A 53,982-nucleotide genomic window follows, 5' to 3' on the forward strand; every position below is an offset into this window, starting at 1 on the left:
CCTCTTCGCCCTGGGGCTTTGGGCCATGGCCTACATGTACCGCCTGGTGCGCAGGCGGGGTATATTGGGGAGGTTCTAGGAGGTGTGATGCTCTGCTGGCAACTCTGGAGCGAGTTTCTCCTGGAGTGGAACCTGACCAGGCGCTACTGGTTTGACACCCTGGCGGGGCTTTTGGCCTCCGTCCTCTTCTTCTACTCCATGGTCCTCGGCCTGGAGAACCTGACCCCCGAGGGGCTGGCGAGCCTAGGTCTGGACCTGGGCCCCCTCCTCCTGGTCTTCGCCGCCTTCAACCTGGTGGTGGGCACCTTTCAGTCCATCGCCTATTCCGTCCAGTCCGAGGCCGCCTTAGGCACCCTGGAGCATCTGGGCCTGGCCCGGGGAGGGCTTCTCCGACAGCTCCTCCTGCGCGCCCTCGTACGGGGACTTCAGGGCATCACCACAAGCGCTCTTGTCCTCCTTCCCCTCGCCCTTCTCCTCGGGGTGCGGCTCGCCCCCGCCCCCTGGTGGCCTTTGAGCCTTTTGCTTCTCTACCTCGCCGCCCTAGGCTTCGCCCTGGGCATGGGAGCCCTCGCCCTTCACTTCAAGCAGGTGGAGGGCTTCTTCACCATTGTCCAGTTCCTCTTCCTTCCTTACTTCTTCTCCCTGGTTCGCTTCGCTCCCTGGATGACCCCCCTCCCCTTTGCCCCGGGGACGCAGCTCCTGAAGCTCGCCCTCACCGGGGAGGGGGCGTCCCCCGGGCTTCTCCTCCTCGCCTTCGTGCAGGCCCTCCTCTTCCTCGGGGCGGGGCTTTTCGCCATGGCCTGGGTCTACGCGGGGGTGCGGCGAAGGGGCCTTTTAGGGAGGTACTGATGCGGCTTTTGGTGCAGAACGTCCACAAGCGCTTCGGGAAACTGGAGGCCCTCAAAGGGGTGAGCCTGGAGCTTGGGGCCGGGGAGATCCTGGGCCTTTTGGGCCCCAACGGGGCGGGCAAGACCACCCTCATCAAGGTCGTCCTCGGCCTCCTCCTCCCCGACGCCGGGGAGGTGGTCTTGGAGGGGGGCGGGGCGCGGCGCAGGCCCCAGGGCCACGAGTTTGGCGTCCTCCTGGAAGGAAGCCGCAACCTCTACGTCAACCTGAGCCTCCTGGTGAACGCCCTCTACTTCGGGGGCATCCGGGGGCTTGCCCCAAAGGAAGTCCGCCCCCGGTTTGAGGCCTGGCTGGAGCGCTTCGGCCTAAAGGACCGCCTCCACGCCCCCCTCGCTTCCCTCTCCCGGGGCATGCAGCAGAAGGCAGCCCTGGCCCTGGCCCTGGCCCTCAAGCCCCGCTTCCTCCTCCTGGACGAACCCACCCTGGGCCTGGACCCCGTGAGCCGGAGGGAGTTTGAGGGCATCCTCTTGGAGCTCAAGAAAGAGGGGTGGGGGATCCTCCTCACCTCCCACGACCTGGAAGTGGTGGAGCGGGTGAGCGACCGGGTGGCCTTCCTCCACCGGGGGGAGGTGCGGCGGCAGGGCCCCACCCGGGCCCTCCTCCGGGACTGGGCCGGGGAGGGGTACCGGGTGCGCCTCGCCGAGCCCAAGGCGGAGGCCCTCCTCCAGGCCTTAGGCCCCGGCTGGAGCGCCGAGGGCCCCGAGGTCCTCTTCTTCCTCGGGCCGTGGGAGGCGCTGCGGGAGGCCTTGGGAACTCTTCCCGTGGAGGTCCTCGAGGTCTCCAGGGGAACGCCGAGCCTGGAGGCCCTCTTCCTCCACCTCTTCGGGGAGGCCCGCCCTTCCCCTGGCGCACAACCTCGCACTGTCTAGCCGCACGGGGGATAGGGGGGTGTTGCCGGTCCTCGAGGGGGTCGGCGAGGGACCGCCCCCCACCCGGGTCGGCCCAGGGGATTGGCCCAAAAACGCGATGGCGGAAGGGCCTCTCGAGGCGCCCCCCTTCCCGTTGACCCCTTACCCAACCTGTGGTAGGGTCTTGGGCAGGACGCCCAAGACTTAGGGTGTCCTGGCCGCGATGCCAGGCCGACAGGCCTGGACGCCCAAAGGCGGTGGGGGAAGTCCGGTGAAAGTCCGGCGCTGTCCCGCAACGGTAACCGGCCCAAGCGTCGCGCCCTCCGCCCCGGCCGGAAGCCCGAGTACCCGCTTCGCGGCCCTGCCCCGTAGCCCTCGAGGCAAGGGTGAAGGTGGTGAGACCCGTGGGACCTTAGCCTAACCCCCAAAACCCGTCACGGGCCCAGCGCCCGAAAGAGGCCCTTCGGCTCTAGGAAGCTTTTCCCGCCCAAGGAGGCGCTATGCGGGAGACGCGGATGGTCTACCCCGTCTTCCCCGGGGAGACCAACCACTACGGAACCCTGTTTGGCGGAACGGTTCTGGCCTGGATGGACCAGGCGGCCTTTGTGGCCGCCACGCGCCACGCGCGCAAGAAGGTGGTAACGGTACACGCGGACGCGGTGGACTTCAAGCGCCCCGTCCCCCTGGGGGCCATCGTGGAGCTGGTGGCCCGGGTGCGGGAGGTGGGGCGCACCTCCATGCGGGTGGAGGTGGAGATGTGGGTGGAGCCGGTGAAGGAAGGCGAGGAGGCCTACCTGGCCGCCCGGGGCGGGTTTGTCCTGGTGGCGGTGGACGAAAGGGGGAGGCCAAGCCCGGTGCCTCCCCTGGAAGGAGGTGAGGCCCGTGCCCCTCACGGCGCCTAGGCTCGCCTACCGCCCCTACGAGTACCCCGAGCTCCTCCGCTTCCGGGACGCCATCCGGCACAGCTACTGGGTGCACACGGAGTTCAGCTTCCAGTCCGACCTTCAGGACCACGCCCTGGCCGACGAGAAGGAGCGCTCCCTGGTGGAGCGCGCCCTCCTCGCCATCGCTCAGGTGGAGCTCGCCGTCAAGCTCTTCTGGGCCCGGGTCTACGACCGCTTTCCCAAGCCCGAGATCGCCGAGGTGGGCCTCACCTTCGCCGAGAGCGAGGTACGGCACGCCAACGCTTACGCCCACCTCCTGGAGCTTTTGGGCCTGGAGGAGGCCTTTGGACAGGCCCTGGAGGGGGCGAGCGCCCTCCGGGATCGGGCCCAAGCCCTGGGAGAGGCCCTTCGGCGCGCCCAGGGGAAGGACCTGCGGGAATACGCCCTCGCCCTCTTCCTCTTCTCCGCCTTCACGGAACACGTCTCCCTCTTCTCCCAGTTCTACGTCCTCATGGCCCTAAACCGCCGCGGCAACCGCTACAAAGGGATCTCCAACGCCATTGAGGCCACCAGCAAGGAGGAGAACGTCCACGGCCTCTTTGGGGTGGAGCTCCTCCGTCTCCTCAGGACGGAGCACCCCGAGGCCCTGGGGGAGGAATTTCAGGAAGAGTCTCTACGCCTCGCCCAGAAGCTCTTCCGGGCCGAGGAAAACCTCCTGGACTGGCTCTTCGCCATGGGGGAACCCTCTTTGGTGGGGCACGGAGAAACCCTGGAGTTCCTCAAGGGACGCTTCAACGAAGTCCTCGCCCTCCATGGACTCCCCGAAGCCTTCCCTGTGGACCGGGCGAGGCTTCGGGACACGGAGTGGTTCACCCTGGAGCTCCTCGCCGACAAGGAGGTGGACTTCTTCAACAAGCGGAGCGTGGCCTACGCGCGCAGGGTACAAAGCTTTGATCCGGAGGAGCTTTTCTGAAGGAGGAGGCATGACCAAGACCAAGCGGACCTACGAGCCCTGGTACTGGGCCAACGAGCACACCCGCCTCTACATGCGCCGGGGCTACCTGCTGCCCGGGGTGAGCGTGGAGGAGCGGGTGAGGGAGATCGCCCAGCGGGCCGAGGCCCTCACCAAGGTGGAGGGGTTTGGCCGCAAGTTCCAGGAGTACGTGGCCCGGGGCTGGTACTCCCTCGCCACCCCCATCTGGGCCAACTACGGCCTCAGGCGGGGCCTTCCCATCTCCTGCTACGGCACCTACGTGGAGGACGACACCGCTTCCATCCTGAGGGCGGTGGCTGAGGTGGGGATGATGAGCAAGCAGGGGGGAGGGACCTCCCTCTACCTGGGAAGGCTCCGCCCACGGGGGGCCCCCATCCGGGACAACGGGGAGAGCAACGGCTCGTTTGCCTTCGCCTCCCTCTTTGACCGGGTGATCGAGGTCTTCAACCAGGGCTCCACCCGCAGGGGCCAGTGCGCCGCCTACCTGGACATAGAGCACCCTGACCTCGAGGAGTGGCTTTCCATCCAGCGGGAGCACTCCCCGGTTCAGTCCCTCTTCTGGGGGGTGAGCGTGGGGGACCGCTGGCTTGAGGAGATGATCGCCGGGGACGGGGAGAAGCGGGCCCGCTGGGCCAAGGTCCTGAAGAGCCGGGCCGAGGTGGGCATCCCCTACCTCTTCTTCCGGGACAACGCCAACCAAAAGGCCCCCGAGGTCTTCAAAACCCTCGGCAAGACCATCTGGGCCAGCAACCTCTGCACGGAGATCATGCTCCCCTCCTCGGAGGAAGAGAGCTTCGTCTGTTGCCTCTCCTCCCTGAACCTCCTCCACTACGAGGAGTGGAAGGACACGGACGCGGTGGAGACCCTGGTCATTTTCCTGGACTCCGTGCTGGACGACTTCATTGAGAAGGCGGAGGGCATCCCCTACATGGAGCGGGCGGTGCGCTTCGCCAAGCGCTACCGGGCCATCGGCCTCGGGGTCCTGGGCTGGCACAGCTACCTCCAGTCCCAAAGAATCCCCCTGGAAAGCCCCGAGGCCTTCCGTAGGAACGCCGAGATCTTCAAGACCATACGGGAGCGGGCCGAGGAGGCCTCGAGGTGGCTGAGGAAGCGGCACCCCGAGGACGAGCTCGCCGGGGTGGGGGAGCTTAAGGAAAGGCGCAACGCCACCCTCCTCGCCATCGCTCCCACCAAGTCCAGCGCCTTCATCCTGGGCCAGGTCTCTCCCTCCATAGAGCCCTACACCAGCAACTACTACCTGAAGGACCTACAGAAAGCTCGCGTCCCCTTCAAGAACCCCTTCCTGGAGGAGGTGCTGAGGGAAAAGGGCAAGGACGAGGAAAAAGTCTGGCGGAGCATCCTGGAGCACAACGGTTCCGTGCAGCACCTGGACTTCCTCACCGATGAGGAAAAGGCGGTGTTCAAGACCTTCGCCGAAGTCTCGCAGATGACCCTGGTGAACCTGGCGGCCTCGAGGCAGAAGCACATTGACCAGGGGCAGTCCCTGAACCTTGTGATCCACCCGGAGGCCCCGCCCAAGGACGTGAACGCCCTGGTCCTCCACGCTTGGCGCTCGGGCCTCAAGGCCCTCTATTACCAGTTCAGCCAGAGCGTGGCCCAGGCCTACAGCCGGGACCTCCTCCTCTCCTGCCAAGCCTGCGAGAGCTGAGGGCAGGCTACCCCAAGCAAGGCCCGGGGGAAGGGAACCCTCCCCCGGGCACTAAAGGGGCCTCAGAACGGTAGCTCCTCAAACCCCCACACCTCGCTCTCCGCCGCCCCCCTGCCCTCTAGAACAGGTCCTCGCTCGGCGTTCCCTCCGCCCCTTCTGCCTTCTTGGGCCGCACCAGAAGGGCGAAGTCGTCCAGGACCAGGGTGAGCCGGGTCTTCTTCCCGTCCTTTCCCTCGTAGGTCTCCGTTTGGAGCCTGCCCTCCAGGTGGGCGTAAGTCCCCTTGGGCGGGTCCATCTCCGCCAGGGCCTCGGCGAGGCCGCCCAAGGCCAGGACCTCGAGGAAGACCGCCTCGTCCTCCTTCCGCCGCCCCCGCACCGCCACGGAGGTCTTCCAAATCGCCGTCCCTTGGTTGGTGTAGACCAGCTCGGGCTTCCTCGCCAGGTACGCCTTCAGAATCGCCTTCATCCTTCCTCCTTTCGCCGGGCCTACGGGGGGGGGCTAAAGCCCCCCCTGCCCTTAGCGCCTGACCAGGTAGTAGCTCCCCGCGGGGCTCTTCCTAAGCCCCTCTTCCTTGAGCCACGCCTTCAGGGCCTCCTTCACCTCCCGGAGGGTCCGGGGAAGCTCGCCCTCCCAGTCCTCCTCCGCCTGGAGGAGGTTGAGGAGGGCCACGGCCTGCTCGGGGGTGAGCCTGAGCTCGTTCATCCTCCACCTCCCGTCCTTCTCCCGTGGGGCCTTCAGGCCCCCTAGCCCTCCTCGTCCACCTCCGGGGAGAAGTTGTTCTCCCGGGCGGCCTGGAAGATGGCCTCGAGGGCCTCCCGGTCGGTGAGGAGCCCCCTGAGCCAGTCCTCAAGGATCCCCTTGGCCTCCTCGGCGAAGGCAGATGCGTCCCAACAGCCGCCTTTCACTTTGCCCTCCTTTCCGTCCTCTCCCGTGGGGCCGTTGTCAGCGAAGCTACCTTGCGGTCCCCGGGCTCCCGGTCTTAGCTACACGAAGGGGAAAGGGGAGGGAGCGTGTAGCTAAGACAACCCCCTCCCCTCCTCCAGGCCCCCTACTCCAGGAAGTCCTCCAGGGAGACCTCCTCCCTGCGGAGGACCTCGTAGCCGTAGTCCTGCTCTTCCAAGACCTCCACCACTACCCGGCCCGCCTCCAGGTCCAAGGTGAAGGCCCCTGGCCCGTCCGCCCACCGCGCGGTGGCCTCGAGGAGGAGGGCCGCCACCTCCTCCTCGTAGAAGTCCTGGAGGGGCCTTCCTTGGCTTCCGAAGAACCAGACCGCTTCATGGCCCCACTCGGGCTCCACCACGCCTTCCACCCGGGCCACGCCGTCCGCCCTAAGCCTCTGGACCACCTCTTTAGCTTTCATCGCGCCTCCTTCGGTCCCCCCCGAGGGGCCGGAAGGCCCCCCTGCCCTGGGGGGCCCTCCCCTTCACCCTCGCTTGTAGAACCCCTCCCTGGCCCAGCGCCGGGGAAGCTCCTCCTGGGGGAGGTGCACCTCCCCGAGGACCCGGTACGGCCCCCGGAAGGGCCAGGGGATGCGCCCTTCCCGGTTCATGTCCATGCGCTCCCGGGCCCGGAGCCAGTCGTCTAGCTCCCTGTCGTCCTCTTTCCACCGCTCCAGGAGGAAGCGGCGGCCTCGGGCGTCCTCCACCTCCAGGAGCCGCGCCCCAAGGAGCCCGTAGAGGTCTACGGGGAGGGCTAGGACCCCCTCCACCAGGAGGGCGGCCTCCGCCCAGTCGGCGAGGGGCGCGTCCGAGGCCACCTGGACGAGGTCCCCGCCACGCTCCGGTCCGTCCCCCGCAGCATCCAGGTGGAGCTTGGCGAGGAGGAGGAAGACTCGGACGGCGAGGTCGTAGGGGCGCTTGTCCTCCCAGGCAAACCCCGTCTTGCAGAACCCGAAGGACCACTCCTTCTTCTCCTCCCACCAGGGGAAGACGAAGGACTCGTAGTCCTCCGGGGCGGGGCCGTTGAAGGCCACCTCGGGAGGGTAGAGGACTGGCCCCCCCGTCCCGTCCGGCCCCGCTAGGGGAGGAAGGTGGGGAAGGAGCCGGGCGAAGTCCTCGAGGACGGCCCCAAGCCTCTTCTCCACCGCTTCCTTCGCCTCCGTCCTGATCCGCCAGTAGTGCGTGTGGCCCATGTCAGACCTCCCCGAAAAGCTCCCGCCTGAGCGCCACCGCCGAGTTGTCCTCGTAGGGGGCCTTGAGCCTGGCCTCGAGGGCGTAGAGCCGGGAGGCCAGCCCTCTGAGCCCTTCCACCGCCTCCTTCACCTCCCGGGCCACCCGCTCCGCCTCCAGGGGGTGCTCGGAGAGGAAGGCGTGGAGGTCTTCGGCGTAGAGGGCGAGGGCCCGGGCCGCCTGGGCCATCTCCTCTAGGTGCTTTCTGACTCGGATTCGCCGCATCTCCCACCTCCACCCGGGTGCGAAGGGGGGCCACCCGGCCCCCCCTGGCCCTAAGCCACCTCCAGGACCACCCACCCGGCCCGGCTCGGCACGAAGACCTTCTCCCCCGGAAGGGGCTGGACCTCCAGGACCTCCACGTGGCCCAGGGCCTCGAGGTCCTCCAGGTCCACCCACCCCTCCTCCACCAGCCGGGGGTGGACATAGGCCCCGTGCCGCCGGATGAGGCCCTCCAGGGCCCGGTCCGAGAGCCTGGCCTTGGGAACGCCGTCCGTGTTGGGCAGGAGCGCGACCATCTTGCACCTCCTGCCCCTGGCCGTGGGGCCGCTAGGCCCCCAGGCCCTCTTCCCTATACGCCACCCGCACCCGCTCCGGGCTCACCAGGACGAGGCCGCTCTTCCCCGGAGCGAAGGCCCGCACCACCTCTTCCGCGAGCTCCATAAGGAAGGCGTGGTCCTGGGGCCGGGGCCTTCCAGCCACCTTCACGGGCTTCCCCTCCTCAAAGACCACGGCGAAGCTCCCGCTCACCCGGGCGAACCGCTTTAGCGCTTCCATAGCGGCCTTCCCCGAGGGGCCGGAAGGCCCCCCCGCTCATCTGGGCCGTTCCACCCCGGGCGCTCCGTCGGTCTAGGTGCTCCACCTGACCTCGAGGCCGCCCAAGGTGTTCCAGGGGTGTTCCGGCGAGCCGTTCCGGTGTTCTGTGGGGTGTCCCGGGCCCGTACCGCCCTGGCACAACCGGTGGCACAACTGGTGGCACAGGTGTGTCAAAGCCTCTCCAGGAGCCACCTGAGCCCCCCGAGGAGGGCGAGGTGGCGGGGTAGAAGGCGCAGGCCGCCCACCAGGGGAGCCGCCTGCCGGGGGGGGAGCCTCGAGGCTGTGTCCTTTCCGGGGGGACGGTGGTGTCCCCGTCTTACCCAGGAGGACACCGGGGAGGGGCGCGGGAAAGGTGGGCGTCTGAGAAGGTGCCCGGTAGACACTATGTTGCGTCTGAGCATCTGCTCGGTAGACACAATGTTGTGCCTGAGCAAATGCTCGGTAGAAACCATGTTGCGGGTGAGCAAAATGCTCAGTAAACACAATGTCGTGCCTGAGCAAATGCTCGGTCGCAACAAGCGGGAGGGAAAATCGGGGAAGGAGGGGTGTCGGGCAACCTGCGTTGCCAAAAGAGGATGTCCGCCAAACAGAAAACCCCGGAAGGATAAGGTGGTCCTTCCAGGGCAAAGAAGGGTGTCTACCCGATGACCGGGGTCCGGTAGACGGGCTCCCCGGTGGCAGGGTCGCGGTAGACGGCGATCGCCCTGCCCCGCCCCAGTTCGTCCAGGTGGTACTTGGCCTTGCGGAGGGTGCCGATGGCCTCAAGCTCCGCCAAGAGCCCCCTCAGGTGGGTGTCCACCTCGGCCACCGCTTCCAAGTGGCGGCGCACCTCGGGGACCTTCCAGGAGGGGTTCTTCACGAGCTCCTGCAGGAGGCCGACGGCCATAACGGCCTTCATCGCCTCCCTAGAGATGCTCTGCCGCACCTCCCACCCGATAGGGGTCTTCAGGGCCACCACCTGGCCCTTCTCGCGGTCCACCAGGGCGGAGATGGACCGCACCGCCTCTACGAAAGCCTTCTCCCTGGCGGTGAGGCTCGCCACCAGGGCCTGGAGGGTCCTCAAGGAGCCGTCCCAGCCCAGGAGCCTGAGCCGGGCCTCCAGGTCCTCGGGGATGAGGTCCTCGCGGCGGAAGTGGGGGTTGTCCTCGTGCTCCAGGGCCTCCTCGAGGGGGCTCCTGCCCTCCTCGTACTCCACCCCGGAGAGGAACCGCTCCAACCACTTGGCCGCGTCCTCCACCCGCTTGTCCCGAAGGCCCCAATGCTTCTCCTCCCTCGGGGTAAGGTCGTACACCTCCACGGCGTACCTCACTCCCTCGGGGGACTCCCAGACCATGGGCTTGCGCTCCTCCTTGGCCTTGCCCGTGCCCTTCACGAGCAAGGTGGAGGGCGTCTCCTCCTTCAGGCGCTCCCGGAGGCGGGCCAGGGCCACCCTGACCGCGGCCACGAAGGGGGCGGGCACGTCCCGGGTGTCCACCAGGACGTAGCCCTCCTTCGCCGCCTTGGTCATCAGGTCCCTCACGCTCCCGTCCTCCTTCCAGAGCCGCCGAAGGGCCTCGAGGGCCTCCTCCACCGAAGCCGCCGCCTTGCCGCTCGCCCAGAAGAGGCTACGAACGCTGACCTTGGTCATCTTTTACCTCCAACCTCATGCTACCTGTTTTCGCCTCTTCTGGCAATAACGAAACCTTGGAGGGATAAGGGGGTCCCTCCAAGGCGAGGTGCAAGGTGCCGAAACCGCCTAGACTGCTTGGGTCCTCGTCATGGCCTCCTTCAGGGCCGCTTCAAGCTCCTCAAGCCCCTCTTCCTCCAAGCCGCCCTCTAGGAAGCGCTCCAAGAGCTCCGCCTCCTTCTCGCCCAGCTTCCGCCGGAGGCCATAGCGCTCGATGGCCTCTTCCAGGGCTTTGAAGGCGAAGTCCCTCTCCTCCTCGCGCTCCCAGGGGTCGTGGCCCACGAACTCCTCCAGCCGGGTGCCCTCTTCGGTGGTGTTGTCCAGGCTGAGGATGGCCTCCGCCTCCGCCACGGCCAAGGCCTCCTCCACCACCTCCAAGGGGATCCCGAGCCTCTCGGCGACTTCCTCCGGCGTGGGTTCACGCCCGAGCTCCGCCTGAAGCCCTTCCGTGGCCCGCTTGACCTTGGCCACGAGCCGGGAGTTCGTGTACCCCACCCCCCGGTTCCGGTAGAACCACTCCCGCACAGCGCGGTCGGCTTCCACCATCACCCAGAAGGTGAGGTTCTTGGAGGGAGAGGGGAGCTTGCGCTCGCCCGTCCGCCAGGCCTTGAGGGAGCCGTGGACCCTGAGGGCCACCTCCTGGGCGAGGTCCAACGCCTCGTCCCCGAGGAGGTGGAACCGGGAGAAGCCCTCCTTGAGGGCCAGGGCGTAGTAGTGCCGCCCCAGCGCCTCGTAGTCCTCCGCGACGAACGCCCTCATGACCTGCTCCCTCGTCAAAAGCCGAACGCCTTCCGCCATGAGCCGGACGCTGTCGGTGCGCATTTTTTACCTCCGCCCTCATGGTACCTCTTAAGGCGGAGGAAAGCAAGCTTGTGTGGCTACCTCTTGCGCTGAAGGGCCCTCCTCGGCTAAACTGAAAGGGCCGAAGCCGCTTGCTGGCTGTCGGTCGTTTTTTACCTCCACCGAGTAGGCCCCTGGCCCTCCGCCGGGGGCCGAAAGGTTTTACCTTCCCCGCCTCAAGCGGCGCACCTCCTCCTTGAGCTCGCGCACCTCCCGCCTGAGCCCTCGGGCCTCCTCCTCGAGGGACCAGAACGGGTCGAAGGGGTTGGAGAAGAGGGAGGGCCTGGAGAAGAGGAACCCGAGCACCATGAGGAAGAGGAAGACCCCCGCCGCCAGGTACAGGAGCCAGGTCCCCTCCCGGGCCAGGTCCAGGACCACCCCTCCGGCCACCATGAGCCAGAAGAGGCGGCTACGGAAGACTTCCCTCACCGCTTGCTTCGCCAGTCGCTTGTTTTGTTCCCGAAGCATCGCTACCCCCAGAGGCTCCTGGACCTAGCGTAGCGCCTCAGGCGCTCGTCCTTGGTCACCAGCACCGCCCCGAGCTTCAGGGTCGTGGCCAGGATGAACCGGTCCGCCGGATCCGGGTGGGGCAGGTCCAGGTAGGCCGCCTCCAGGGCGACCCCCGCGTCCAGGGGAACCACCCCGATCCCCCGCACCCGCAAGGCCTCCTCCAGCCAACGCCGGGGCTCCAGGGAAAAGGCGACCCGACCCTTTTGGGCGAGGACCGCCACCTCCCAGGGGGTGATGGCCGAGATGTGGAGGGCTTCCCTCGCCCGGGCCTCGTCCAGGGTCCGCACCAGCCCCTTGGGGAGGACTTCCGGGCTCGCCAGGTACCAGACCCAGGCGTGGGTGTCCAGGACCAGGGGCCCCCTCACGCCAGGACCTCCCAGGCCTCTCCGGTGGGCTCCGTGGGGTCCTCGTAGCGGAGGAGGGTGCCCAAAAGTTTCTCCCTGGGGTCCTCCTCCCGGTAGGGGCGCACCTCCAGGACGGGACGGCCCCGGTGGGTGAGGAGGAGGGGCTCCCCGGTGGCTTCCACCCGGCGGAGGAGTTCCAGGGCGTGGGCCTTGAAGTAGGACTTGGAGACCTTCATGACCATAGACATTGTACCTGGTCATAACGCGCCACGACAAGAAACCCCGGAAGGATAAGGGCGTCCTTCCAGGGCAAAGAAGGGCGGAAGGCCTACTCCAGCACCACCTCGGGCTCGAAGCCCGCCCAGATGGCCGCGGCCAGGACGTGCGAGAGGTTCACCCCCCGCACCCTGAGGGCCGGCTTGGGCCACCCGTGGTCGGGGCGGATCACCGCCCGGCCCAGGCTCGCCCGCTCCAGCGCCTTACGGAAAGCCTCCTGGTGCCGCGTGTCCTTGAAGATCAACACCTTCTCTTCCATGGCAATTTAATGCTACCACTAAGACCGCTTTCAGACAATAAGGTACTTTGTGCTATACTTGGGCCATGCTCGCCGAAGCCTTCCGCGAGTACGCGAGGCCCAAGGGACAGGGCCGGGCCTACCTGGAGAACCTGGCGGGCTTCTTCCTGGCGGTGGCCCGGGACCAGGGGGAGGAGGAGCAGGTCCGCATGGTCATCGGCGAGGATCCCGTCCTCGGCCCCTACCTGGACGTGGACCTCCGGGAGGCCCCCAGGACCCACGCCTGGCTCTCCGCCTTCCGGGAAGCGGCCAAGGAAGGCGCCGCCCTAGCCCTCCAGGAGAACGAGGACGGCACCGTGGACGCCACCGTCCTCCCGCCGAGGAAGGCCGAGGCGTGATATACTGGATCTCGGAAGGCCGAAGCCTTCTTTTCCGTGGCACCCCGGGGCGCTGAGCTCCGGGGTTTGGATTTTGGTGGCGCGTCTTAGCTACACGGGGAAGGGAGAGGGGAACGGCGTGTAGCTAAGACCACCCCACGAGGAACCCCACGGCCACCAGGAGCCCGCCCAAGGGCACCGCCACGTAGGAGCCCGTGAGGGCGGCCATCACCCGCCTCGCCTCCTCCCTCCACTCCGGGGGCAGGACCTCGAGGCCCCGCCGGTTGGCGTCCACCTCTAGGGGAAGGCTCGCGAGGAAGAGGCCATACCCCCCGGTGAGGAAGGCCGCCCCGAGGGGGCTCGGGCCCACCAGGAACCCGAGGACGAGAAGCCCCAGGGCCAGGGTCAGGGCCCCCTGCGCGGCCCGCACCATCTCGGGGCGTTCACGCCATTGCAGGGCGTGCCCCACCTCGTGAACGGCCACGGCCAGGTGGTATAGGCTCTTCCCCTCGTACACGGCCCGGGTCAGGTAGACGCTCCGCTCCGGGTAGCGCACGCCGTTTCTCCGGCCCACCCGCACCCGGAAGCCCGTGAGGCCCTTCCGCAAAGCCTCCCCGGCGAAGGGGCCCGCCTCGAGGGGAACAGGGACACCCCGGTAGCGAAGGACGGTGAACGCCAGGTAGACGGCGTATCCCGCCACCAGGGCGAGTCCGGTGAGGGCGAGGAGCGCGCCGTTCACCCGTTCACCACCTCCAGGAGCATGTTCCGGAGGAAGAGGACCCCCCCGTACACCAGGGCGGGCACGTCCATGCCCCGGAACCGCTCACCCCTCTCCAGACCCACCGTTTCCGCCGCCCAGGCTCCCAAGGAGAGGAGAAGTCCCGTCCACCCGTACACGCCCACCCCGGCCAGGGCCAGGGCGGCGTACCGCCATCCTCCGGGCAGGACCCCGGCCAGGACCACCCCTAGGGGGGCGAGCCACAGGCCCCGGAAGAGGAGGCCCCCGAGGAGGAAGGCCAGGCCCGCCCCTAGGCGCCACCAGCCCCCCCGCCTCCAGAGGGCCAGGACCCCCTGCCCCACCCAGAGGGCGAGGAGGGGCGAGGCCCCCTTCATCCCCGCCGTGAGCCACCCGAGGCCGGAGAAGAAGGCCTCCCTCCACCCCACCCGCCTGGCGAATAGGGCCCCGGTGAAGGGAGCCCCCCAGGGGCCATCCAGTAGCCCCGCCAGGGCCCCCAAAAGCTCAGGCCGAAGCCCTCTCCGTCCTGCGGTAGACGCCATCCCTCGCTTCTACCAGGCCCCGGCTCACCAGGCGCTGGAGCCTCTTGGCCACCGTGGACTTGGGCCACCCGAGCTCCCGGGCCAGGGCGCTCGGCCCCTTGGGGACCTCGAGGGCCCCCAGCAGGGAAAGCTCTTCTTTCTCCAGAGGAACGGGAAGGGCTTCCTCCCTCTCCTCCCTCCGGAGCTCCACGGCGTTCACGGCCCCGTTCACCTCCTGGAGCTCCCCCACCGGGAAAGCGGCGGGCGCCCGGGCGTCCACGCTCCGCTTCCGCTCCGCCAAGCCCAGGCTCATGGAGGTCAGGTTCCCCCAGAACACCACCCCGGCCCCGATGAGGCTCCCCCAGAGGGCCCAGGCGCTCCCCAGGACCACGGAGGCGAAGGAGAGGTAGAAGGTGGCCACCTCCACGGCGAAGGCGATGAAGGGGGAGGCCCGCACCCCCTCGCCGTCAAAGCGGGCGTAGTAGTGCCGGAGGTGGGCGTAGCTCGCGGCCAGGGCCACGGCGTAGACCACCACGCCCACCACCGCCAGGAGTGGGAACTTCGCCATAGCCTCCCCCACCACTTTTCCCGTGATGAAGCCCACCACGGGCATCGCGGCGGCGCCGATGGCGGCCTGGGCGTAGACCCTGAGCACGGCTCACCTCAGGACCCGGTCCAGGGGCGTCCACCGCCTGCGTTCCCGCCAGGCGTTCACCGCCCGGAGGAGAAACAAGACCCCGAGTACCAGGACCAGGCTCAGGCCCGCCCCCAGGACCACCCCCGCCTTCACCCCTTCGTCCACGCCCACGGCCCAGGCGGCGTAGATCACCTTGGCGGGCACCTGGTGTTCCCCCACCTGGACAACCCCGTTTACGTCCGCACGGAACATGCTCCGGGGAACGGTGAACACCACGTCCCCCGCCTTGAACGCCACGTCTCCCCCGTTCACCGATCACCTCCGAAGAGCCCGAAGAGGCCCCTCCGCCGCTCCTTAGCCTCGAGGGTGCGGCGGAAGGCCTCGGTGATGCGCTTGGCCCACTCCTCCAGGGCCTTGAGCCTCGGCTCCACCTCGCCCCGCCACAGGGCCGTGGCCCCCTGGATCCGCTCCTCCGCCTCCTGGATGGCTTCGGCCTTGGCCGCCCGCACCGCCGCCTCCAGCCGCTTCCAGTCCACGCCGTCCCCCGTTCTTAGGCCCTCCACCAGGGCCTTCAGGGCCCGGATCTCCTGGTGGTGGAGCCGAAGAGCGGCGTTCACCCCACCGAACCGGGAGGCCTCCTTCTGCACCGCCTCCTCCAGGCGCTCCACCCGCCTCGCCAGGTCCTCCAGCTGGGCGGAGAGCTTCCCCAGCTGGATGTAGGCCGCCCCCACGTCCACCTGCGGCTCCGAGCCCAGAAGCTCCCGGGCCCGGCCCCGGGACTCCTGGAGCCGCCGCTCCACCTCCCGAACCTCCTCGAAGGCCCGGCGCCGCCCCTGCTCCGGTCGGTAGAAGAGCAGGGCATGGGCCAGGCGCTCCCGGTAGAGGAGGGGGTCCTCCGAGGGGTCCTGGCCGAAGACCTCCTGGTAGGCCCGCCGCCACCTCGAGTCCCGCGCCGCCTCGTTTTGGTCCTGGGACCGGGAAGTCTTCTCCGCCCGGCTGGGAGGGGGAGGCGCCCCCGCTGGTTGCTTCCCCGTCAGGGGAACGCCTTGTGGAGAAGCTTGCCTCGGAGAAGGAGCTTCCACCGGAGGAGAAGGCGCCGGGGGAGAAGCCTCTACCGGAGGAGAAGCCTCCACCGGGGAAGGGGCCTGCGCCGCCTCTGCCGGAGGAGGAGCCTGCGAAGGAGCGGGGTCTTTCTGGGTCGGCTCCGCCTCCACCCCGAGGACGCCAAAGGCCTCCTCGTAGCTCCCCGCCAGCCCCTCCTCCACGAGGGCGGTAGCCACCCGAAGGAGGGGCTCCTCCAGGGGGGTGGCAGACCTCCCCGCGAGGGCCCGGAAGGCCTCCTTCGCCCTCCGGGTGGGGAAGACCCCCTTCGCCTTCTCCAAGACCTCCTTCGCCACCTCCTCCTCGAAGGAGGAAAGCTTGTCCGCGATTTCCTTCCAGAGCGCTTCCATCTACACCCCCAGAAGCAGGTAGAAGCCCAGGAGGGCCGGGAAGAAGGCCACCAGGAAGCCATAGCCTTCCTCCTCCCCTCGGAGGAAGCCGTCCGCCGCCAGCGCCAGGGCCAGGTAGGCCATAGCGGCGTAGGAGCCGCCCAGCCTCCACACCATGGCCCCGGCCAGGCCCAGGACCGCCCCCCCGTAGTAGACCCCCACCCTTCCCCGGAAGAGGGCCCGGAGGAGGGGGGAGAGGGCGAGGAGGAAGGGCAGGACCCCCTGGCCCACCAAGGCTTGGAGGAACCAGGCCCCGAGGAGGGCGAGGGCCGCCATCCCGAGGAGGGAGACCCACTCCCTCACGGCAGGACCACCCTCCGGTCGCCGTCCAGGAGGTCCACCACCCCCGCCGTGGTGCGGTTCCCCACCAGCCGGAAGAGGACCATCCGCCCCGTGGGGGCGGAAAGCTCCGCCACCCCGTTCACCACCACGGCCCGGTCGGCCAGGCGGTAGCCCTCGTACCCGGGAGGCGGGGGGTCGCCGTAGAGGGCCACCCCCTCCTGGTCCTCCCCCCGGAGCCAGACCTCGCCCACCGCCTGCACGTCCGCCGTGAACCCGGGGGCGGTGAGCTCCACCCGCACCCGCTTCCGGGCCAGGGGCACGGTCCGGCTCTCCCCGGAGCGGGCCACCACCCGCCCCTCCTGGAAGGGGAGGCCGTCCGCGTAGGCCACGAGGAGGACCTCCCGGTACTCCCCGTCCGGGGGGCTCACGGCCAGGGCGAAGGGCGGGGTGCAGGACCGGGCCCGCTCCACGTCCCCGAGGAAGGCCGCCACGCACCCCACCCTCGAGGCCACCTCCTCCGGGGTCAGGTGGATGGGGGCGTACCGGGGCTCGGGCACCCGCACCACCCCGCCGTCCTGGGGCGAGGCCACCTCCACCCGGGCCTCCCCCGCCCCGTCCCGCACCCGGATCACCGCCCTGGGGGCCGTGGGCACCTGGAAGGAGGCCCCGCCCCGGTGGACCAGGACCATGCCCTCGAGGCCCGAGGGGGCCGGGTCGGGGTAGGCCGCCACCCCGAAGGCCCACTCCCCGTCCACCCAGGCCTCGTAGGTGGCGGCGCCGCTCGCCCAGGGGGCCTCCGCCCGCAAGGCGAGGGTCCTCCGGGCCACCTCCACCCGGGCCATGCCCCCGGGCCTGAGCTCCACCTCCCCTTGGTAGCCCTGGACCTCCACCCCCTGCCACTCCACCCGCACCTCCACGGGGACCTTCCCGAACACCCCCGTGAAGCGGAAGGTGTAGTCCCCACACCGGGTGGCGCTCTGGCCCCCCACCTTCACCGTGGCGCACGCCCCCTCCTTGACCCCCGCCACCTCGAGGCGGGCCGGGCCCTGGAACTCCCGCTGGAGCTCCGTGCAGGAGGAAAGGAGGAGGGCAAGGGCCAGGAAAGCGCTAGAAGCGAACCTCATAGCTCAACCGCACGCCCCCGTAGAAGCCCGTGGCCGTGGTGAAGCGGAAGCGGTCCACGTGGGAGGCCACGCCCCTCCCCCAAAGCCCGTCCCGGTACCCCGCCTGGAGGCTCACCCGGAAGGGCGCGAGGGGGAAGCCCACCTCTCCCTCCACCAGAAGGCCCCGGTCCCGCCCGATGTCCTCCTGGGGCACGGCGTAGGCCAGGCGCGCCTCCCCAAAGAAGCCCTCCCCGGGGTAGACCAGGGTGGCGAAGAGGGCGGAGAAGGGGGTGTCCCCGCTCCCGAGGCCAAAGTAGCGTCCGTAGCCCAGGGTCAGGTCCACGGGGCCCAGGAAGGCGCCTCCTTGCGCCTCCACGAAGTACCGCCCGGGCTCGCCCCCCACGAGGCCCGCGCCGAGGCCGATGCGGGCGTGCACCCCGGGGAGGAGGCCGCCTTCGGGCTCGTGCTCCACGTAGCCCGCCCCGAAGTAGTAGCCGCCGTCCCCCGCCCCGAGCTCCCCCACCAGGCGGATGCCCTGGAAGAGCCCGGCCCGGGCGGTGGCCTCGCTCCGGCCCTCCAGGCTCCGGTAGGCCACCCGCACGCTTCCCGCCCCGAAGGAGGCCTCCACCCGGTCGGTGCCCAGGTGCACCTGGGCCTCCTTCCACTCCAGGGCGAGGCCTCCGAAGGGGCCCCTCTCCCCCACTCCGGCGTAGACCTGGGCCCTCGCCCGGGAGTCCACCCGCTCCTCCAAGGCCTTGGTCCTCTCCTCCAGGGCGTAGACCCGCTTGCCCGTGGCCTGGGCGTCCTTCACCCGGGCCGCCTCGTTCTCCTGGACCTTTTGGGTGAGCTCGGCGAGGGCGGCCTCGAGGGCCTTCACCCGGGCCTCCATCTGGGCGAGGGCCGCCTTCTGCGCCCCCAGCTCCTTCTCCAGGCGGCTCACCGCCCCCTCCAGGGCCTCCAGGTCCTTGAGGGCGGCCTGGGCCTCCAGGGCGGTGAGGAGGGCCTGGCGCACCTCCTCCAGGTCCTTCTCCATGGCCTCCAGGCGCACCCCCTGGTCCTCCAGGGCCCGCCTCACCTCCGGCACCACCTCCAGGAGGTCGGCCACCTGCCCGTAGAGCTCGGCGATCCGCTCCGGGGCCGCCCCCGCCTCCTCCAGGGCCTTCCGCACCCGGGCCAGGACCTCCTCCGTCCAGGTGAGGTAGGCCCGGTAGAGCAGGACCGCCGCCTGGTAGCGGTTCACCGCCTGGTTCCCCCGGAAGGTGCCGTCCGGGAAGCCCGTGAGGACGCCCTTCTCCAGGAGGGCCCGCACCGCCCCCTCGGCCCAATGCCCTGGGGGCACGTCCGCCATCTGGGCCTTCACCGAACCCGCCAACAAAAGGGTGGCTAGGGCAACTCGCCGCATAGCCACATGCTACCACTCTCTAACTTTTATGGCAACACATTACACGCTAAGCTCCACCCCCTCCGGCTCCCTCCCCTGGAGGAGGTCGTCCAGAGCCTGGGCCAGGTCGGGATAGACGAGGTAGCGCCCCTTCGCCACCACCTGGAGGGCCATCCCGAAGGAGGGCCGGGTCCTCCGCCTCCCTTCCCTCAGGTCCGGCTCCCCGAGAACGGGGTGCAGGGCGGGGTTTTCCAGCGCGTCCAGAAGCCTCTCCCCGTGGGCCGTGGCCACCACCCGCACCCCCCTCCGGGAGGCGGTGAGGCACTCCTGCACGTCCTCGTTGTAGCCGATCTCGTCCACCACCACTACCTCCGGGGAGTGGTTTGCGATGGCCTGGTAGATGATCCGCCCCTGGTTCCTGGAGGGAGGGTCCGGCACCTGCATCCTCCGGGCGGGCCGGATCCCCGGGTGGGCGGTGAGCCCGTCCCCCCCGATCTCGTTGGAGGTGTCCACCACCACCACACGGGGCCCCCACCGCTCCGCCAGGATGCGCACGATGTCCCTGAGGAGGGTGGTCTTCCCCGTGCGGGGCGGCCCCACCACGAGGAGGCTTCCCCCGCTTTCCAGGAGGTAGGGCCTGAGGGGCTCCGCCACCCCCTCCACGAACTTCCCCACCCGGATGGTGATCCCCGTCATCTCCCCCAGGGCCGACTGAATGCGGGAGACCCGGTGGAGGGTGCCCTCGATCCCGGCCCGGTTATTCTCCTTGAACCCCCCCACCCGGTGAAGGACGAAGCTCAGGTCCTCCTTGGTGATCTCCCGCTCCGAGAAGCGGGGGGCCCCGTCCACGGTGTAGGCCAGGGGGGCCCCGAGGTCCATGGCGATCTCCTCCAGCTTCGCCCCGTGGGGCTCCACCTCCTTGCGTACCCAGGGGGGAAGCTTCTCCATGAGCGCCGCGAACTCCCTGTCAAACCCCTCGCGAAGCCGCACCATGCGTTATTCCCAACGGTCCGAAAGCCCGGACAAAAAGCCCACCACCGCCCCCAGGGAGAGGCCCGTGGGGAGGCCGGAGAGGAAGGCCCACACCTCCTTGGAGGCCGCCCCAAGGTGGTGGGCGAGCCTCTCCAGGTCCGCCCGCCCGAGGAGGGCCGCCCCCAGGTAGAGGAGGGCCGTCCAGGGGAGGAGGACCCGGGCCACCCGGCCCAGGGCGTACCCCGAGAGGGCCCCCACCCCGAGCAAGACCCAGGCCTCCTTCTGGGAGAAGGCCCGGCCCAGGGCCTCGAGGGCGTGGAAGGCAGGCAAGGCCTCCATCACCCCCTCCGCCAGGCCCGGTAGACCGAAAGCACCCGCTCCACGTACCTCTGGGTGGAGGCGGGAATGGCCCCTCTCCTCACCGCTCCGAGCCCGGCGTTGTAGGCGGCGAGGGCCAGCCGCCAGTCCCGGGTGGCCTCCCAGAGCTCCCGGAGGTGCTTCGCCGTGGCCCAGAGCGCCCAGTCGGGGTGGGCCCGCCACTCCACGGGAGCCCCCGTGGTGCGCGCCCAGGTCCCCGGCATGAACTGGCCCAGGCCCACTTCTCCGGCCCGCCCTACTGCTCCCGGGCAGTAGCCGCTTTCCACCCACACCACGGCGGCCACCAGGTAGGGGTCCACCCCCCAGGCCCGGGCGTACTCCCACGTCTTCGCCCAGAGGTCCTGGGGGACGTGGCCGCACGCGAAGGCCGCCCCCAGGAGGAGGACCAGGTAGGCCGCTCGCCTCACCCCTTCTCCACCTCCCTCTCCAGGAGGGCCCGCACCGCCTTGAGTTCCCCGTAGACCCCGGCGAGGAGGGCGAGGCCCACCCCGTAGAGGAGGACCACGAGCCCCGCCCCCACCCCGGCCCCGTCCAGCCGGAAGAGGCCGAGAAGGAAGAGCCCGGCCCCCAAGACGGCCACCGCCTTACCCAGAAGCTCCGCCCACTTCACCTTCCACCTCCTTTCACGTACTCCCGGATGTAGAGCCGGTGCACCCAGTCCTCCACCGCGAAGGGCACCCCCCGGAGGAAGGCGAAGTAGAAGCGCTCCACCAGGGGAGCGGGCTCCGCCCCCTCCAGGGAGAGGCCCACGTAGCCCCGAAGGAGGCGGATGGCCTCCTTCCGGTCCACCACCACGAACTCCCCGTCCACCCGGGGGGCGAAGCGCACCACGGCCCCCGCCAGGGCCAGGGAGGGCCCGTAGCTCTTCGGGTGGGTGAGGCCGCTATCCGTGGTGAGCAGGTACACCTTCACCCCTCCCTTCACCATGGCCTCCCTTAGGGCCTCCGTCAGGGGCTTCAGGTCCAGGACCGCCACCTGCACCAGGACCTCCCCCGTGGCCCGCCTCACCGCCTCCGCCGCCTCCTCCAGGGTGTAGCTCCTTCCCAGGGCAACGGAGGCCGCCAAGGCCAAGACTGGGACGAACCAGGACCTCATCCTCCTTCACCTCCACCGCTTCGCCGCAAAGCTTCCCCAAAAGCACCTGCTCCCCCTCCTCCCGGGGGAAGGCCAGGACCTCGGGCACGGGCGCCTCCCGGCGCTCCTTCTTCCACCGCTCCACCGCCCGGCACCACCGGAGGAGGGCCCGGTACCCCTCCCGGTCTGCCCCCTGGATGGCCTTGAGGCCCTTCTGGGTGATGGAGAGGCGCACGGGCTCCCCCTCCACCTCGCACCAGCCCAGCTTCACCCAGGCGGGCTCGGGGGTGGGGAAGCCTTCGGGGAGGCGGAGGTCCAGGCGAAGGGTCTCCGAGCCCCGGTAGTACCGCTTGAACTCGGGCACCCGCCGGGTGAGGGCTTCCAGGTAGAGGAGGAGGCTTTCGGGCCTCGAGGGGTCCCGGCTCCAGGGGGCGGCCTCCCCTTCGGGCGAAGCGGAGGCGGGGAGGGAGACGGGCCCCCGCGTCCGGGGAAGGGGGAAGCCCGCCTCCTCCACCCGCGCCTCCCGCGCCTTCTTCCAGAGGCGGTGCAGGAGGTGTTCCTTCCGCCACATGCCGAAGAGGTTCATGCGGGCCGGAGGAGCGCCCTCCAGCAGGACCACCGCCTCCCCCTTGGGGGCGGTGCGCATCTCCTCCGGGGAGAGGAGGGGCCGGGCCACCTCCCGCTCCCCCACGGTTCGGCTCGTGGGGATGGGGAGAAGGCCCCTCCGGCTCACCCCCCGCACCTCCTGCATCACCGAGGTCTCCCCCAGGACCTCCGAGAGGCGGGCGGCGTCGTTGTCGGAGAGGCCGGAGAGGAAGTAGACCCGCTGGGCGAAGGTGCCCTCTATGGCCTCCCACTCCTCCCCGTAGACGGCCCGCCCCTGGTCCGTGTTCTGCACGGCGATGTGGTAGGCCACCCTCCGGGAGCGCATGGTGCCCAGGTTCTCCTTGATCCCGGGGAGGAAGCCGAAGTTGGGGAACTCGTCCCAGTAGACGCTCACGGGCACCTTGAGCCTGCCCCCGTTCCGGTTAGCGTGCTGGAGGGTCTTCAGGTCCACGATGCGCTTCAGGAGCTTGAGGAGCACGTACCCCGAGGCGTTGTCCCCGATGAGCTCCTGGGGCACGCCGATGTAGACCAGGCTGGGCTCGGAGAAAACCTTCGCCCAGGGGACCTCCATGGGCCCGGGCTCCGTGGCGGCGGCGAGGCCCGGGTCCAGCCAGATGGAGAGGCGGTTCCGGGCCCCGTTCAGGATCCCCGCCAGCTGGTCCTGCCGCATCTCCAGGAGGGTCTTGAGTTCCACCTGCAGGTAGGGCCGCACCTCCACGTAGGCCTTGAGCCCGGCCACCCCGTCCCCCAGGACCCGGTAGACGTGGGCCAGGGAGTACCGCCCCTCCACCCCCTCGGCGTGGATCAGGGCCTGGAGCAGGGTCCGCTCGAGGCCCGGGTAGAACTCCTTGGAGTCCGGGACCTTAGGGTTCCGGGGCACGAAGATCTCGGCGATGAGCTTGGCCTGGGTGATGTCCTCGGCCCCCTCCAGGAAGTTGATGCGGTAGGACCTTTCCCCCCACGGGGTGAAGGGGTAGACGGCCCGCCCGTGGTGGGCGTAGTAGGTCATGGCCTCCATGAGGCCTTCCCGGTCCGGGTACTTCAGGTCGTAGACGATGGCCGTCCACCCGTCCTTGGCGTCCAGGAGGAGGTTGGGCAGGTAGTACCCCGAGGTCTTCCCGTGCCCCGGCTTCCCCACCACCAGGGTGTGGGCCACCCGCTGGCCCTCGGAGACCCGGAGGGGCCTCTTCCCGAGCTGGCCGTACCAGCCCACGCCCTTGGGGTTGAGGTAGGGCTCGAGGTCCCTCTCCGTGGCCCACCGCCCCTGCCCCGGGAGTTTCCTGGGCCTCGCGGGGCTGTAGACGAAGGGGGCGAGGCCCCCCACGAACCCCAGGACCAGGACGAGCCGGAGGAGGTCGTAGTTGAGCCGGGCCGCCCAGAGCCGATTGAACTCGCCTCCGCACGGGGTGGCCACGTTGAGCATGCAGGCGGTGGCGAACTCCAGGCCCCTCGCCCCGGGCCTGCCCACGGCCTGGTCCCAGCCCGCCTCGGCCAGGGCGTTCGCCGCCTCGAGGGCCCCCCGCGCCCCCAGGTAGAAGACGAGGCCCAGGGTGGCGAGGAAGAGGAGGAACCCCAAAGCCCGAAGGGCCTTGAGGGGGCGTGGGGTCTCGAAGAGGGAAGCGGCCTCCACCTACCTCCTCCCCCGCGCCCGGGCGATCCACCTTCCTGGGGCCTTAGGGGCCAGGGGCCGGGCGCGAAGCGCCGCCAAGGCCTCCTCGCTCAGGCGGAACTCCACCCTGGGCAAGGGGTCCCTTTTGACCCACTTCGGTCCACGGTCAATCCAGCGCTTCACTCCTCATCACCTCCCTTCCTGTAAGCGCTCCTGTCAATCCACCTGCCCGGAGGCGGCCCCCCTGCGGGAAGGGTGGTGCCCGAGGGGGTCTCCGGGGGCCGCACCTCCCGGGCCCGGTCGGTCCACCTTCCCGGGGCCTCAGGGGCTCCCTTGTAGGAGGGGACCTCCCCGGGACCCGTGTAGCCCACGCTCTGCCCCACCCCGGGGGCGGGCCGCACCACGGCGGGCTCCACACCCTGACCGTACTCGGCCCGGTGCATGTACGGCACCCCCGTCCCGGGGGCCTGGACCTCCACCGTGCGCTGGTAGGCGGGAGGCACCTCCTGGCCCCCACCGCTTGCGGTTGAAGAGAAGCCTCCGCCGCCTGCGCCCGAGGGAAGGGCCCTCGAGGGCCCCCCAAGCCCCCGGCCCAGACTCCCCGCGGCCTGGCCCATCCCCTCCAGGGCGCTCGCGGCCCCGCCCATGGCCCTGCCCACGGCCTGGGTCGCCATCCCCGTGGCGTAGCTGACGGCCGCCGCCGTCACGGCCAGGGAAAGCCCACCGAAGAAGGTGGCCACCAGGCTGGAGAGATAGCCCGCGATGAGGAGGGCCGCCGCCATGCCTCCCACGGTCATCAGCAGGGTCTGGGCCCAGGCCTGGAACATGTCCACGAGCCCTTTGCCGATGCCCAGGGCGAAGGTGCCCATCTGGCGCATTCCCTGGGCGATGGCCTCCTTGGTCATGGTTCCGCACGCCACGGGGGAGAGGAGGGCCTTGCCGTCCGGGGGGACGTTCCGGTAGTTGAGCTTCCCGTCCGTGTCCACGAAGACCTCAAAGCCGCACACCCGGGGGTCCCACCCGTTCTGGACGGCCAGGTTCTGCAGGGTCTCGGCGAAGATGCGGCGGTTCTCCCGGAACTGCCCGGTGAGCTGTTCCACGGTGGTGTCCACGATCTCCTTGGCCTGGGAGACGATGTAGGCCGCCGGACGGGAGACCCCGAGCTCCATGCCCCCCCGCACCACGAAAGGCCCGACGGCCCCCATGATGAAGGCCCACACCACCACGGAAAGCCACCGCCCGAAAAGCTGGGGCCCGAGGCCGATGGGAAGGGCCAGGCTCCCCGCCACGATGGGCCAGAAGGCGGAGGCCAGCATGAACATGGTGCTGATGAGCACCGTGAGGACCATGGCGATGATGACGAAGGGAACGAGGAGGAGGGAGGCGGGGTTGAGAAGCTGGGCCGCCGCCCCGATGCCCGCGAGGATCTGCTGGGCCCAGTCGGGCATGTTCGTCCCGTCGTTCAGGCCCGTCCCCACGAGGTGGACGACGCCCGCCTCCACGATGGCCACGATGGTGAAGAGGGGGTTGATGACCGCCCCCAGGGCCTTGAGGTTGTTGGCGGCCTCCGTCATGGCGTCCGCGAGCTCCGTGCGGAAGGTGTTCGTGACGGCGTAGTACACGCCCTGCGTCCCGCCGAAGCTCTCGTCCAGGACCTCCCCGAACCAGAGGAACCCCCCCGCCAGGACCACCCGGGCCATGGCCCCCAGGACCTCCTCCAGGCTCCCGTAGTAGACCGCCCGGATCAGGCTCCAGATGAGGCCCACCACGATGAGGCTCCGCCCGATGGTGTAGGCCCCCGCCTGGAAGTCCCGGAGGCTCGCCTTGAAGAGGGCGATCCAGTCGTTGAGGTTGAGCATGGCGTTGAGGATGCCCGTGAGGAAGTCCCGAACCCCCTGGTCGATCTGTCCCCGGGGCGGCGGGGGCGGGTCCGCCAGGGCCAGGAGGAAGAGGAAGGGGAGGAGGGCGAGAAGCCTCGCGCCCCACCCCTTGGGAAGAAGGGCCCGCCTCACGGGCTACCCCCCGAGGGCGGCGGGGTGCCGCTTTGCGCTCTCCATTGCCGCGCGAGGATCTCCAGGGCCTCCCCCGCCGCCACGTACTTGGCCGAGGTCTTCTCCGCCTGGGAGGCCACCTGGCCCATGAGGGCCCGTAGCTGGTCCTCGGCGCTACGCTCCTGCTTCCTGATGAGCTCCACCAAGTTCTGGTTCACCTGGACCAGTTGCTCCACGGTCATGGCCTGCTGGGCGGCGAGGTTCTTCATCTCCTGCACGGCCCGGAAAGAGTCCTGGGCCTGCAGGCGGATGAGCTCGGCGAAGCCCTTCACCACCACCTCCGTCACCTCCCGGGTGGAGGGGGCGGTCTGGGCCTCGGAGATGAGCTCCTCCGTGATGCCGGGGTCCATCACGCCCCCCGAGCCGGAGCCGCTGGTGCCGCCCGAGCCGGAGGTGCCCCCGGAGCCCCCCGGGGTGTTCTGGGCCCCAAGGGCGCCTCCCGGGGAAGCGCTTTGCGCCCCCACCACGCTCGCCCCGGAAAGCCCCCCGGTGAGGGAGGCCCACCCCTTGGACACCGCCTCGGCGATGAAGTTCCAGGCGGCCCCCAGGGTGTCCCAGAGGTCCTGGAGGGTGCTCTCCAGGCTCAGGTTCTCCTGCTGGTTCTTCACGTTCTGGGCCACCCGGGACTGGTTCTCCAGGAGCTGGGCCGTGCGCTGGAGGTCGGCGAGGCTCTGGGTCGTGGCCTGGAAGCCCAGCTGGGGCACCACCCCGGAGATGAGCCGGGTCCACCACTCCGGGCCCCAGTAGAGGGGGTCGTCCCCGGGCTTCCAGGCGTCCAGTTCCCGCAACTGCTCCGCCCGCGCCCGGGCCAGGGCGTTCAGGATGGCGTTCTTCTGGCGGCGGATGTCGCTCATGAGGTCCGTCAGGGCCTGGTCCACCTGGTCCACCAGGGGGTTGAGCTGGTGGAGGCCAAGCCCCTTGCCCAGCCAGTCCAGGGCCAGCCCGGTGCCGTAGTAGATGGCCTGGTTCTTGAAGTCCTCCCACATGTCCCCGAGCTGGTTCCAGTAGTTGATGGCCTTCTTCACGGTCCGGTGGGCGGTGCACAGCCACCGCACCGAGGAGAGCTCGTAGAAGCCGATGAAGCGGCAGGCCTGGGCGATGAAGCCGTCCAGGTCCTCCATGAGGCCCTGGGCCTGGAGGTTCTGGCCCGAAAGCCCCGTCCCCTGGACCTGGAGGGCGAGGAGGGCGTAGGCCGTGCCCGTCTTCTCCCCGGTGTAGTCCACCTCCAGGCGAAGCGCCGTGGTGCCGCCAAAGCCCCCGGTGTCCCAGTACCGCTTCACCTGGAGGGAGGTGGTGCGGAAGACCTCCCGCCCCGAAGGAAGGGCCACACCCCTCACCTCGAGGACCCTCTCCCCCGGCTCGGGCTCCACCCGGGCCTCCACCACCAGGACCCGCCCCTCCGGGTAGGTCCCGGGCCTCGGGGAAAGCCACGCCACCCTCACCGCGAGGGCGGGGAGGAGGGCGAAGGCGAAGGTCAGCGAAGCGATCTTGGGGATCCAAGCCCTCATGCCCGCCCCTCCGCGAGGTCCACCACCGCCTTGAGGACATCCCCCCCGTACCTCTCCACCAAGGCCTTCCTCCGGGCCGCTTCCTCCTGGGCGCTGGTGAAGAGCCAGTAGTCGTAGGGCGTGGGCCACAGCTGGAGCACGTCCCCCTCCTTCCGGTCGTCTCGCACCGCCCACACCATCACCTCCCCGTAAAGCCCCTTGACGCCCCCCAAGGAATTCCACACGGCCATGGCCCGGTCGGAGAGGCCGAAGACTCTTCGCACGTGCTCCTCCTCCCCCTGCACCCGGAAGAGGAAGACCCAGGTGGTGTTCTGGAGAATCCTCCCCGCGCTCTCCCCGCTGTAGTCCTGGAGGCTTTGGGTGATGCTCCAAATCCCGCCACCCAGGTGCCGGAACCGGCGGTAGAGCTCCTCCACCAGGCTCGCGGCGTAGGGGTTCTTGAACACCTTCCAGGCCTCGTCCAGGACCACCAGGAGGTTCCGCTCCTCCCCCCGCTTCTTCCCCTCCTTCGCCCGCTTCCAGATGAGGTCGGCCATGAGCACCGTGCCCACCACGTCCAGGCCCTCGTAGGCGTCCAGGCCCTCGAGCTCGTAGCACACCACCCGGGCCGTGCTCACGGGGACGGAGGTGGGGCGGTCCACGAAACTGCCCATGGGGGAGTCCCCGGTCCAGGACTGGAGCCGGAGGGCGAGGCTTCGGGCCACCTCCTTCTCCGAGGGGGACACCCCCCGCCCCCCGATCTCGTCCAGGGTGAGGAGGGTCTTCACCAGGTCGGAGAGCCTGGCCCCGAGGTAGCGCTTCTCCTCGGTGCCGTCCTCCCTCAGGTCCACGGTGGTGGCCCGCTTGTAGGTCTGGTCTATGGCCGCCTCCAGGATGGCGTTCTCCACCGCCTCCTGGGTGGGGTCGCCCCCGGGGGGGACCATGGCCCGGAGGAGCTTCAGGAGGTCCCCCTTCTTCTCCGGGGTGGGCTCCACCTCCCCCTCCTCGAGGTCAAAGGGGTTGATGCTGGTGCCCGCCCCGGGGCGGATCTCCACCATGGCCCCGCCGAAGGCCTCCACCAGGGCCTGGTAGTTCTTGCCCCGGTCCAGGATGACCACGCTCGCCTTCTCGTCCCGCAAGAGCTCCGAGAGGAGGTACTGCACCGCGAAGGTCTTCCCCGAGCCCGAGCCCCCCACCACGATGCCGTTGTAGTTCCGCATCCGCTTGTCGAAGGGGTCCACGGAGACCAGGGCCCCCTGGCGGGTCCGGAAGAGGGCCACGGGCCTCGGGCTTCCCGTCCAGGCCCCTGTGGTGGGGAAGAAGTGGGCGGCGTTGGTCTCCAGGAGGTAGACCTTCTCCTCCGCCACGCCCCCGGAAAAGGGGGCCTGGGCCAGCCACGGGGCGAGGAGGCCGTTCCTGAGGACCCGGAAGGGGTTCCCCGGAACCTGGCTCAGGGTGCTCACCGCCTGGCTCACCCGCTCCTCCAGGGTCTCCCGGTCCCGCTCCAGGAGGACCAGGCTCGCCCCCACCTGGAAGATGTGGTCCCCCGTCTGGGAGACGTGGGTGATGGCCCCCTCCGTCTCCACCTGCCCCACCCGCACGTTGGGGTCCACGTAGGTCCCCGACTGGGAGGCGGAGTAGTACCGCCTCGCCCGGGCCTTGAGGGCCCGGATGGCGAGCTCGAAGGGCTCGTGGAGGAAGTCCATGACCAGGTAGAAGCGGTCCCCCCCGGCCTGGGCCAGCACGTCCCCCATCTCCGCGTAGGTCTCGTCCGGCACCGTGTAGAGGGAGAGGACCCCCGCCCACATCCCCCCCACGTAGAGGGCGTCCCGGTAGGAGTTGTCCACCTCACTCCGGGCGATCTGGGCCCGGAGGGTGGGGGGCCTGAGAGAAGGGATGCGGCGGATGGCCTCCCGGGGGTAGCGTTGCCAGGTCTGTTGGTACTGGGGCACCTCCGCAAGGGCCAGGGCGGGGTTGAAGTAGCGGTAGAGGACGGCGAAGAGCTCCTGGTCGCCCATGGGGAAGGCGAGGACGCGGTAGGCGGAAGCCGCGCGGATGATCCGGGTCCGCACCCGCTCCGCCTCCGCCACCACCTCCTTCCACTCCTCCGGGGTGAAGGGCACCCGGCGCCGCTTGTGCCGGGGCCTGCCCAGGAGGACGCTGAGGTAGACCCGCTTCTCCAGGACCTGCCCCTTCTGCCACCGCTCCCGCCAGGCCTCGTAGCGCCTTTCCTGCAGGAAGCGGGCCGTGGGGTGGGAGGGCTCGAGGCTCCGGTACCGCTCCACCCGGGCGAAGGGGGCCGGGGAGACCTCCACCACGAGCCGGGCCCGGCTTCCCTCGGGCACGCCGCTCCGAAGGATGGTCTTGATGACCCCCACCAGGCCCTCCATGTAGGCGGTGCTGGCGAAGAGGGTGGGCTGGAGCTCGAGCCTGACCCCCACCTCCACCCGCCCGTCGTTCAGAACCACGAGGCCGTCCTGGATCTCCCAGTACGGCAAGAGCGCGGTGAGGGAGTCCTCCCGCGCCCGGGAGAAGAGGCTACCTCTGGAAGCGCTCGTCATAGATCAGGGGAGTCGTGTCCTCGTCCCGCTCGGGGCGGTAGCGCTCCTTCTGGGTGAGCCAGGCGATTTCCTGCCAGAGGCTCGCCCCGGGGAAGCGCATCCGCAAGCGGTCGGAAAACTTCACCGCCAGAAAGCCCGCCACGCCCGCCAGCACCAGGCCCAGGGCCGGGTGCGGCAGGCTCCCGCCCACCTGGAGCCCCAGGGTCATGGCCACGGCCCCGAGGAAGAGTTGCCAGAGCTCGAGGCCGAGGAGCGTCAGGGGCTGGTAGAGCCGCCACACCCGGAGCCTGAGCATGGTTCAGAAGAGGCTCGTGCAGGCCGAGGCGTTGGCCGAAGCGGTGGCGTTCCCGAAGAACATCTTGGCGAAGTAGGGTGCGGCGGCGATGATGATGCCCCCGATGCCCGCCCCGATCATGAGGGGCATGGCGTTGCGCCCACCGATGGCGAGGGATATGCCACCCACGGCGAACATGAGGATGATGATGCCAAGGCCCACGGGGCCTTTCAGGTAGCTCACGATGGTGCAGATGACGTTCGCCACGTTGCCGAAGGCCTGGTCGGCGGGGTTGCTGGTGGTCTGCGCCTCCGCCACCCCGAAGAGGGTGAGGCCCACCGCCAACGCCAAGGCGAAGAACCGGAAGTGCTCCGTCTTAAGACCCTTAGCCAGCTTCTTCAGCACGCTTCACCTCCTAAGGAAGAACCACGAGCCTGAAGTCTGAAACCCGTCCGCCATGAACTCTTCCGCCCGCTCTCACCCCCTTTCAACCTCATACGACTGCCATTATAGCAAAACCCTGCCCTTTTGTGGCAACATGAGGGCGTGAGGCTGAACCCAGAGGTGCGCAAGGAAGCGGAGGAAAAGCTCGGCAAGAAGCTCCCCGGGCCAGACGAGCCCGGCTTCTACGCCCTACTGGAGGAGCTCAGGGAGAAGGACCCGGAGCTCGCCGCCCTCCTGGAGGAGGGGATCGAGTTCGAGCAGGTCAGGCCCCCGGAGGAGGAGGTCCGCCAGGAGGTGAAGAAGCGGGCCTTCCTCCGGGACCTCTACAACCGCCTCTTTAACCGGTATGACGAGCTCACCGGGGAGTGGGTGCCCTCCCGTCCCAAGCAGATCCTAATCGGGGTGGGGGGCCTGATGGGCCTCGTCGTCTTCATGTGGGCCCTGAACAACCTGGGAGGCCCCAAGCGCCCGGCCCAGGCTCACCCCTCCCCCCAGGTCCAGCAGGCGGCCACCGCTCCCCAGGCGGCCTCCGGAACGCCCCCTCAGGCCCAGGCCCAGGAGGCTCCCGCACCCCCGGCTGGCGCTTCCGGGGCCACGGGGGAGGCCGCGCCCCAGTCCCAGTCCACGGCCACCCCGGTCGCTTCTCCGTCAGGAGAACGCCTCGAGGCCGTCCCCCCTCCGCCCACGCCCTCGGCCACCGGGGAGGTGCCTCCCCCGCCCCAGACCCTGGGAGGCGCGGGAGCCTACTCCGCCCAGGCCGCGCCCATGCCCACGGAGGGGCCCTCCCTCACCCTCTACCTCCGTCCCACCGGGGAGGCCCAGGCCGCCTCGCCCTCCATGGCCCTCTACATGGGCCAGGCCCAGGAGGCCCCCGAAAAGCCCTCCCTCTCCGTGCCCCTGAAGGCCCAGGCCCAGGAGGCCCCCGCCGGTCCGGGCCTCGCCGTCTACCAGGGCCAGGCGGGTAGCGCCTCGGGCCAGGTGGCCCCCGTCTCCTCCTTCGTGGCCTACAGGAAGACCGAGGCGCCCCAGGCGGTCCCCTCCTCTCCCGCCCCGCCCCAGGCCCCTGGGGGGCCTGGCCTCTTCGAGGCCAACCTGCCCGAGGTCTTCGGGGGGAGGCAGGCCCCCTCCACGCCTCCTTCCACGGCCTCTTCCACGCCTCCCGCCACGGCCTCCTCCCCCTACCTCCCCGGGGCGCGCCTCGAGGGGAGGCTCGCGGTGAGGCTCGTGGTGCCCGAGGGGCAGGAGGTCCCCGTGGCCCTGGAGACGGAGGACGGGGCCACCTTCCTGGGCAAGGCCAAGCTCTCCCCCACCCGCCGGGTGGAGGTGAACCTGGACCAGGCGGTCCTGGCGGGGAAGGTCTTCCCCGTGCGGGCCGTGGTCCTGGGTTCTGACCTCGCCCAGGGCCTCCCCGCCCAGGTCCGGGAGGAAGCCCCCTCCCTGGTGGCCGACCTGGTGCGGGGCTCCCTGCGGGGCCTCTCCGACTACGTGCGGGCCCGGAGCCAGCAGACCACCGTCACCACCACGCCCTCGGGCACGGTGATCCAGCAGGGGCAGACCCCGCCCCTGGAGCTCTTCTTGGGGGCGGCGGCGGCAGACCTTTTCTCCGTCCCGGAGGGCACGAGGGCCGTGGTCCGGGTGGCGGAGGTGGCTCAGGGGACGCCCCTCACGGTCCTGGTGCTGGGGGCCGGGCAATGAGCGTGAACCCCCTCGCCGTGGACCTCGCCTGGTCCGAGGGGCAGGTCCGGCGCTGGGGCCTCGTCCCCCCCGAAGAGGCGGTGCGGGTGGAGGGCTACCTGGGCCTCACCTACTACCGGAAGGAGGAGCCCGTGGCCTTCTGGGCCCACCCGAGCGTGGCCCGCTACCCCCTCACCGCCCTCCGCCACCTGGCGGGCCTGGCGGAGATGCGCCTCCTCCTCGAGGCGCCCCCTGATCCTCGGGTGTGGCGGGTGAGCCCCAGGCCCCGCCACCCCGTGGAGGAGCCCGATGGGGTCTGGCTCACCTCCGAAGGCCCCGTGGCCCTGGAGTACGACGCCGGGGCCTATGCCCGGGCCCGGGTCCGGGCCAAGGGGGAGGCCTTCGCCCTGAGGTTCGTGGGGCAGGTCTGGGGCGCCCCCGTCCCGGAGCGGGTGGCCTACCTGAGGCGGTTCCTCCCGGGGGCGAGGGTCCTCCTGGCCCCGTGGGCCTAGCGCACCACCGCCACCTCCCGCGCACCTTCCCAGCGGCCAGGCAGGCCCGGTCGCCCAGGGAAAGGCCCAGGGGCCGGGTCAGGGGGTCCAGGGCCCCCGCCTCCAGGGCCTCCTCCAGGGTGAAGGGCAGGACCTCGAGGCCCATGGCCACAAGCCGCCCCACCATTGCGCCCTTTTCTCATGAGCCCCCACACGAGAGGCCCTTCACGGGCTTCTCGTCGGGGGAAGGGGTGTACCGGGGAGGGGAGCCGATGAAGGTGCAGGCCCCGTACCCCCCGGTGAGCATGCGGATAAGAGGGTAGAAGGCCGCCGTCCTCCCGCCCTGCCCGTTCGGCACCGGAGCGAGGAGCCCGGCCAGCAGGAGGAGGGCCGCCAGGCTCCACTTGGCCCGCCGGAGGTCCCCCATCACCACTCGGTAGCCCAGGAAGATCACCGCCAAGAGGACGAGCGCCCCCACCAGGACCACAGGGGGGGTGAGGGCGCACACCAGCCGGCTCACGACACAAAGGACCTCGTTCATACTCCAAACAGGCTCAGGAGGGCCCTGGCGTTCCAGGCGAGGATCCCCCCGAGGAGGGCGGCGATGAGATAGCCTACCCCCCGGTCCCGCTCCCCGATGGCGATGAGGAGGCCGCCCAGGGCGAGGCCCAGGGTGGTGATGGCGAAGACCAGCGCCTTAGGGGGCTCCACGCTCAGCACCAGGCCGTTCATGGCGCTCGCCACCTCAGACATACACCACCTCTGCGCCACCTCGCTTAGGCGCCTCGTGCGTCAGAACGATCACCCGCCCGGCGGAGGCCTCCAGCTCGTCCCTGGGAGCGGGCCTCTTGGTGGGGTCCCCCCTCTTCCCCACCAGGAGCACCCGCTCCCCCTCCCGCTCCAGGACGGCCCTGCTCCCCTCCCGCCTGAGCATGCGCCAGCCCTCCCTCTCCATGGCCTCCGCGTGCCGCCGCACCAGGAGGGCCATCTCCAGGGCCCCCGCCCTGGGGGTGTAGTACCGGGTGAGCCCGAGGCGCTTCCGGCCCTTGGCCGCCGGGACCAGGACGGGGCCGAGCCGGGTCATCACCGGCTTCAGCACCCGTTGCCTCAGGGCCTCCCCCACCAGGGCCTCCCCGTAGCGCTCCAGGGCCTCCTGTAGGGTGTAGGGGCCTTCCCGCCAAGGCGCGAGGAGGTCCATTCTACCTCCCTTCCGTCTGGACCTCGATGGTCTTGCCCAAAAGCCGCCTCTCCAGGAGGAAGCTCCTCCCGGGCCCGAGCTCCACCCCCCGCCACCTGAGGAGGAGTTCCCCGGGCCTCGCCCCGTGGACCACGATGACCCCGCTCTGCCCCTCTCCGGGGTTCAGGACCGCCTTTAGGGGGTCCCGGCGCACCTCAAACCGGAGGGGCTTCCCCTCCTGCAGGATCTGGAGATCGTTGAGGGCGAAGCTCACGGGGCGGCTTCCCCGGTTCTCCAGGGTGAAGAAGACGCTCACCCTCCCCTCCTCCCCGGAAGGGGCCTCCACGGTGGTGGTGAAGTGCACCGCCGGGGCCTGAACCTGAGGGCTGGGGGTGGGAGAAGGAGCGGGGGAGGAGCTTTGGGCAGGCCCCGCCGTGGGAGTGGAAGGAGTCTGGGAGAGAGGGGCGTAGGTCCCCCCCTGGGTCCGCTTGAGGAGCACCTGGTACCGCCTCGGGTACTCCCCCGGCCCGATGCGCACCGTGAAGAGGAGGGTCCTCCCCCCCACCTCCACCACCAGGTCGGTCATCCCGCTCTTCACGGGCACCGCCCCCGTCTGGGTGCCCATCATCCCCGTGGAGAGGAGGAGCCTGCTCCCGCCCCCCTCGAGGCGAAGGAGCTCCCGCTTGGCGGAGAAGGCGGCGTCCACCGTGTCCCAGAAGTCGATGACCGTGGTGAAGCCTGGGCTTACCTCCAGAAGCCCCGGGGTCTTTACCAGGTCCTCCGCGTAATAGGTCTTGAGCACCACCTGGGCCTGGGCCGGAAGGGCCATGGTTAGAGCCAGCAACACGGCACGCAACCGCATGCCCTCATGTTGCCATATATTGGGTAGCTAGGCAAGCCTTTGTTGCTAGTCCTCCCCCAGGTGTCCCCCCAGGAGGGCCAGGAGGCCCAAGGCAGCGAGGGCGAGCCCCAGGGGCACGGCGTAAAGGAAGGCCAGGGGGGTGAGGAGGGCGGCGGGCCCCAGGGCATCCCCCACGGCCTGGGCGTAGAGGCGGGCGGGGCGGCCCAGGGGGAGGGACCAGAGGCTCGCCGCCACCCCGTAGAGGGCGGGGAGGAGGGCCCAGGCCAGGCCCCCCGCCAGGGAGAGGAGAACCCCGTGGACTGCTCCCCCCAGGAGGGCCACCAGGGCCAGGCCGAAGAGGAGCCCCTTGAAGGCGTCCACGTACTCCCGGGCAGTCCCCCCGCGCTTAAGCAGGCGGTCCTGCACCAGGAGGAGGTTCAGGGCGGGAAAGAGGGCCAGGGCTCCGGGGATGGCCCCCGCAAAGGCGGGGTAGAGGACGAGGGGAAGGGAGGCGGCGAGGAGGAGAAGGGGCACCAGGGGAGACCGCCTCTCCCTGGGGGAAGAGGGGAAGGCCCCGCGTTCTCCTGGCGGAGAAGGGGTCCGCTCCTGGATGAAGAGCCTTCCCATTTCCCGCCGGGAGGCCTCAGGGGGCGCCTCCTGAGGCAGTGGGGGCAGTCCGGTCTGGGTCTCCTCCCGAGGAGGCACCTCCCGTGGGGTTTCCGGGCGGCCCGGCTGGAGGAGGCGCGCCTCCGGCCTCTCCCCTTCCCCCTTGAGGAAGGCGGCGATCCGGCCCACGTCCGCCGGGGAGAGGACCCGGGGAAGCGCCTGGAGGTGCTCCTCCAGGGAGGCCACGTGGAGGACCCCCTCGTGGTAGCCCCGCCGGTAGCTCCCCACCACCAGGGGCACCACGGGGAGGGCGAGGAGGGCGTAGGCCTCCCGGCCTAGGGCCTCGGCCTGGCGCGCCTCCTTCGCCAGGGCGAAGACCCCCGCCTCCGAGACCAGGAGGTGGCCCCCGCCGAAGGGGACCAGGTGGGCTTCCATAGACCGCATCTTACACACCTTCCCTTTCCAGGAAGGCCTCGGCCACCCGGGCGAGGACCTCCTTCCTGAGGGCTTCCCGGCCCAGGGCCTCGGCCACCTCGCACGCGTCGCCGCCCTCGAGGGGGGCGAGCAGGTAGCCCCCAAGCTCCTGCTGCCACATCTCCGCCGCCTTCCTCCCCGCCTCGTCCCCGTCCAGGAGGAGAAAGGTGGGCCTGCCGTCCGGCTCCGGGAGGGTGCCGTTCACCCCGGCCACCCCCACCACGTCCAGGAGGTCCCCCACGGCGAGGTAGAGGGCCACGGCGTTGAGCTCCCCCTCCACCACCAGGACCCCCGCCCGCTTCCCGTAGCCCGGGCCGTACCAGGGCGGCGTGCCGCACCCCCGGGTGAGGTAGCGATAGCGCTGGCCGTCCCTGGGCCTCAGGTGGCGCACCTTCACCGCCACCAGCCTTCCCTCGGGGTCGTGGATGGGGAGGTAGAGGTCCCCCTCGGGGGAAAGCCCCATCCCGAGGAGGACCGCTTCCCTCAGGGTGAGCCCCCGCCCCTTCAGGACCTCGGGGAGCTCCCTGGCTTCCCTGAGGCGGGCCTGGGCCTCGGAAAGGGCGGCCCCCAGGTCCACCGGGGGCTTGGGCTTCTCCTTCCCGCGCCGGAGCCGCTTCGGGAGCTCAGGGAGGGGCCTTTCTCCGAGGAGGATCTCCACCGCCTCCGCCTTGGAGAAGCCCGCGGCGAGGAGCAGGTGGTAGGCGTTGCCGCTCTCCCCGGTGGCGTGGTCCCGGAAGAACCACACTCCCCCGGCCTTGAAGAGGGAGAGGGAGGGCTTCCTGTCCCCCCGCCAGACCGCCCGGTAGAGCCCGGGCCTGCCGGGCCTGGCCCCGGACTCTGGGAAGAGCCGGGCCACGAGCTCCGGCAGGTCCACCGTGTCGATCGCCTGGGTGAGTGGGTCCACGCCCCTTCCCGTGGGGCCGCTAGGCCCCCGGGCCCTTAGAGCACCTCCTCGGGTTCCAAGAAGGCCTCCAGCACCACCCCCGCCCCGTCCAGGTCCAGTCTCGCCCAAACCAGGGGGATCTCCTCCTGGAGGAAGAAGACCTCCGCCGCCACCTCCCCCTTGGGCCGCCTGAAGGTCCGAGCATAGCCCAGGGTCTCCAGCTGCAGCCGCTCCTCGGGGAGCAGGCTGGCCATAGACACCACGCTGGCCTCGCCATGGGCCAGCCTGCGGAAGGAGCCCTCGGGAAGGCGCAAAAGCCCCTCGAGGGCGCTTTCGCGTAGAACCACCACCAACCGCTCCCGCGAGGGGAGCAACCGCAACAGCCGGAACCCTGACCTCCCTTCCTCTTCAACCCGAACGCGGAAAAGGGCTTCAGTGCTCATAGCTCCACCTCAAAAGAAGCCGCATCGCCTCGAGGGCCTCCCTTCCCCTCAGGAGGAAGCGAAACACTCCCTGGACCTCCACCTCCGAGGCGGGCAAGCGTAGGGTGGGATAGGCGGGGTTGTGGGGTTTGAGGACCACCATGTCCCCTTCGGGGTAGATGTACTTGAGCGTGGTCTTCCCCTCGTGAAGCACGGCGGCAATCTCCCCTCGCCTCGGCCTTACTCCCCGCTCCACCACCACCACGTCCCCATCCAGGAGGTACTCCGCCATGCTGTCCCCTTCCACCACGAGGGCGAAAAGGTTAGGGCGTGCGGGCAGGGGGATGAGGCCCTCCACCTCCTCCAGAGCCTCCTCCAGGGGCCCCGCAGGAACCCTTCCCACCACCGGAATGGCGAGGCCCGCAAGCAGCCTCCCCTCCGGCGTAAGCTCCACGTGGGTGGGGCGGCCGTGCCCTTGGGGATAGAGGACCACCAGGCCCTTCCGGGCCAGGGCCTCCAGGTGCTGGCGCACGGTCTGCGGCCGCAAGCCCAAGGCCCGGGTCAGGTCATGGGCCGTGGGGGAAAGGCCCTGGCGCAGGAGCCGCGCCGCTTCTAAAAAGACCCGCTTTTGCCCTTCCGGCAAGGGGGGTGCCATAGCTCCTCCTCTACCTGTTTTATAACAGTACCCCCCTCAAGGTGCAAGCCCTCCACCCAAGGTTCTTCGGTCAGCGGGCAAAACGGCGTAGGGCACTCCAATCTCCGCGAGAAGGAGCACAGGAAGGCATGCGCTGACCGACTACAAAGTCTAGGCGCGCGGGGCGGCTCCTGAGTATACTGAGGGGCGCATGGTCCTGACCGAGCGGATCCCCCTAGTGGCGGACGAGGCCGGAGGCCTCCGGGTAGAGGGCACCCGGGTCTACCTGGAAGACCTCCTGGACGCCTACGAGGGGGGGCTCTCCCCCGAGGAGATGGTCCTGGCCTACCCCAGCCTAAGCCTTGCGGACGTGTACGCCGTCCTGGCTTGGGCTCTGCGCCACCCGGAGGAGGTGGCCGCCTACCGGGAGAGGGCGAAGAGGGCGGCTCTGGAGGCGGAGGAGCGGGCCCGGGTCCACTTCCCCAAGGCCCTTCTCGCCCGGCTGGGTAGGGCGTGAAGCTCCTTTTGGACGAGAACGTGGAAAGGGCCCTCTTCCTGGGCCTGAAGCGGCGCCACCCCGGGCTAGACGTGGTTCGGGTAGTGGACGTGGGCCTTGGGGGGAGATCAGACGCTGAGGTCCTGGAGTGGGCCGCCCGGGAAGGACGGGTGCTGGTGTCCAGGGACCACGCCACCCTGAGCGCCGAGGCCGCGCGGCGCATAGAGGAGGGCAGGCCCATGTCTGGGCTCATCCTCTTGCGCCGGGGGGTCGGCGTGGGCCGGATCTTGGAGGATCTGGAGCTCCTTCTGACTGCCGCGCGACCTGGGGAGCTGGAGAACGCCATCCTGTATCTGCCCTTCTAGAGTTGGCCTTCGCGTTTCCTTCAAGGAGGTCCACCAGCTCCTTTTGGGCCCCTCGGTCACAAGCCAGGAGCTTAAAGGTCTCCGGCTTCTGGTGGACCTCTACCTGCTGAGGCGCCTGCCTCCCCTTGAGGCCAACGTGGGGAAGCGCCTGGTGAAAAGCTCCAAGCTCTACCTGCGGGACAGCGGTCTGGTCCACGCCCTCCTGGGGCTCCGCACTTTGGAGGACCTCCTTGCCCACCCCGTGGTGGGGAGGAGCTATGAGGGCTTCGTGGTGGAGAACCTCCTCCAGGTGCTTCCCGAGGGGGGCGAGGCCTACTTCTACCGCACCCGGGCCGGGGCGGAGGTGGACCTGGTCCTCCTCCTGCCCGGGGGGAGGCTCTGGGCCGTGGAGGTCAAGCGGAGCCTTGATCCCCGGCCTTCCCGGGGGTTCCACGAGGCGCTGAAGGACCTCAAGCCCCAGGAGGCCTTCGTGATTTACCCGGGAGGGGAGACCTTCCCCGTTGGGGGAGGGAGTCTTCGCCGCTCCCCTTGGGGCGATGATGGAGCGGCTCTGGAGGAGGTAAGCGCCCGCCCTCGGGTTTCGCGGCCCGGGTCTATCCGGCCACACTGCCCTTGCTGGTGAGCGGTTGGCCAGGGCCGCGTGGCTCCCGGTGGGGGACCTTTACGACGGCCTTCAACCCACATTCCGCATCCCTCCTCCCCTGGCCTTAGGATTTTGGGATGGAAGCCACACCCGATCTGCGGGTGTACGACCTCGGCCACCTGGGCCTGGTGGCCAGCACCGTGGACCGTATCGGGCTGGTCCCCCTGGTGGACGAACGGGTGGGCCCCCGCCCGGGGGAAAAGGTGAGCACGGGGGTGGCCCTGGTCAGCCCCGAAGGGGCTACCTTGTAAGCGGCCATTATGAACGCCCTAGGCTTTGTCTCTTCTCCCCTCTACCTCTTCGGCCACTACTGGGAGGGTAAGCCCACGGAGTGGCTTCTGGGAAAGGGCGTCACCCCAGGCCTCCTCAACGACGACCGCATGGGCCGCATGCTGGACACCCTCATTACCTGCTGGAGTAAAGGGGGTGCGGAATGTGGGGTGTACAAGGGGACGGGGGAAGTACGGCGCGCGGCGAGCTACGCCCTCCCCAGCCTGGGGACCGAGGAAGCAGACGCGAGGCGGCTTGGGGAGCTTCTCCTTTCCCGGTGGAAGATGGAGAACCGGTCCTTTTGGGTACGGGACGTCCTCCTCTATGAGGACGCCTGCCAGGTGCGGAACGTGGGGGCGCAGGTCTTGGCCGCCCTCCGGGCCTTTCTGGTGTCCCTGCTGCACCGCAGGGGGATGCGGGAGAAGATCACGCGCCAGCGTACCTTGAAAGCGGCCCTGGAGACCTTCTCCTTCCATCCCCTCTCCGCCCTCAGGTTCCTGGGGCTCTATGCGGCATAACGGTCAAGTCTGCCCGGGCTTGCCTTGCAAAGGTCGGGATGACGGGCGTATACTCGCGCCCCGATGGGCAAGCGCGGCTTCGTTTGCCGGGAGGCAAGCCCCAAGGAGGTCCTGGAGCACTGCCTGCGCCTGGCCCAGGAGGTGGCCCCGCCCACCCCCAAGGGCAAGCGGGGCCGCTCCTGGCGCTACGACCACGCCCGCAAAGTGTTCTCCTGACGGGGAAAGAGTTATCTGGCCCCACTCCTCAAGCGGAGGTGCGGCCGGTTATCCGGCTTCGGGGCGCGAGCGCTTTTGGAGCTCATCGCTTACGGCCTTAGGGTTCTTCTCTCCCTCCTCCCGCCCCCTCCGGGGTACAAGGCGATTTGCTAGGCAAGCCCGCACCTCGTTGACAAGGCTTTCCCTCTCGGCCACCCTGTTAACTAGGGACTGGGCCCGGGGTTTCCCCGGGCTTAGTACGTTAGGGAAAGATCCAAAGCTGCTCCCACGAAGCTGGATCCCTCAAAAGGGCGAACACTTCGGAGGTCACGTCCCGGGCAAAAAGGCGACCTTGTCTCCCCGTACTCGTCCGCGTAGATCGCGAAAGCCAGTTCCACCGGGGCCAGTTTACCCGGAAGAATCTGCACGAACCCCCCTTGCGCCCGCACGGGAAGCGCTATGCCCCAACCGCTTCCCAGAATTGCCGTTGCGCCAGAAGAGGACAGGCCGTATCGTGTGGTCATGCCGCGCACCAGCAAACGCCCCCTTCCCCGCCACGTCCTCCGCATCGGCGAGAGGCGGCGGGAGCTTGGCCTTACCCAGGAAGAGCTCGCCCGCATGGCGGGCTTCTCCACCAGCCTCATGGCCAAGATCGAGCGGGGCGCCGTGGACCCCAAGACCCTCTCCGCCCAGTACCTGGTGGGCCTCGCCAGGGCCCTCGGCCTCACCCTCTCCCAGGTCATGGGGGAGGATGTCCCCGGGGACGACCTGGGCTTCGTCCCCTTCACCCTTCCCGTCTACACCTCTCCCAAAGAGCTGGAGGAAGGCAAGCCCGCCTCCCGGGCCTTCCTCGCTCCGGCCGAGCTTCCCCGGGGGGCGGTGGTGGAGCGCCTCGCCTTCCTGGAAGTCCCGGGGAGGTGGCTCGCCACCCTGGACCTCCCCTTCCCCACCGCCCGGAGGGTCTGGGTCCTCACCGAGCTCAGGCCTCTTCTCCAGCCCCAGGCCGTCTACCTGGGGAAGGCCCAGGGCCACGCCGCCTTCTTCCCTCACGAAGCCCTGGAGAGGGATCCTCTGGCCCTCTACCCCCTCCACCCGGACCTCCCCACCCTCTGGCTCAAGGAGGAGCGCCCCGAGGTCTTGGGCCTGGTGCGGGGGTGGCGGGTGCTGTAAAGGCCAGGTATTGCCAAAACCGGTGATATATGCTAACCTCCGGTTGTGGCTAGCCAACTCTGGGGGGACGTGCTAAACTCCAGGGTTAAGGAGGTGAGAGGTCGCCTAAGGACGCGTAGCGGTAGGTAAAAGCAGGAAGACCGGGGTTTCCCCCGATCCCTTCACCGCAAGCATCTTGGTACTCTCGAGATCCCCTAATCCGAGGGTACCAAGCGGAAGGGAAAATGTCAACCCGGGTGGAAGCCCCACGGGCCCCAGGGCCGGGGGTAAGCGGCCCAGAAGGCAACCGTGGGAGCGCGAATCGGCTGGACCCATCTGGAATCGCCAAACGGATTCACCCTCATCCCCAACCCCCTCTTGAACAGGCTCCTCTCGGCTAGGTTGCCGGACGCCGCCCACTCCGTCTTCCTCGCCCTCGCCTCTCGCCGCAACCTCTACTTCCACAAGGCCTCCACGAAGGACCTGGCCCGCCTCCTCGGGCGGGACCGCCGCACCGTGGAGAAGGCCCTCCTCGCCCTCTGGGAGGCGGGCCTGGTGGAGCGGGACGCCACGGGGTGGTGGCTTTCCGATGCCCCGCCCGGGCAGGACCTGCAGGCCCCCGTGCACGCCGTGCAGACCCCCTTGCAAGCTTTGCAAGGCACGGGTGAGGAAAACGCCCTCCAGGACGGGCTTCTCTCGGTGCGGGAAATAAAGGAAAAAGAAACAACTACTGAAGAAAAAAATCCTCCTCATCCTCACGCCCAAGCGGCGGAGGCGGAGGAGGCTGAAGAGGTAGAGGCTGACCGCAAAGCCCCGGAGGAAAGGGCGGTCTCCGCCTCTCCCTCAGAGGGAGGAGGGGAAGCGACCTTCCCGGTTCCTTCGCCGTCTCCGGCCTCCCCTTCCCCTTCTGGATCTTCCCCGGCGCTCGTGAATGAAGGCACGAAGTACCGCCTCCAGGCCCGCCTCAAGGAAGCGGGGCTCTGGGTGGACTTCTACCGGGTCTTCCGCCCGGGCTTCGCCCACGGGGGGCTTTGGCGGGCCTACCTGGAGCGCCTGGAGCGGGAGGCCCTGCCCCTGGGGGAGGCCTTCGTCCAGGCCCTGGACCGCACCCTGAAGGGAGCCCGCCTCGGCGCGGTCCGCTACCCGGCGGCCTACCTGGACCGCCTTCTCCAAGACCTCGCCCCGCCCGAGCGCTCCGAGCACCCCTCCCCTCCCCCGCCCTCGTTGGAAGAGGTGCCCAAGGACGCCCTTCTCCTCCTCCCCGACGGGAGGCGGGGGTACTTCGCCGGGTGGACCTCGGGCGGGGCCAAGGCCTTCGTGGAGGTGGACGGGGTGGCCTACCTGGTGGACCGGGAGAGCGTCCTCCAGGCGCGTGTGCTAGGGTAGAGGGGAATGGTCACGACGCCCCCTTCACCTTCCCTGAGCCGGGTTCCCATAAGGTTTGGCGCCCACTACGCCGCCGTGGTGATGGTGGAAGGGCAGGTCTTCGTGAAGGAGAGCCAGGCCCCGAACGGCCAGGTCTACACCTTCTACCGCCTCCGCCTCCCGGACGGGAGCTTCCTCCGCCTGCCTAGGGCCCACCGGGGCCGGCCCATGGCCGAGCTGGTGGGGGCGCGCATCCGGGGCACCTTTTGGCCCCGCACGAACGGCCAGGGCCTTCTGGAGAAGTCCCTTCGCCTTGGTCGGATCGGGGTTCCCAGGGGGGACGGGAAGGGACACCCCTTGATGGCCGCCCAGGGCCGCGTGGCCTTCGTGGACCGGGAGGAGGGGAGGTTTGGCCTCGAGGTGCGGCCCAATCCCAAGGGGCGCCTCAAGGAGCCCTTCACCCTCGTCCTCTGGGCCCCCCTGAGCCTCCTGGAGGCCCTGCCCCCCGTGGGAAGCGGGGTCTATGTGGAGGGGGAGGCCCGCTTGAAGACCCGGCGGCTCGTGGCGAAGAAGGTGGAGCCTGCCAGGCTCTGGGACGATCCTTCCTGAAGGAGGGGGTGGTCCCCGCCGGCCTCGAGGCCACGGCAGGGAGGCCGAAAGGCTCTTATCCGGGTGATTTAGAACACACCCGCTGTGGGATTTGACTCACGGCGTGAGGCGGGTTATATTGCTTCCAACCATGAAGAAGACCGTCCTTATTCCCCTCAAGGACTGGGCGATGGAGCAGGGGCTCTCCTACTCCGGCGCCCTCAAGCAGATCCAGGAGGGGAGGCTCAACGCGCGGCGCCTTGGCCGCTACTGGTACGTGGTCAAGGAGGTGGAGGCCCCGGGGGGAGAAGGGGTGGTGCTCACCCTCTTCACCCACGCCGGGGGGGCGGGGAAGACCTCCCTGGCCCGGGACCTGGGGTACGAGATGGCCTCTAGGGGCAAGCGCGTTCTTCTCGTGGACGTGGACCCCCAGGCCAACCTCTCCGCCTGGCTCGGCATCGTGGACGCTCCGGTAGAGGAGACCCTTCTCGGGCTCCTAGAGGGTAAGGGACGCTTCAGGCCGAGGGAGGTGCTTCCGGGGGTTAGCCTCATCCCCGCGCATGTGGAACTTGCCCGGGCCGAGCTCGTCCTCATCCGTGAGCCCTACAAGATGTTCGCCCTGAGGAAGGCCCTGGAAGCTTTCCGGCAGGAGTACGACCTCATCCTCGTTGACTCCTTGCCCTCTCTGGGTTCCTTAGCCGGGGTTGCGGGCATGGCCGGGGACGGCCTCCTGGTTCCCGTGGAGGCCTCACCCAAGGGTCTTCAGGCCCTGCCCACGGTGCTTTCCGTGGCCCAGGACTACGCCGAGGGGTTGGCCTCTCTGGGGATGTGGGGCGGGGGCGCCTTCGTCCGCGCCCTCATCCCTAACGGGCTGGAAGGGACGGTCCGGGACCGGGAGGTTTTGGCCCAGCTCGAGGGCCTTGGAGGGCGGATCCCCTTAGCACCCCCCTTGGTGCGCCGTCCGGCGGTGTACCGGGAGGCTCAAGTACAGCGGCTTCCGGTGCAGGCGGTGGGCGGGGAGGAGGTGCGGCGGGAGATGCGGGCCCTCGGGGACTTCCTGGAGGGGATCCTGGAGCAGGTCAAGGCTGAGCTACACAAGGAGGTGGCCTGATGAGCCGTAAGCCGAGCCCCATGGACCCCTTCCTGGCCAGGGCGCTTTCTGCCTTGGAGGAGATGGAGGGGAAGCCCGTGCAGGCTGGCGGGAGGGTGCTTCCCCTCGAGGCTCTCGTCCCTTCCGCCCAGCCCCGGAGGCGCTTTGAGAACCTGGAAGCCCTCGCCGAGAGCATCCGGGAGAAAGGGGTCCTCCAGCCCCTCCTGGTGCGGCCCTTGGGGGACGGGAAGTACGCCATCGTGGCCGGGGAGAGGCGGTACCGGGCCGCGAGGATGGCGGGGCTTTCCGAGGTTCCGGTGCGGGTGGTGGAGCTCTCCGAGAAGGAGGCGAGGCTTCTCGCCCTCGTGGAGAACCTCCAGCGGGACGACCTGAACCCTTACGAGGAGACCATAGGGGTCCTCGCCCTCCTATCGGAAGACTTGGGGAGGTCCGTGGAGGAGGTGGTGGGGCTCCTCGAGCGGATGCGGAAGGAGAAGCGGGGGGTGGTTGCCCACAACGTTGTGGGCAGCCCCGAGGCCCAGAGGGTGGAGGAGGTCTTCAGGGCCCTGGGTCGGATGTCTTGGGAGTCCTTCGTGCAGCATCGCCTCCCCCTCCTCTCCCTCCCCGAGGACCTGAGGGCGGCCCTGGAGGAGGGGGCGATCCCCTACACCGCCGCCCTGGAGCTCAAGAAGGTGAAGGACGAGCCCTCGCGGAAGGCCCTCCTAGAGGAAGCGAGGGCGGGCCTCTCCTTGCGGGAGCTGAAGGCCCGGGTGCGGGAGGTCTTGCGGAAGGAGAAGGCCCCCAAGCCCTGGCACCGGGAGGTGGTGGCGAAGCTTGCCCGGCTTGACCTCGAGGCCCTCCCTCCCGAGCGGCGGGAGCGGGTGGAGGGTCTCCTCTCCGAGCTCAGGAGGGTCCTGGAGGAGGCATGAGGTTCCACGGACCAGCCCTTATGTTCCCCCTGGCCCTCCTCGCGGGGTGCGGCCTCGAGAGGGGCGGGAGCGTGGGAGCGCCCCGGGAGGCAAACCTCCGTTTCTCCGGAGGTGCGCTGGGAAGTAGCTCTGCAGGCCAAGGAACCCAGGCTTTCCCTGCTCTTCTAAGATAGTTAAGCGATGGACCACCGCCTCGGTTCCCTCGTCGCCTACCGCGGGCGCCCCTGGATCCTTGCCGACCGGGAGGGGGATCTCCTCTATCTCCGTCCCCTGGGGGCCGAAGACCTCCTCCCGGTGCGGCTGGACCTCGTGGCGGCCCTCCGCGAGGTCCTCCCCCACGAGGACCTCTCCCCCGCCTCCTTTCCCCTGCCCAAGGCAACCCCTCTGGCCTCGCCCCAGGAGTTCCGCCTCTTTCTGCAGGGAGCGAGGCTTCTCCTCCGGGATGGCACCGCTCCCTTGAGAAGCCTAGGCCGGGTTGGGGTGCGCCCCAGAACTTACCAGCTCGTCCCCCTCCTTATGGCCCTAAAGCTCCACCCCGTGCGCCTCCTCATCGCCGACGACGTGGGGGTGGGGAAGACCGTGGAGGCGGGCCTCGTAGCCCGGGAGCTCCTGGACCGGAAGCTCGCCCGAAGGCTCGCCGTCCTGGCCCCGCCCCACCTCCTGGACCAGTGGGCCGAAGAGCTACGGGACAAGTTCGCCCTCGATGCCGTGGTGGTTTCGGCGGGGGGCCTCGCCCGCCTGGAGCGGAGCCTCCCCCCTGGGGAGAACCTCTACCGCCACTTCCCGGTGGTGGTGGCGAGCATCGACTTCGTGAAGCACGAGCGGCACAAGGCCCTCTTCCTGGAGGGGGCTCCGGAGCTTGTCATCGTGGACGAGGCCCACGGGGCAGTGGGCGGCCCCAGCGAGGCGTTGCAGAAGCGCTACGAGTTGGTGCGGGCCCTGGCGGAGGACCCAAACCGCCACCTCCTCCTCCTCACCGCCACCCCTCACAGCGGCCTCCCCGAGGCCTTCAGCCGCCTCCTAGGCCTCCTCTCCCCTGAGTTCGCCACCTGGGACCTCGCCCGCCTGGACGAGGAGAAGCGGGCCCGCCTAGCCCAGCACTTTGTCCAGCGCACCCGGAAGGACATCGCCGCCGCCTGGGAGGGGGCTTCCCTCTTCCCCGAGCGGGAGGTGCGCTACGAAACCTACCTCCTCTCCCCTGAATACCGCGCCCTCTACGAGGCCACCTACCGCTACGCCCGCGAGGTGGTGCGCCAAAGCGAGGGTCTCGCCGAGGGGCGGAGGCGTATGCGGTGGTGGGCGGCCCTCACCCTGCTCCGCACGGTCATGTCCAGCCCCCAAAGCGCCAGGGCCGCCCTGGAGCGGAGGGGGATCCCTCTGGAAGATGAGGAGGCCCTCCTGGACCTCGCCCCCCAGGTTTACGAGGGCTCGGAGACCACGCCTACGGACGAAGTGCCCGAGGCCCTGGTGGACCTCGCCGAGCGGGAGGCCTCGGGGCTGGTGGAGGGGGCGGGAAGGAAGCGCCTCTCCGGCCTAAAGCGCCTGGTGGAGGCCCTGACCCCGGAGAAGGACACCAAGCTCCAGGGCCTCCTCTCGCTCCTCTCGGACCTCCTCCGCAAGGGGCACCATCCCGTGGTCTGGTGCCACTTTGTGGACACGGCGGAGTACGTGGGGGAGGCGGTGCGGAAGGCTTTCCCCGAGGCCCACGTGGCCGTGGTCACCGGGCGGATGGACGGGGAGGCCCGCCGGGAGGCGGTGGAGGCCCTGATGGAGGAGGCCCCCAGGGTTCTGGTGGCCACGGACTGCGTTTCCGAGGGGGTTAACCTGCAACGGGGCTTCACCGCTGTGGTCCACTACGACCTGCCCTGGAACCCGAACCGCCTCGAGCAGCGGGAGGGGCGGGTGGACCGCTACGGCCAGAGGGCCAGGCGGGTGGTGGCCGTGCGCTACCGGGGGAAGGACAACCCCGTGGACGAGAAGGTGGTGGAAGTCCTCCTCAGGAAGGCGGAGGAGATCCGCAAGGCCCTCGGAGTCCACGTCCCCGTCCCCGAGGAGGAGCGCTACGTGGTGGACCGCATGGTGCGGAGCCTCTTCTACGAGGGGGAGCAGCCCCTCCTCTTCGCCGAGAGCACCTTCCTGGAGGAGCGCTGGGGCCGGGATGTGGAGCGGGAGCGGGAGAACCGTTCCCGCTTCGCCCAGCGGGCCCTCCGCCCTGAGGAGGCCCTGAAGGCCCTCGAGGGCACCGACGCCGTCCTCGGGAGCCCCGAGGAGGTGCGGGACTTCGTCCTCCTTGCGGCCAAGGTGGTGGGCCTCGAGGTCAGGGAGAGGGACGGGGGCTACGAGTTCCGCCCCTCTCCCACCCTGCCTGAACCCCTGCTCGCCCCTTTCCGGGACGCCAAGGGGAAGGAGCGTCCCCTCTTCCTGGCCTTCCAGGACCCCCCTCCCGAGGGGGCGAGCTTTGCCGGGCGCGCCCATCCCCTGGTGGTGGCCCTGGCCCGCCACTTCCTGGAAGGGGCCCTCCGGGGGGAGAGGGGGCGGTATGCGGTGCGGCGGGTGGCAGGGATAGGCCGGGCCCACTACCTCTACCTCCTCCGCCCCCGGTTCCTCCTGAGGAGCCGGGAAGGGGAAGTGGTCGGGGAGGAGGTCCTCCTCCTCGCCTTGGGTCCTGAGGGGCTCCTTAAGGGAGAGCAGGCGAGGGAGCTTCTCTCCCTCGAGGCCAAGGGGAACGTCTCCTCCGAGGAGGCGCGAGAGTTCTTCACGCTTGCCCTCAAGCGGTACGAGGAGGGCAGGGGAGCGGTGGAGGCGTACCTGGGGGAGCGGGCCCGGGAGATTCGGGAGGCCCACCGGGCCCTGAGGCGGGCGGCGAGGGAGCGGGTGGGGGACCTCGAGGTGGAGCCCGTCCCGCCCCCCGACCTGCTTGGGGTCTTGGCCCTGGTTCCCGCGAGGTGAGAGATGTGGGATTACACCAGGTACATCGAGGAGGGAAGGCCGTGATCGGACTGGTCGCCGAACCGAAGGCTTCCAGGAGGAGGGGGGAGGAGAGCGCCCTCCGCCTCGAGGGCGGCCTCTTCGGCCCCGAGTTCCTGGCCCTTCTGGAGAAAGGAACCGTGCCCTTCCAGACCCCGAGGGACTTTGGCCTGCCTAGGGGGCGCTCTCTCCAGGAGGAGATCGCCGAGAGCTACCGGGAGGCCAAGACCCTCTACGCCCTCTTCCGGGCGAGGCTGGAGCGGGCCCTGGGCACCGAGGCCGAGGGGGAGGTGACCCGGGAGCGCTGGGTGAAGCCCTTCCTCTCCCTCCTGGGCTACCGCCTGAGCTACCGGGGGCACGCCGAGGCGGGGGACAGGAAGTACGAGATCCTCTACCGGGCGGACGAGATGGAGGAGGCCCCCCCGGTCCACGTGGTGCCCTGGGGTCAGGACCTCTCCCGGGCCACCCGGAGGGGCCGTTCTCCCCACGGCCTCCTGCAGGACTACCTGAACGCCTCGGAACACCTCTGGGGCCTCGTGACCAACGGCCGCGTCCTCCGCCTCCTGCGTAAGACCCCCTTCGTGAGGCGCCAGGCCTACTTGGAGGTGGACCTCGAGGCCCTCATGGAGGAGGACCGCTTCGGCGAGTTCGCCCTGGTCTACCGCCTCCTGCACCGCTCTCGCCTGCCGCGGGATGCCGCCACCGCCCACGAGGCCCCCGTGGAGCGCTACCACCTGATGGCCGTGGAGCAGGGCGAGCGGGTCCGGGAGGGCCTCCGGGAGGCGGTGGAGGGCTTCCTCCAGGAACTCGGCACGGGCTTCCTTCGGGGACCCATGGGCGAGGAGCTCGCCCGGGATCCCGAGGCCCTCTACCACGACCTCCTCCGCCTCGCCTACCGGGTCCTCTTCCTCCTGGTGGCCGAGGCCAGGGGAGTTCTGGGCGGGGACGAGGTCTACCGGGAGGCCTTCGGCCTTCACCGCCTCCTCCGCCTCTCCGAGAGGCGGGAGGCCTACACCGAGGACCCCGACCTCTGGCTCGGGCTCAAGACCCTCTTCGAGCTCTTGAGGAACCCCGGGCTTCGGGTGAACGGAGCCCCCGCCGCCGAGGCGCTGGGCCTCGGCGTGCTCAACGGCGGTCTCTTCGGGGAGAGGCTCCGCTTGGAGGAGGCCCCTTTCTCCGTGGAGAACCGTCACCTGCTCGCCGCCTTCCGCCGCCTCGCCCTCTTCTACGACCCCGAGGCCAGGACCCTCAAGCGGGTGAACTACGCCGCCCTGGACGTTGAGGAGCTGGGCTCCGTGTACGAGAGCCTCCTGGACCACAGCCCCCAGGTGGTCTGGGAGGAGGGGGGGTGGGCCTTCCGCTTCGCGAGGGGAAGCGAGCGGAAGCGCACCGGGAGCTACTACACCCCCCACGAACTCGTGGACCTGGTGCTCAAGGAGGCCTTGGACCCGGTGGTGGAGGCCCGCCTGAAGGCCGCCGGGGACGATCCCAAGGCCCAGGAGGCGGCCCTCCTCTCCCTCAAGGTGCTGGACCCGGCCGCGGGGAGCGGGCACTTCCTCCTTGGAGCGGCGAGGCGCTTGGGGAGAAGGCTCGCCCAAATCCGCACCGGGGAAGAGGAGCCCTCGCCCGAGGCCTACCGGGAGGCGGTGCGTGACGTAGTGCAGAACTGCCTCTACGCCGTGGACAAAAACCCTTTGGCGGTGGAGCTCTGCCGCATGGCCCTCTGGATGGAAAGCTACGTGCCGGGGAAGCCCCTCTCTTTCCTGGACCATCGGGTGAAGTGCGGGGACTCTCTGGTGGGGGTACTGGACCCCAAGGTTCTGGTAGAGGGCATCCCGGACGGGGCTTACGAGGCCAAGGAGGGGGACGACAGGAGGTTTGCGAGGGAGGCGCGTGAGGCTAATCGCAGGGAGCGGGCTGGGGCGCAGGGGCTCTTTGACACGGACTTCTTCACTAAAGAAGAGGAGGACCATGCCAAGCTTCTGGAGGCCTTCGCTTGCCTCCCCGAGGACACCGCCGAGCAGGTAGCTGCCAAGGCCAGGCTCTACGAGGAGTTAAGGAGGAAGGGAACCTGGCGCAGGCTCCTCCTTGCTTCCCACCTCTGGACCGCCGCCTTCTTTCAACCCCTCCGGAGAGGAGAGCCTTTTATCACCTCGCGGCACGTGCGAGAAGTCTTGAAAGGGGGAAGGATCCCGGAAGCCGTGGAGGCTTTGGCCCATGTCTTTGCCGAACGCCACCGCTTCTTCCACTGGTGGCTGGAGTTCTCCGATGTCTTCCAGAAGGGCGGGTTTGACGTGGTGCTGGGGAACCCGCCTTGGGAGAGGCTGGAGGGTGAAACCCACTTTTACAGGCGCTCTGGAGCCTACCCATTGGCTTCTTCGGTTTCCAGCCTCAACACCTATCTCCTTTTCCTGGAGCGGATTCTTGCCCTTCGCCGCGGCGACGGTTTTATAGGCCTCTTGGTCCCCACGGGAATCGGCACCGATGCTGGCGGAAAAGCCCTCTTCCAACATTTGTGGAACGGCGGCTTCCTCCAAAGGCTGTTAGACTTTGAAAACAGAAAGGGATTGTTTTCAGATGTAGACCGCCGTTTCCGGTTCTCCTTGGTGGTGGTGGGGCCCCCTCATCGGGAGAGGAGAGCAACGGTTGCTTTCTTCCTCCAGGAGCCTGAGGAGGCCAATGACCCCCACCGGGTTTTTCCCCTAGACGACGAGGCCCTTTTCCTCTTCAACCCCAACAGCCGGACGCTTTCTTCTTTCCGCACGCGTCAGGATTACCTCTTGAACCGCCTGATTTACGAGCGGGCGGGGGTCTTCATACGGAGAGACGGAGAGGGGGGGGGAGTCAACCCCTGGATGGCCACTCCCGTCCTCTTGTTTTCTTCTGAAAGCAGTGCGGGCCACTTACTTCCTAAGAAGGGTGCTAGACGGGGCTCCTTTTGGACTCATGAGGGGAAGAGGTCCGTTCCCTTTATTGAGGCCAAGATGATCCACCAGTACGACCACCGCTACGCCACTTACGAGAACGGCCGGACCCGTTCTGTGGACTTGTCGGAGAAGAGGAATCCCTTCTATACTCCTGAACCCCAGTACCTGGTGGCGGAGGAGAGGCTTATCGATCGCCTGGGGAAGCTTGGGGCCGTTCCCCGATGGTTCCTGGCTTACCGAAACGTGGCTAGGGCTACCGACGAGCGTACTGTGATCGCCACGGCGGTTCCCTACAGCGCCGTCGGAGGGAAGGCCCCCGTCATTCTTTCCCCCCTCCCTGCCCCTAAGCGCTTGTGCCTTCTGGCAAACCTGAACAGCCTAGTCCTGGACTACGCCGCGCGTCAAAAGGTAGGGGGCACCGACATCACCGTCCAGCACCTGGAGCAACTCCCCATTTTCCCTCCCGAAGCTTACAGGGAGAGGGAGATGGCCTTCATCGTCCCCCGCGTTCTGGAACTCCTTTACACCGCCTGGGACCTTGCTCCCTTGGTTCAAGAAGTCTGGGAAGAGGCAAGCGAGTTCTTGCGGGAGGTCATCCGAGCCTGGTGGAAAGATGCTCCAACCCATCCCGATGACCCACCTCCTTGGCTTGAGGAGTCTTACCCCTTCCCGCCCTTCCTCTGGGACGAGGAGCGGAGGGGGCGTATCCGAGCAGAACTGGATGCGTTCTACGCCAGGCTCTATGGTTTGAATCGAAAGCAACTCCGGTACGTCTTGGACCCGAAGGACTTGACGGAGCGCGAGTTGGGCGACCTCCTCTCTCCTGAGGAGGAAGTGGAAGACCCTTTGGAAGAGGAAGGCTACCGGGCTCGCCAAGCCCGTAGCGCCTTTCACGGGGAAACCTTCCGGGTGATGAAGGAGAAAGAGATTCGGCGCTATGGGTTCTACCGCACAAGGCGCCTGGTATTGGAAAGCTTCTTGGCGTTAGAGCTTTTTAAATCCAGGATGAAAGTGGCTTTGGAGGGGGAGTAGGCATGCGGAGTAACTTGTCCAAAGAGCTTTGGGAACTCACCCTGAAGATTAGGGAGTTAATGGAGGAAAAAGGGAAGTTCGCTTTCCCAGGCAGTGGCGTGCCTAGGGTTCTTCGCAATCGGGATACGTCCCCGCATGGGGCCAAGGGGCTTTTCTTGCTCTTGGCCAAAGCAGAAATTCCCTTCCCTGAAAGTTTGCCGCCCTTCTGGGAACGTGTTGTTTCTTGTCTTAAAGTTGAGGAAAAAGACCCTCACATTTTTACGCAAGGAAGACTACAAGAAACTTTCGAGGAAAAGACTTACAAGCTTATGGTTGAAAAGGGGTTCCGTGTCATAAGAACATGCAGTACAACGTGCCTCAAAGAATCGCAAGAGTGCTTAAAGCACGCCAATGCCTACGATTTTCTTATCATAGGCTCGGACGAGGAGGGCGCACAGGGTGAAGCTTTGCTGGTGGAAGTCAAGAGCGACAGGAACATGCATACTGGGAACATCGCGTTGGAGCTGTTGCGTGACTTCCGCCCTAGGTCCCATGGAGTTGATGACGAGCGTAACCACGGATCTTTAATCAAAACAGGAGCTACTTTTTGGCAAGTGTACTACTATGACGAAAGGTCGGGGCATATTAAGGCCGAAGTATTTAGCGTTCCCAAGCTAAAGGAAAGAGCCCATTCTGCTTTGTTAAAGATTGTTGAACTTTTTGATGAAATAAAATGAGTGGGTATGTCCTGCTTTGGCTAAAATGAATCCGTTAAATTTGGAGGCGAGCATGAGCGTGTTTGCACTCCACGCCAGGGCCCTCTCCACGTACAAGGACTTCGTCCGTTCCTTTGTCAAGATCGCCGACCCCCGCCTCCGCCAGTTCGTGGAGGAGGCCATTCTGGGGGACGCTGGGGGTCTTTGGCCCGAGCCCCTGGTCCAGCTCTCCCCCGCCTACGAGCAGGGAGCCACGGTGGACGAACTCGCAGAGGAAGGCCTCCTCCACCCCACCACCGCCAGGGTCTTTCGCAGGGCGGACGGAAGCCCCTTCCGCCTCTACCGCCACCAGGTGGAGGCCTTGCGCCGGGCGAGGGAAGGGAAGAGCTACGTCCTCACCTCGGGAACGGGCTCGGGGAAGAGCTTCGCCTACTTCATCCCCGTCCTGGACCTGGTGGCCCGGAACCCCGGCTTGAAGGGGCCTGTGGCCCTGGTGGTCTACCCCATGAACGCCCTGGTGAACTCCCAGCTCCACGCCCTCGAGGAACTCAAGGAGCGCTACGAGGCCCGGTACGGCGGACCTTTTCCCCTCCGCTTCGCCCGCTACACGGGCCAGACCACCGAGGACGAGCGCCGGGCCATCCGGGAAAACCCGCCCCACCTTCTCCTCACCAACTACGTCATGGGCGAGTACCTGCTCACCCGGCCTGAGGACCACCCCCTGGTCTCCCCGCCTCCTTCCCCCCTTCCCTTCTTCCTGGTCTTTGACGAGCTCCACACCTACCGGGGGAGGCAGGGGGCGGACGTGGCCCTCCTGGCCCGGCGCTTCCGGGCGAGGGTAGGGGAAAGGCCCGTGGTCCACGTGGGCACCAGCGCCACCCTCATCGCCCGGGAGGGGGCCACCCCTGAGGAGCGGCGTGAGGCCGTGGCCCGCTTCGCCTCCACCTTCTTCGGACGGGACATTCCCCCGGAGGACGTGGTGGAGGAGTGCCTCACCCCCGCCACCCGGGGCGGGCCACCCTCGGATGAGGAGCTCTGCGCCGGGGTGAGGACCCCGGTGCCCCGGCACCTCGAGGCCTTCTGCGCCCACCCTCTCGCCCGCTTTGTGGAGTACGCCTTGGGCCTGAAGGAGGAGGGAGGGGGCTATGCGAGAAGGAAGCCCAGGCCCCTCTCCGAGGTGGCGGCCGAGCTCGCCGAGCGAACGGGCCTCTCCCTCGAGGAGGCCAGGGGGCGCCTCGAGGAGGTTCTGGAGGTGGGGGCGGGGCTCGAGGAAGCGGGCCGCCCCCTCTTCGCCTTCAAGCTCCACCAGTTCGTTTCCCAGACCTCGGCGGTGCGGGCGAGCCTCGAGGGGGCGGAGACCCGGGAGTTCGGTCGGGAGCCCTTCGCGCCTTCCGGGAAGCTCCTCTTC

At 68.9% G+C, this 53,982-nt stretch carries 61 protein-coding genes, 3 pseudogenes and 1 riboswitch (1 of these 65 only partly in view); of the genes and pseudogenes, 23 read left to right on the top strand and 41 right to left on the bottom strand.

Translation table 11 applies throughout. The annotated features are described in order from the left end of the window. The first annotated feature begins 87 nt into the window (after positions 1-87). The 5 genes from BLP62_RS06270 (at position 88) to BLP62_RS06290 (ending at position 5,301) form a co-directional block, all read left to right on the top strand. Positions 88-849 (top strand): ABC transporter, encoded by a 762-nt coding sequence (locus tag BLP62_RS06270; RefSeq protein WP_093006966.1) that lies wholly within the window; start codon positions 88-90, stop codon positions 847-849. After that, positions 849-1,775 (top strand): ABC transporter ATP-binding protein, encoded by a 927-nt coding sequence (locus BLP62_RS06275; RefSeq protein ID WP_093006968.1) that lies wholly within the window; start codon positions 849-851, stop codon positions 1,773-1,775. Before BLP62_RS06270 ends, BLP62_RS06275 begins: the two co-directional genes overlap by 1 nt. 177 nt (positions 1,776-1,952) lie before the next feature. Further along, a riboswitch (cobalamin riboswitch) is annotated at positions 1,953-2,124 on the top strand. A 130-nt stretch (positions 2,125-2,254) separates the two neighbouring features. Then, positions 2,255-2,656 carry an acyl-CoA thioesterase gene (locus tag BLP62_RS06280; RefSeq protein WP_014511003.1) on the top strand — a complete coding sequence of 134 codons (402 nt, stop codon included), beginning with the start codon at positions 2,255-2,257 and terminating at the stop codon, positions 2,654-2,656. Beyond that, positions 2,637-3,611 carry a ribonucleotide-diphosphate reductase subunit beta gene (locus tag BLP62_RS06285; protein WP_038043754.1) on the top strand — a complete coding sequence of 325 codons (975 nt, stop codon included), beginning with the start codon at positions 2,637-2,639 and terminating at the stop codon, positions 3,609-3,611. Before BLP62_RS06280 ends, BLP62_RS06285 begins: the two co-directional genes overlap by 20 nt. A gap of 10 nt (positions 3,612-3,621) precedes the next feature. Beyond that, positions 3,622-5,301: a ribonucleoside-diphosphate reductase subunit alpha gene (locus BLP62_RS06290; protein ID WP_014511005.1), complete on the top strand. Its 1,680-nt coding sequence runs from the start codon at positions 3,622-3,624 to the stop codon at positions 5,299-5,301. Between the two features lie 118 nt (positions 5,302-5,419). Here the strand turns inward: BLP62_RS06290 and BLP62_RS06295 are convergent, their stop codons facing one another. The 14 genes from BLP62_RS06295 to BLP62_RS06350 form a co-directional block, all read right to left on the bottom strand. Further along, the gene (locus tag BLP62_RS06295) at positions 5,420-5,767 is read right to left on the bottom strand and encodes a single-stranded DNA-binding protein (protein ID WP_093006970.1); all 348 of its coding nucleotides are present in this window, start codon (positions 5,765-5,767) and stop codon (positions 5,420-5,422) included. A 51-nt stretch (positions 5,768-5,818) separates the two neighbouring features. Then, the gene (locus BLP62_RS06300) at positions 5,819-6,004 is read right to left on the bottom strand and encodes a hypothetical protein (protein WP_093006972.1); all 186 of its coding nucleotides are present in this window, start codon (positions 6,002-6,004) and stop codon (positions 5,819-5,821) included. A gap of 41 nt (positions 6,005-6,045) precedes the next feature. Continuing rightward, complete coding sequence (locus tag BLP62_RS13715) at positions 6,046-6,207, bottom strand: hypothetical protein (protein ID WP_176758158.1); 162 nt, start codon at positions 6,205-6,207, stop codon at positions 6,046-6,048. Positions 6,208-6,350: 143 nt separating this feature from the next. Next, entirely contained in the window at positions 6,351-6,662 is a 312-nt protein-coding gene (locus BLP62_RS13720) for a hypothetical protein (protein ID WP_172960805.1), read from the bottom strand. A 63-nt stretch (positions 6,663-6,725) separates the two neighbouring features. Then, entirely contained in the window at positions 6,726-7,433 is a 708-nt protein-coding gene (locus BLP62_RS06305; RefSeq protein ID WP_093006974.1) for a hypothetical protein, read from the bottom strand. A 1-nt stretch (position 7,434) separates the two neighbouring features. Continuing rightward, positions 7,435-7,695, bottom strand: a complete 261-nt coding sequence (locus BLP62_RS06310) for a hypothetical protein (protein WP_093006976.1) — start codon at positions 7,693-7,695, stop codon at positions 7,435-7,437. A gap of 50 nt (positions 7,696-7,745) precedes the next feature. Beyond that, a complete protein-coding gene (locus BLP62_RS06315; RefSeq protein WP_093006978.1) occupies positions 7,746-7,988 on the bottom strand; it encodes an RNA 2'-phosphotransferase in 243 nt (80 codons plus the stop codon). Between the two features lie 31 nt (positions 7,989-8,019). Then, positions 8,020-8,247, bottom strand: coding sequence for a hypothetical protein (locus tag BLP62_RS06320; RefSeq protein WP_093006980.1), 228 nt, complete (start codon positions 8,245-8,247; stop codon positions 8,020-8,022). Between the two features lie 676 nt (positions 8,248-8,923). Further along, a complete protein-coding gene (locus tag BLP62_RS06325; protein WP_093006982.1) occupies positions 8,924-9,913 on the bottom strand; it encodes a hypothetical protein in 990 nt (329 codons plus the stop codon). A gap of 108 nt (positions 9,914-10,021) precedes the next feature. Then, positions 10,022-10,711, bottom strand: coding sequence for a sigma-70 family RNA polymerase sigma factor (locus tag BLP62_RS06330; RefSeq protein WP_241374201.1), 690 nt, complete (start codon positions 10,709-10,711; stop codon positions 10,022-10,024). 243 nt (positions 10,712-10,954) lie between these two features. Then, positions 10,955-11,221 (bottom strand): hypothetical protein, encoded by a 267-nt coding sequence (locus BLP62_RS06335; RefSeq protein WP_241374202.1) that lies wholly within the window; start codon positions 11,219-11,221, stop codon positions 10,955-10,957. A 41-nt stretch (positions 11,222-11,262) separates the two neighbouring features. Beyond that, the gene (locus BLP62_RS06340; protein ID WP_093006988.1) at positions 11,263-11,667 is read right to left on the bottom strand and encodes a type II toxin-antitoxin system VapC family toxin; all 405 of its coding nucleotides are present in this window, start codon (positions 11,665-11,667) and stop codon (positions 11,263-11,265) included. After that, positions 11,664-11,894 (bottom strand): type II toxin-antitoxin system Phd/YefM family antitoxin, encoded by a 231-nt coding sequence (locus tag BLP62_RS06345; RefSeq protein WP_093006990.1) that lies wholly within the window; start codon positions 11,892-11,894, stop codon positions 11,664-11,666. Before BLP62_RS06345 ends, BLP62_RS06340 begins: the two co-directional genes overlap by 4 nt. Positions 11,895-11,974: 80 nt before the next feature. Next, a complete protein-coding gene (locus BLP62_RS06350; protein WP_093006992.1) occupies positions 11,975-12,181 on the bottom strand; it encodes a hypothetical protein in 207 nt (68 codons plus the stop codon). Positions 12,182-12,246: 65 nt separating this feature from the next. On the opposite strand from BLP62_RS06350, the gene BLP62_RS06355 reads away from it, so the two are divergent. Next, complete coding sequence (locus BLP62_RS06355; protein WP_093006994.1) at positions 12,247-12,558, top strand: hypothetical protein; 312 nt, start codon at positions 12,247-12,249, stop codon at positions 12,556-12,558. Between the two features lie 124 nt (positions 12,559-12,682). Here BLP62_RS06355 and BLP62_RS14350 read toward each other — a convergent pair whose 3' ends face one another. From BLP62_RS14350 to BLP62_RS06450, 19 genes and pseudogenes are all read right to left on the bottom strand, one after another. Next, positions 12,683-13,276 carry a zinc metallopeptidase gene (locus tag BLP62_RS14350; RefSeq protein ID WP_093006996.1) on the bottom strand — a complete coding sequence of 198 codons (594 nt, stop codon included), beginning with the start codon at positions 13,274-13,276 and terminating at the stop codon, positions 12,683-12,685. Then, positions 13,273-13,815, bottom strand: coding sequence for a hypothetical protein (locus BLP62_RS06365; RefSeq protein ID WP_093006998.1), 543 nt, complete (start codon positions 13,813-13,815; stop codon positions 13,273-13,275). The genes BLP62_RS14350 and BLP62_RS06365 overlap by 4 nt, the downstream gene beginning before the upstream one ends. Beyond that, entirely contained in the window at positions 13,778-14,449 is a 672-nt protein-coding gene (locus tag BLP62_RS06370; protein ID WP_093007000.1) for a helix-turn-helix transcriptional regulator, read from the bottom strand. Before BLP62_RS06370 ends, BLP62_RS06365 begins: the two co-directional genes overlap by 38 nt. A 3-nt stretch (positions 14,450-14,452) precedes the next feature. Beyond that, positions 14,453-14,743 carry a hypothetical protein gene (locus BLP62_RS06375; RefSeq protein ID WP_093007002.1) on the bottom strand — a complete coding sequence of 97 codons (291 nt, stop codon included), beginning with the start codon at positions 14,741-14,743 and terminating at the stop codon, positions 14,453-14,455. Next, a complete protein-coding gene (locus BLP62_RS06380) occupies positions 14,740-15,882 on the bottom strand; it encodes a hypothetical protein (RefSeq protein WP_093007004.1) in 1,143 nt (380 codons plus the stop codon). Before BLP62_RS06380 ends, BLP62_RS06375 begins: the two co-directional genes overlap by 4 nt. Then, complete coding sequence (locus tag BLP62_RS06385) at positions 15,883-16,224, bottom strand: hypothetical protein (protein WP_093007006.1); 342 nt, start codon at positions 16,222-16,224, stop codon at positions 15,883-15,885. Beyond that, positions 16,221-17,327: a hypothetical protein gene (locus BLP62_RS14355; RefSeq protein ID WP_093007008.1), complete on the bottom strand. Its 1,107-nt coding sequence runs from the start codon at positions 17,325-17,327 to the stop codon at positions 16,221-16,223. Before BLP62_RS14355 ends, BLP62_RS06385 begins: the two co-directional genes overlap by 4 nt. After that, entirely contained in the window at positions 17,311-18,708 is a 1,398-nt protein-coding gene (locus BLP62_RS14360) for an S-layer homology domain-containing protein (RefSeq protein WP_093007010.1), read from the bottom strand. The genes BLP62_RS14355 and BLP62_RS14360 overlap by 17 nt, the downstream gene beginning before the upstream one ends. Positions 18,709-18,747: 39 nt before the next feature. Further along, positions 18,748-19,680: an ATPase, T2SS/T4P/T4SS family gene (locus tag BLP62_RS06400; protein WP_093007012.1), complete on the bottom strand. Its 933-nt coding sequence runs from the start codon at positions 19,678-19,680 to the stop codon at positions 18,748-18,750. A 3-nt stretch (positions 19,681-19,683) separates the two neighbouring features. After that, a complete protein-coding gene (locus tag BLP62_RS06405; protein WP_038043781.1) occupies positions 19,684-19,998 on the bottom strand; it encodes a hypothetical protein in 315 nt (104 codons plus the stop codon). Then, positions 19,998-20,444 carry a lytic transglycosylase domain-containing protein gene (locus BLP62_RS06410; protein WP_093007014.1) on the bottom strand — a complete coding sequence of 149 codons (447 nt, stop codon included), beginning with the start codon at positions 20,442-20,444 and terminating at the stop codon, positions 19,998-20,000. The genes BLP62_RS06405 and BLP62_RS06410 overlap by 1 nt, the downstream gene beginning before the upstream one ends. Next, positions 20,441-20,647 (bottom strand): hypothetical protein, encoded by a 207-nt coding sequence (locus BLP62_RS06415; RefSeq protein WP_039457191.1) that lies wholly within the window; start codon positions 20,645-20,647, stop codon positions 20,441-20,443. The genes BLP62_RS06410 and BLP62_RS06415 overlap by 4 nt, the downstream gene beginning before the upstream one ends. After that, positions 20,644-21,033: pseudogene (locus BLP62_RS14365) on the bottom strand (hypothetical protein); the annotation flags it as partial. The gene BLP62_RS06415 and the pseudogene BLP62_RS14365, both read right to left, overlap by 4 nt. Continuing rightward, positions 20,921-23,347 (bottom strand): type IV secretory system conjugative DNA transfer family protein, encoded by a 2,427-nt coding sequence (locus tag BLP62_RS14370; protein ID WP_093007016.1) that lies wholly within the window; start codon positions 23,345-23,347, stop codon positions 20,921-20,923. The pseudogene BLP62_RS14365 and the gene BLP62_RS14370, both read right to left, overlap by 113 nt. A 158-nt stretch (positions 23,348-23,505) precedes the next feature. Continuing rightward, a complete protein-coding gene (locus tag BLP62_RS06430; protein ID WP_093007018.1) occupies positions 23,506-25,338 on the bottom strand; it encodes a hypothetical protein in 1,833 nt (610 codons plus the stop codon). Then, a complete protein-coding gene (locus BLP62_RS06435; RefSeq protein WP_093007020.1) occupies positions 25,335-26,885 on the bottom strand; it encodes a hypothetical protein in 1,551 nt (516 codons plus the stop codon). Before BLP62_RS06435 ends, BLP62_RS06430 begins: the two co-directional genes overlap by 4 nt. Then, positions 26,882-29,425 (bottom strand): VirB4 family type IV secretion system protein, encoded by a 2,544-nt coding sequence (locus BLP62_RS06440; RefSeq protein ID WP_093007022.1) that lies wholly within the window; start codon positions 29,423-29,425, stop codon positions 26,882-26,884. The genes BLP62_RS06435 and BLP62_RS06440 overlap by 4 nt, the downstream gene beginning before the upstream one ends. Continuing rightward, entirely contained in the window at positions 29,403-29,720 is a 318-nt protein-coding gene (locus BLP62_RS06445; RefSeq protein ID WP_014632329.1) for a hypothetical protein, read from the bottom strand. Before BLP62_RS06445 ends, BLP62_RS06440 begins: the two co-directional genes overlap by 23 nt. Before the next feature lie 3 nt (positions 29,721-29,723). Then, entirely contained in the window at positions 29,724-30,104 is a 381-nt protein-coding gene (locus BLP62_RS06450; RefSeq protein ID WP_093007024.1) for a TrbC/VirB2 family protein, read from the bottom strand. A gap of 141 nt (positions 30,105-30,245) precedes the next feature. Between BLP62_RS06450 and BLP62_RS13725 the strand changes: the two genes are divergently transcribed. Continuing rightward, complete coding sequence (locus BLP62_RS13725) at positions 30,246-31,838, top strand: hypothetical protein (RefSeq protein WP_093007026.1); 1,593 nt, start codon at positions 30,246-30,248, stop codon at positions 31,836-31,838. After that, positions 31,835-32,329, top strand: coding sequence for a hypothetical protein (locus tag BLP62_RS06460; RefSeq protein WP_093007028.1), 495 nt, complete (start codon positions 31,835-31,837; stop codon positions 32,327-32,329). The genes BLP62_RS13725 and BLP62_RS06460 overlap by 4 nt, the downstream gene beginning before the upstream one ends. Positions 32,330-32,507: 178 nt before the next feature. Here BLP62_RS06460 and BLP62_RS06470 read toward each other — a convergent pair whose 3' ends face one another. The 8 genes from BLP62_RS06470 to BLP62_RS06505 form a co-directional block, all read right to left on the bottom strand. Further along, on the bottom strand, positions 32,508-32,849 hold the full coding sequence (locus BLP62_RS06470; RefSeq protein ID WP_093007030.1) for a hypothetical protein: 342 nt from the start codon (positions 32,847-32,849) through the stop codon (positions 32,508-32,510). Continuing rightward, complete coding sequence (locus tag BLP62_RS06475; protein ID WP_236622553.1) at positions 32,846-33,061, bottom strand: hypothetical protein; 216 nt, start codon at positions 33,059-33,061, stop codon at positions 32,846-32,848. The genes BLP62_RS06470 and BLP62_RS06475 overlap by 4 nt, the downstream gene beginning before the upstream one ends. Beyond that, complete coding sequence (locus BLP62_RS06480; protein WP_093007032.1) at positions 33,054-33,506, bottom strand: hypothetical protein; 453 nt, start codon at positions 33,504-33,506, stop codon at positions 33,054-33,056. The genes BLP62_RS06475 and BLP62_RS06480 overlap by 8 nt, the downstream gene beginning before the upstream one ends. Position 33,507: 1 nt before the next feature. Next, positions 33,508-34,347 (bottom strand): hypothetical protein, encoded by an 840-nt coding sequence (locus BLP62_RS06485; RefSeq protein ID WP_039457249.1) that lies wholly within the window; start codon positions 34,345-34,347, stop codon positions 33,508-33,510. A gap of 45 nt (positions 34,348-34,392) precedes the next feature. Next, positions 34,393-35,367 carry a hypothetical protein gene (locus BLP62_RS14375; protein WP_093007034.1) on the bottom strand — a complete coding sequence of 325 codons (975 nt, stop codon included), beginning with the start codon at positions 35,365-35,367 and terminating at the stop codon, positions 34,393-34,395. 10 nt (positions 35,368-35,377) lie between these two features. Continuing rightward, positions 35,378-36,310 (bottom strand): toprim domain-containing protein, encoded by a 933-nt coding sequence (locus tag BLP62_RS06495; RefSeq protein ID WP_093007036.1) that lies wholly within the window; start codon positions 36,308-36,310, stop codon positions 35,378-35,380. A 35-nt stretch (positions 36,311-36,345) separates the two neighbouring features. Beyond that, positions 36,346-36,639 (bottom strand): hypothetical protein, encoded by a 294-nt coding sequence (locus tag BLP62_RS06500; RefSeq protein ID WP_172596982.1) that lies wholly within the window; start codon positions 36,637-36,639, stop codon positions 36,346-36,348. An 82-nt stretch (positions 36,640-36,721) separates the two neighbouring features. Beyond that, positions 36,722-37,366, bottom strand: a complete 645-nt coding sequence (locus BLP62_RS06505; protein ID WP_014632320.1) for a LexA family protein — start codon at positions 37,364-37,366, stop codon at positions 36,722-36,724. Between the two features lie 190 nt (positions 37,367-37,556). Here BLP62_RS06505 and BLP62_RS06510 point away from each other — a divergent pair, with 190 nt between their 5' ends. From BLP62_RS06510 to BLP62_RS06575, 15 genes and pseudogenes are all read left to right on the top strand, one after another. Continuing rightward, positions 37,557-37,862, top strand: a complete 306-nt coding sequence (locus tag BLP62_RS06510; RefSeq protein ID WP_014632319.1) for a DUF433 domain-containing protein — start codon at positions 37,557-37,559, stop codon at positions 37,860-37,862. Then, positions 37,859-38,206, top strand: coding sequence for a DUF5615 family PIN-like protein (locus BLP62_RS06515; protein WP_014632318.1), 348 nt, complete (start codon positions 37,859-37,861; stop codon positions 38,204-38,206). The genes BLP62_RS06510 and BLP62_RS06515 overlap by 4 nt, the downstream gene beginning before the upstream one ends. A gap of 43 nt (positions 38,207-38,249) precedes the next feature. Then, positions 38,250-38,828 carry a DUF4143 domain-containing protein gene (locus BLP62_RS06520; protein ID WP_279231285.1) on the top strand — a complete coding sequence of 193 codons (579 nt, stop codon included), beginning with the start codon at positions 38,250-38,252 and terminating at the stop codon, positions 38,826-38,828. Positions 38,829-38,926: 98 nt separating this feature from the next. Then, positions 38,927-39,340, top strand: a pseudogene (locus BLP62_RS06525) (DUF4277 domain-containing protein); the annotation flags it as partial. A 360-nt stretch (positions 39,341-39,700) separates the two neighbouring features. After that, entirely contained in the window at positions 39,701-39,853 is a 153-nt protein-coding gene (locus BLP62_RS13730) for a hypothetical protein (protein ID WP_014632315.1), read from the top strand. A 63-nt stretch (positions 39,854-39,916) separates the two neighbouring features. Beyond that, positions 39,917-40,006 (top strand): annotated as a pseudogene (locus tag BLP62_RS13540) (IS5/IS1182 family transposase); the annotation flags it as partial. A gap of 348 nt (positions 40,007-40,354) precedes the next feature. Continuing rightward, positions 40,355-41,002: a helix-turn-helix domain-containing protein gene (locus BLP62_RS06535; RefSeq protein WP_093007038.1), complete on the top strand. Its 648-nt coding sequence runs from the start codon at positions 40,355-40,357 to the stop codon at positions 41,000-41,002. 288 nt (positions 41,003-41,290) lie between these two features. Further along, positions 41,291-42,367 (top strand): hypothetical protein, encoded by a 1,077-nt coding sequence (locus BLP62_RS06540; protein WP_093007040.1) that lies wholly within the window; start codon positions 41,291-41,293, stop codon positions 42,365-42,367. Between the two features lie 6 nt (positions 42,368-42,373). Then, the gene (locus tag BLP62_RS06545) at positions 42,374-42,955 is read left to right on the top strand and encodes a hypothetical protein (RefSeq protein ID WP_093007042.1); all 582 of its coding nucleotides are present in this window, start codon (positions 42,374-42,376) and stop codon (positions 42,953-42,955) included. A gap of 130 nt (positions 42,956-43,085) precedes the next feature. Beyond that, the gene (locus tag BLP62_RS06550) at positions 43,086-44,045 is read left to right on the top strand and encodes a ParA family protein (protein ID WP_093007044.1); all 960 of its coding nucleotides are present in this window, start codon (positions 43,086-43,088) and stop codon (positions 44,043-44,045) included. Beyond that, positions 44,045-44,953 (top strand): ParB/RepB/Spo0J family partition protein, encoded by a 909-nt coding sequence (locus BLP62_RS06555; protein WP_176758159.1) that lies wholly within the window; start codon positions 44,045-44,047, stop codon positions 44,951-44,953. Before BLP62_RS06550 ends, BLP62_RS06555 begins: the two co-directional genes overlap by 1 nt. A 180-nt stretch (positions 44,954-45,133) precedes the next feature. Next, on the top strand, positions 45,134-47,902 hold the full coding sequence (locus BLP62_RS06560) for a helicase-related protein (RefSeq protein WP_093007048.1): 2,769 nt from the start codon (positions 45,134-45,136) through the stop codon (positions 47,900-47,902). Positions 47,903-47,943: 41 nt separating this feature from the next. Beyond that, on the top strand, positions 47,944-51,879 hold the full coding sequence (locus BLP62_RS06565; RefSeq protein WP_218121479.1) for an Eco57I restriction-modification methylase domain-containing protein: 3,936 nt from the start codon (positions 47,944-47,946) through the stop codon (positions 51,877-51,879). Between the two features lie 2 nt (positions 51,880-51,881). Next, the gene (locus BLP62_RS13545; protein ID WP_143004342.1) at positions 51,882-52,595 is read left to right on the top strand and encodes a hypothetical protein; all 714 of its coding nucleotides are present in this window, start codon (positions 51,882-51,884) and stop codon (positions 52,593-52,595) included. 52 nt (positions 52,596-52,647) lie between these two features. Next, a protein-coding gene (locus tag BLP62_RS06575; RefSeq protein ID WP_176758160.1) for a DEAD/DEAH box helicase crosses the window boundary here: on the top strand, positions 52,648-53,982 show its beginning. 3,588 nt of this gene lie beyond the right edge of the window; only the first 1,335 of its 4,923 coding nucleotides appear in the window; it begins with the start codon at positions 52,648-52,650; its stop codon lies off the right edge, out of view.

The organism is Thermus arciformis (assembly GCF_900102145.1).
In the GTDB taxonomy this organism is placed as follows: Bacteria; Deinococcota; Deinococci; order Deinococcales; family Thermaceae; genus Thermus; species Thermus arciformis.

What these genes read in the sequence shown, in the direction of transcription:
- BLP62_RS06270 (WP_093006966.1), top strand. Translation starts at nt 88, where the DNA reads ATGCTCTGCTGGCAACTCTGGAGCGAGTTTCTCCTGGAGTGGAACCTG.
- BLP62_RS06275 (WP_093006968.1), top strand. Translation starts at nt 849, where the DNA reads ATGCGGCTTTTGGTGCAGAACGTCCACAAGCGCTTCGGGAAACTGGAG.
- BLP62_RS06280 (WP_014511003.1), top strand. Translation starts at nt 2,255, where the DNA reads ATGCGGGAGACGCGGATGGTCTACCCCGTCTTCCCCGGGGAGACCAAC.
- BLP62_RS06290 (WP_014511005.1), top strand. Translation starts at nt 3,622, where the DNA reads ATGACCAAGACCAAGCGGACCTACGAGCCCTGGTACTGGGCCAACGAG.
- BLP62_RS06295 (WP_093006970.1), bottom strand. Translation starts at nt 5,767, where the DNA reads ATGAAGGCGATTCTGAAGGCGTACCTGGCGAGGAAGCCCGAGCTGGTC.
- BLP62_RS06300 (WP_093006972.1), bottom strand. Translation starts at nt 6,004, where the DNA reads ATGAACGAGCTCAGGCTCACCCCCGAGCAGGCCGTGGCCCTCCTCAAC.
- BLP62_RS13720 (WP_172960805.1), bottom strand. Translation starts at nt 6,662, where the DNA reads ATGAAAGCTAAAGAGGTGGTCCAGAGGCTTAGGGCGGACGGCGTGGCC.
- BLP62_RS06305 (WP_093006974.1), bottom strand. Translation starts at nt 7,433, where the DNA reads ATGGGCCACACGCACTACTGGCGGATCAGGACGGAGGCGAAGGAAGCG.
- BLP62_RS06310 (WP_093006976.1), bottom strand. Translation starts at nt 7,695, where the DNA reads ATGCGGCGAATCCGAGTCAGAAAGCACCTAGAGGAGATGGCCCAGGCG.
- BLP62_RS06315 (WP_093006978.1), bottom strand. Translation starts at nt 7,988, where the DNA reads ATGGTCGCGCTCCTGCCCAACACGGACGGCGTTCCCAAGGCCAGGCTC.
- BLP62_RS06320 (WP_093006980.1), bottom strand. Translation starts at nt 8,247, where the DNA reads ATGGAAGCGCTAAAGCGGTTCGCCCGGGTGAGCGGGAGCTTCGCCGTG.
- BLP62_RS06325 (WP_093006982.1), bottom strand. Translation starts at nt 9,913, where the DNA reads ATGACCAAGGTCAGCGTTCGTAGCCTCTTCTGGGCGAGCGGCAAGGCG.
- BLP62_RS06330 (WP_241374201.1), bottom strand. Translation starts at nt 10,711, where the DNA reads ATGAGGGCGTTCGTCGCGGAGGACTACGAGGCGCTGGGGCGGCACTAC.
- BLP62_RS06345 (WP_093006990.1), bottom strand. Translation starts at nt 11,894, where the DNA reads ATGTCTATGGTCATGAAGGTCTCCAAGTCCTACTTCAAGGCCCACGCC.
- BLP62_RS06350 (WP_093006992.1), bottom strand. Translation starts at nt 12,181, where the DNA reads ATGGAAGAGAAGGTGTTGATCTTCAAGGACACGCGGCACCAGGAGGCT.
- BLP62_RS06355 (WP_093006994.1), top strand. Translation starts at nt 12,247, where the DNA reads ATGCTCGCCGAAGCCTTCCGCGAGTACGCGAGGCCCAAGGGACAGGGC.
- BLP62_RS06365 (WP_093006998.1), bottom strand. Translation starts at nt 13,815, where the DNA reads ATGGCGTCTACCGCAGGACGGAGAGGGCTTCGGCCTGAGCTTTTGGGG.
- BLP62_RS06380 (WP_093007004.1), bottom strand. Translation starts at nt 15,882, where the DNA reads ATGGAAGCGCTCTGGAAGGAAATCGCGGACAAGCTTTCCTCCTTCGAG.
- BLP62_RS14355 (WP_093007008.1), bottom strand. Translation starts at nt 17,327, where the DNA reads ATGAGGTTCGCTTCTAGCGCTTTCCTGGCCCTTGCCCTCCTCCTTTCC.
- BLP62_RS14360 (WP_093007010.1), bottom strand. Translation starts at nt 18,708, where the DNA reads ATGCGGCGAGTTGCCCTAGCCACCCTTTTGTTGGCGGGTTCGGTGAAG.
- BLP62_RS06400 (WP_093007012.1), bottom strand. Translation starts at nt 19,680, where the DNA reads ATGGTGCGGCTTCGCGAGGGGTTTGACAGGGAGTTCGCGGCGCTCATG.
- BLP62_RS06405 (WP_038043781.1), bottom strand. Translation starts at nt 19,998, where the DNA reads ATGGAGGCCTTGCCTGCCTTCCACGCCCTCGAGGCCCTGGGCCGGGCC.
- BLP62_RS06435 (WP_093007020.1), bottom strand. Translation starts at nt 26,885, where the DNA reads ATGAGGGCTTGGATCCCCAAGATCGCTTCGCTGACCTTCGCCTTCGCC.
- BLP62_RS06440 (WP_093007022.1), bottom strand. Translation starts at nt 29,425, where the DNA reads ATGACGAGCGCTTCCAGAGGTAGCCTCTTCTCCCGGGCGCGGGAGGAC.
- BLP62_RS06445 (WP_014632329.1), bottom strand. Translation starts at nt 29,720, where the DNA reads ATGCTCAGGCTCCGGGTGTGGCGGCTCTACCAGCCCCTGACGCTCCTC.
- BLP62_RS06460 (WP_093007028.1), top strand. Translation starts at nt 31,835, where the DNA reads ATGAGCGTGAACCCCCTCGCCGTGGACCTCGCCTGGTCCGAGGGGCAG.
- BLP62_RS06470 (WP_093007030.1), bottom strand. Translation starts at nt 32,849, where the DNA reads ATGAACGAGGTCCTTTGTGTCGTGAGCCGGCTGGTGTGCGCCCTCACC.
- BLP62_RS06475 (WP_236622553.1), bottom strand. Translation starts at nt 33,061, where the DNA reads ATGTCTGAGGTGGCGAGCGCCATGAACGGCCTGGTGCTGAGCGTGGAG.
- BLP62_RS06480 (WP_093007032.1), bottom strand. Translation starts at nt 33,506, where the DNA reads ATGGACCTCCTCGCGCCTTGGCGGGAAGGCCCCTACACCCTACAGGAG.
- BLP62_RS06485 (WP_039457249.1), bottom strand. Translation starts at nt 34,347, where the DNA reads ATGCGGTTGCGTGCCGTGTTGCTGGCTCTAACCATGGCCCTTCCGGCC.
- BLP62_RS14375 (WP_093007034.1), bottom strand. Translation starts at nt 35,367, where the DNA reads ATGGAAGCCCACCTGGTCCCCTTCGGCGGGGGCCACCTCCTGGTCTCG.
- BLP62_RS06505 (WP_014632320.1), bottom strand. Translation starts at nt 37,366, where the DNA reads ATGGCACCCCCCTTGCCGGAAGGGCAAAAGCGGGTCTTTTTAGAAGCG.
- BLP62_RS06510 (WP_014632319.1), top strand. Translation starts at nt 37,557, where the DNA reads ATGGTCCTGACCGAGCGGATCCCCCTAGTGGCGGACGAGGCCGGAGGC.
- BLP62_RS13730 (WP_014632315.1), top strand. Translation starts at nt 39,701, where the DNA reads ATGGGCAAGCGCGGCTTCGTTTGCCGGGAGGCAAGCCCCAAGGAGGTC.
- BLP62_RS06535 (WP_093007038.1), top strand. Translation starts at nt 40,355, where the DNA reads ATGCCGCGCACCAGCAAACGCCCCCTTCCCCGCCACGTCCTCCGCATC.
- BLP62_RS06545 (WP_093007042.1), top strand. Translation starts at nt 42,374, where the DNA reads ATGGTCACGACGCCCCCTTCACCTTCCCTGAGCCGGGTTCCCATAAGG.
- BLP62_RS06550 (WP_093007044.1), top strand. Translation starts at nt 43,086, where the DNA reads ATGAAGAAGACCGTCCTTATTCCCCTCAAGGACTGGGCGATGGAGCAG.
- BLP62_RS06555 (WP_176758159.1), top strand. Translation starts at nt 44,045, where the DNA reads ATGAGCCGTAAGCCGAGCCCCATGGACCCCTTCCTGGCCAGGGCGCTT.
- BLP62_RS06560 (WP_093007048.1), top strand. Translation starts at nt 45,134, where the DNA reads ATGGACCACCGCCTCGGTTCCCTCGTCGCCTACCGCGGGCGCCCCTGG.
- BLP62_RS13545 (WP_143004342.1), top strand. Translation starts at nt 51,882, where the DNA reads ATGCGGAGTAACTTGTCCAAAGAGCTTTGGGAACTCACCCTGAAGATT.